The sequence below is a fragment of the Pseudomonas sp. S2_H01 genome (assembly GCF_054668305.1).
Genome location: NZ_CP162756.1, coordinates 1,094,354 through 1,151,089, shown reverse-complemented (window position 1 = coordinate 1,151,089; position 56,736 = coordinate 1,094,354). Strand labels below are relative to the sequence as shown.

General features: G+C 59.4%; 55 protein-coding genes and 1 pseudogene (2 of these 56 only partly in view). 43 read left to right on the top strand and 13 right to left on the bottom strand.

Going from position 1 to position 56,736, the window contains the following annotated elements; all coding sequences use genetic code 11:
* The 6 genes from yajC to AB4N84_RS05140 all read left to right on the top strand — a co-directional run.
* A protein-coding gene (yajC, locus tag AB4N84_RS05165) for a preprotein translocase subunit YajC (protein WP_062383548.1) crosses the window boundary here: on the top strand, positions 1-85 show its end. The gene continues 254 nt to the left of window position 1, outside the view; only the last 85 of its 339 coding nucleotides appear in the window; its start codon lies beyond the left edge, outside the window; the stop codon is at positions 83-85.
* Between the two features lie 62 nt (positions 86-147).
* Positions 148-2,016: a protein translocase subunit SecD gene (gene secD, locus AB4N84_RS05160; RefSeq protein WP_074752852.1), complete on the top strand. Its 1,869-nt coding sequence runs from the start codon at positions 148-150 to the stop codon at positions 2,014-2,016.
* A gap of 9 nt (positions 2,017-2,025) precedes the next feature.
* Complete coding sequence (gene secF / locus AB4N84_RS05155) at positions 2,026-2,937, top strand: protein translocase subunit SecF (RefSeq protein ID WP_460045464.1); 912 nt, start codon at positions 2,026-2,028, stop codon at positions 2,935-2,937.
* 119 nt (positions 2,938-3,056) lie between these two features.
* Positions 3,057-3,599 (top strand): glycine zipper 2TM domain-containing protein, encoded by a 543-nt coding sequence (locus AB4N84_RS05150; protein WP_074752850.1) that lies wholly within the window; start codon positions 3,057-3,059, stop codon positions 3,597-3,599.
* A gap of 213 nt (positions 3,600-3,812) precedes the next feature.
* Positions 3,813-5,054: an OprD family porin gene (locus tag AB4N84_RS05145; protein ID WP_074752849.1), complete on the top strand. Its 1,242-nt coding sequence runs from the start codon at positions 3,813-3,815 to the stop codon at positions 5,052-5,054.
* 66 nt (positions 5,055-5,120) lie between these two features.
* Positions 5,121-6,719, top strand: a complete 1,599-nt coding sequence (locus AB4N84_RS05140) for an argininosuccinate lyase (RefSeq protein ID WP_460045463.1) — start codon at positions 5,121-5,123, stop codon at positions 6,717-6,719.
* Positions 6,720-6,744: 25 nt separating this feature from the next.
* Here the strand turns inward: AB4N84_RS05140 and AB4N84_RS05135 are convergent, their stop codons facing one another.
* The gene (locus tag AB4N84_RS05135; RefSeq protein ID WP_460045462.1) at positions 6,745-7,965 is read right to left on the bottom strand and encodes a cation:dicarboxylate symporter family transporter; all 1,221 of its coding nucleotides are present in this window, start codon (positions 7,963-7,965) and stop codon (positions 6,745-6,747) included.
* Between the two features lie 133 nt (positions 7,966-8,098).
* Between AB4N84_RS05135 and AB4N84_RS05130 the strand changes: the two genes are divergently transcribed.
* A complete protein-coding gene (locus AB4N84_RS05130; RefSeq protein WP_460045461.1) occupies positions 8,099-9,034 on the top strand; it encodes a LysR family transcriptional regulator in 936 nt (311 codons plus the stop codon).
* Between the two features lie 40 nt (positions 9,035-9,074).
* On the opposite strand, the gene suhB is transcribed toward AB4N84_RS05130, so the two are convergent.
* A complete protein-coding gene (gene suhB, locus AB4N84_RS05125) occupies positions 9,075-9,890 on the bottom strand; it encodes a type III secretion system regulator SuhB (RefSeq protein WP_074752845.1) in 816 nt (271 codons plus the stop codon).
* Positions 9,891-10,126: 236 nt separating this feature from the next.
* Here suhB and trmJ point away from each other — a divergent pair, with 236 nt between their 5' ends.
* The 23 genes from trmJ to AB4N84_RS05010 all read left to right on the top strand — a co-directional run bounded on the left by trmJ (position 10,127) and on the right by AB4N84_RS05010 (position 29,883).
* Positions 10,127-10,900: a tRNA (cytosine(32)/uridine(32)-2'-O)-methyltransferase TrmJ gene (gene trmJ / locus AB4N84_RS05120; RefSeq protein WP_460045460.1), complete on the top strand. Its 774-nt coding sequence runs from the start codon at positions 10,127-10,129 to the stop codon at positions 10,898-10,900.
* Positions 10,900-11,685 (top strand): serine O-acetyltransferase, encoded by a 786-nt coding sequence (cysE, locus tag AB4N84_RS05115; RefSeq protein WP_074752843.1) that lies wholly within the window; start codon positions 10,900-10,902, stop codon positions 11,683-11,685. Before trmJ ends, cysE begins: the two co-directional genes overlap by 1 nt.
* A gap of 171 nt (positions 11,686-11,856) precedes the next feature.
* Positions 11,857-12,348, top strand: coding sequence for a Fe-S cluster assembly transcriptional regulator IscR (gene iscR, locus AB4N84_RS05110; RefSeq protein WP_074752842.1), 492 nt, complete (start codon positions 11,857-11,859; stop codon positions 12,346-12,348).
* A gap of 44 nt (positions 12,349-12,392) precedes the next feature.
* Complete coding sequence (locus AB4N84_RS05105; RefSeq protein ID WP_074752841.1) at positions 12,393-13,607, top strand: IscS subfamily cysteine desulfurase; 1,215 nt, start codon at positions 12,393-12,395, stop codon at positions 13,605-13,607.
* A gap of 92 nt (positions 13,608-13,699) precedes the next feature.
* The gene (gene iscU, locus AB4N84_RS05100; RefSeq protein WP_062383507.1) at positions 13,700-14,086 is read left to right on the top strand and encodes a Fe-S cluster assembly scaffold IscU; all 387 of its coding nucleotides are present in this window, start codon (positions 13,700-13,702) and stop codon (positions 14,084-14,086) included.
* Between the two features lie 38 nt (positions 14,087-14,124).
* A complete protein-coding gene (gene iscA / locus AB4N84_RS05095; protein WP_074752840.1) occupies positions 14,125-14,448 on the top strand; it encodes an iron-sulfur cluster assembly protein IscA in 324 nt (107 codons plus the stop codon).
* Between the two features lie 8 nt (positions 14,449-14,456).
* The gene (hscB, locus tag AB4N84_RS05090; protein WP_460045458.1) at positions 14,457-14,975 is read left to right on the top strand and encodes a co-chaperone HscB; all 519 of its coding nucleotides are present in this window, start codon (positions 14,457-14,459) and stop codon (positions 14,973-14,975) included.
* A 45-nt stretch (positions 14,976-15,020) separates the two neighbouring features.
* The gene (gene hscA, locus AB4N84_RS05085) at positions 15,021-16,883 is read left to right on the top strand and encodes a Fe-S protein assembly chaperone HscA (RefSeq protein WP_460045457.1); all 1,863 of its coding nucleotides are present in this window, start codon (positions 15,021-15,023) and stop codon (positions 16,881-16,883) included.
* 3 nt (positions 16,884-16,886) lie between these two features.
* Entirely contained in the window at positions 16,887-17,228 is a 342-nt protein-coding gene (gene fdx, locus AB4N84_RS05080) for an ISC system 2Fe-2S type ferredoxin (RefSeq protein WP_062383494.1), read from the top strand.
* Positions 17,229-17,241: 13 nt separating this feature from the next.
* Positions 17,242-17,442: a Fe-S cluster assembly protein IscX gene (iscX, locus tag AB4N84_RS05075; RefSeq protein WP_460045456.1), complete on the top strand. Its 201-nt coding sequence runs from the start codon at positions 17,242-17,244 to the stop codon at positions 17,440-17,442.
* A gap of 90 nt (positions 17,443-17,532) precedes the next feature.
* Positions 17,533-17,958: a nucleoside-diphosphate kinase gene (ndk, locus tag AB4N84_RS05070; RefSeq protein ID WP_074752836.1), complete on the top strand. Its 426-nt coding sequence runs from the start codon at positions 17,533-17,535 to the stop codon at positions 17,956-17,958.
* 27 nt (positions 17,959-17,985) lie between these two features.
* Positions 17,986-19,134: a dual-specificity RNA methyltransferase RlmN gene (gene rlmN / locus AB4N84_RS05065; RefSeq protein ID WP_460045455.1), complete on the top strand. Its 1,149-nt coding sequence runs from the start codon at positions 17,986-17,988 to the stop codon at positions 19,132-19,134.
* 26 nt (positions 19,135-19,160) lie between these two features.
* On the top strand, positions 19,161-19,919 hold the full coding sequence (pilW, locus tag AB4N84_RS05060; RefSeq protein WP_074752834.1) for a type IV pilus biogenesis/stability protein PilW: 759 nt from the start codon (positions 19,161-19,163) through the stop codon (positions 19,917-19,919).
* Positions 19,919-20,947, top strand: coding sequence for a RodZ domain-containing protein (locus tag AB4N84_RS05055; RefSeq protein ID WP_460045454.1), 1,029 nt, complete (start codon positions 19,919-19,921; stop codon positions 20,945-20,947). Before pilW ends, AB4N84_RS05055 begins: the two co-directional genes overlap by 1 nt.
* A 3-nt stretch (positions 20,948-20,950) precedes the next feature.
* Positions 20,951-22,060, top strand: a complete 1,110-nt coding sequence (ispG, locus tag AB4N84_RS05050; protein WP_074752832.1) for a flavodoxin-dependent (E)-4-hydroxy-3-methylbut-2-enyl-diphosphate synthase — start codon at positions 20,951-20,953, stop codon at positions 22,058-22,060.
* 21 nt (positions 22,061-22,081) lie between these two features.
* Complete coding sequence (hisS, locus tag AB4N84_RS05045) at positions 22,082-23,371, top strand: histidine--tRNA ligase (RefSeq protein ID WP_074752831.1); 1,290 nt, start codon at positions 22,082-22,084, stop codon at positions 23,369-23,371.
* Between the two features lie 36 nt (positions 23,372-23,407).
* Positions 23,408-24,049, top strand: a complete 642-nt coding sequence (locus AB4N84_RS05040; protein ID WP_460045453.1) for a YfgM family protein — start codon at positions 23,408-23,410, stop codon at positions 24,047-24,049.
* Positions 24,042-25,193 carry an outer membrane protein assembly factor BamB gene (gene bamB / locus AB4N84_RS05035; protein ID WP_074752829.1) on the top strand — a complete coding sequence of 384 codons (1,152 nt, stop codon included), beginning with the start codon at positions 24,042-24,044 and terminating at the stop codon, positions 25,191-25,193. Before AB4N84_RS05040 ends, bamB begins: the two co-directional genes overlap by 8 nt.
* Before the next feature lie 152 nt (positions 25,194-25,345).
* The gene (der, locus tag AB4N84_RS05030; protein WP_346829290.1) at positions 25,346-26,815 is read left to right on the top strand and encodes a ribosome biogenesis GTPase Der; all 1,470 of its coding nucleotides are present in this window, start codon (positions 25,346-25,348) and stop codon (positions 26,813-26,815) included.
* Between the two features lie 119 nt (positions 26,816-26,934).
* On the top strand, positions 26,935-28,083 hold the full coding sequence (locus AB4N84_RS05025; protein ID WP_074752827.1) for a pyridoxal phosphate-dependent aminotransferase: 1,149 nt from the start codon (positions 26,935-26,937) through the stop codon (positions 28,081-28,083).
* A complete protein-coding gene (locus AB4N84_RS05020; RefSeq protein WP_074752826.1) occupies positions 28,071-28,862 on the top strand; it encodes an amidohydrolase in 792 nt (263 codons plus the stop codon). Before AB4N84_RS05025 ends, AB4N84_RS05020 begins: the two co-directional genes overlap by 13 nt.
* 58 nt (positions 28,863-28,920) lie before the next feature.
* Positions 28,921-29,355: a hypothetical protein gene (locus AB4N84_RS05015; RefSeq protein ID WP_460045451.1), complete on the top strand. Its 435-nt coding sequence runs from the start codon at positions 28,921-28,923 to the stop codon at positions 29,353-29,355.
* A 120-nt stretch (positions 29,356-29,475) separates the two neighbouring features.
* Positions 29,476-29,883, top strand: a complete 408-nt coding sequence (locus AB4N84_RS05010) for a hypothetical protein (protein ID WP_460045450.1) — start codon at positions 29,476-29,478, stop codon at positions 29,881-29,883.
* A gap of 209 nt (positions 29,884-30,092) precedes the next feature.
* Here the strand turns inward: AB4N84_RS05010 and leuA are convergent, their stop codons facing one another.
* From leuA to xseA, 3 genes are all read right to left on the bottom strand, one after another.
* Positions 30,093-31,778 carry a 2-isopropylmalate synthase gene (gene leuA, locus AB4N84_RS05005; RefSeq protein ID WP_460045449.1) on the bottom strand — a complete coding sequence of 562 codons (1,686 nt, stop codon included), beginning with the start codon at positions 31,776-31,778 and terminating at the stop codon, positions 30,093-30,095.
* Positions 31,779-32,212: 434 nt separating this feature from the next.
* Positions 32,213-33,055: a peptidoglycan DD-metalloendopeptidase family protein gene (locus AB4N84_RS05000; RefSeq protein WP_460045447.1), complete on the bottom strand. Its 843-nt coding sequence runs from the start codon at positions 33,053-33,055 to the stop codon at positions 32,213-32,215.
* A gap of 3 nt (positions 33,056-33,058) precedes the next feature.
* A complete protein-coding gene (xseA, locus tag AB4N84_RS04995) occupies positions 33,059-34,438 on the bottom strand; it encodes an exodeoxyribonuclease VII large subunit (RefSeq protein WP_460046938.1) in 1,380 nt (459 codons plus the stop codon).
* A gap of 240 nt (positions 34,439-34,678) precedes the next feature.
* Here xseA and AB4N84_RS04990 point away from each other — a divergent pair, with 240 nt between their 5' ends.
* The 4 genes from AB4N84_RS04990 to guaA all read left to right on the top strand — a co-directional run bounded on the left by AB4N84_RS04990 (position 34,679) and on the right by guaA (position 39,360).
* Positions 34,679-35,464 carry a sulfite exporter TauE/SafE family protein gene (locus tag AB4N84_RS04990; protein WP_460046937.1) on the top strand — a complete coding sequence of 262 codons (786 nt, stop codon included), beginning with the start codon at positions 34,679-34,681 and terminating at the stop codon, positions 35,462-35,464.
* A 72-nt stretch (positions 35,465-35,536) separates the two neighbouring features.
* Positions 35,537-36,124: a sugar ABC transporter ATPase gene (locus AB4N84_RS04985; protein ID WP_460045446.1), complete on the top strand. Its 588-nt coding sequence runs from the start codon at positions 35,537-35,539 to the stop codon at positions 36,122-36,124.
* 88 nt (positions 36,125-36,212) lie between these two features.
* Positions 36,213-37,682, top strand: a complete 1,470-nt coding sequence (gene guaB, locus AB4N84_RS04980; protein WP_074752819.1) for an IMP dehydrogenase — start codon at positions 36,213-36,215, stop codon at positions 37,680-37,682.
* Between the two features lie 100 nt (positions 37,683-37,782).
* Positions 37,783-39,360 (top strand): glutamine-hydrolyzing GMP synthase, encoded by a 1,578-nt coding sequence (guaA, locus tag AB4N84_RS04975; protein WP_460045444.1) that lies wholly within the window; start codon positions 37,783-37,785, stop codon positions 39,358-39,360.
* Between the two features lie 437 nt (positions 39,361-39,797).
* Here the strand turns inward: guaA and AB4N84_RS04970 are convergent, their stop codons facing one another.
* The 3 genes and pseudogenes from AB4N84_RS04970 to AB4N84_RS04960 form a co-directional block, all read right to left on the bottom strand.
* The gene (locus AB4N84_RS04970) at positions 39,798-40,109 is read right to left on the bottom strand and encodes a hypothetical protein (protein ID WP_460045442.1); all 312 of its coding nucleotides are present in this window, start codon (positions 40,107-40,109) and stop codon (positions 39,798-39,800) included.
* A 103-nt stretch (positions 40,110-40,212) separates the two neighbouring features.
* Positions 40,213-40,524: pseudogene (locus AB4N84_RS04965) on the bottom strand (hypothetical protein).
* Between the two features lie 67 nt (positions 40,525-40,591).
* Positions 40,592-41,386, bottom strand: a complete 795-nt coding sequence (locus AB4N84_RS04960; protein WP_460045441.1) for an AraC family transcriptional regulator — start codon at positions 41,384-41,386, stop codon at positions 40,592-40,594.
* Positions 41,387-41,474: 88 nt separating this feature from the next.
* On the opposite strand from AB4N84_RS04960, the gene AB4N84_RS04955 reads away from it, so the two are divergent.
* Positions 41,475-42,722, top strand: coding sequence for an MFS transporter (locus tag AB4N84_RS04955; protein WP_460045439.1), 1,248 nt, complete (start codon positions 41,475-41,477; stop codon positions 42,720-42,722).
* Here the strand turns inward: AB4N84_RS04955 and AB4N84_RS04950 are convergent.
* Positions 42,635-43,546: a LysR family transcriptional regulator gene (locus tag AB4N84_RS04950; protein ID WP_460045438.1), complete on the bottom strand. Its 912-nt coding sequence runs from the start codon at positions 43,544-43,546 to the stop codon at positions 42,635-42,637. The two genes, AB4N84_RS04955 and AB4N84_RS04950, sit on opposite strands and share 88 nt — an antisense overlap.
* A gap of 145 nt (positions 43,547-43,691) precedes the next feature.
* On the opposite strand from AB4N84_RS04950, the gene AB4N84_RS04945 reads away from it, so the two are divergent.
* From AB4N84_RS04945 to AB4N84_RS04930, 4 genes are all read left to right on the top strand, one after another.
* Positions 43,692-45,089, top strand: a complete 1,398-nt coding sequence (locus AB4N84_RS04945; RefSeq protein WP_460045436.1) for an amidohydrolase family protein — start codon at positions 43,692-43,694, stop codon at positions 45,087-45,089.
* Positions 45,090-45,100: 11 nt separating this feature from the next.
* Entirely contained in the window at positions 45,101-45,574 is a 474-nt protein-coding gene (locus tag AB4N84_RS04940) for a DMT family transporter (protein WP_122712694.1), read from the top strand.
* A 39-nt stretch (positions 45,575-45,613) separates the two neighbouring features.
* Positions 45,614-46,477 carry an SMP-30/gluconolactonase/LRE family protein gene (locus tag AB4N84_RS04935; protein WP_460045435.1) on the top strand — a complete coding sequence of 288 codons (864 nt, stop codon included), beginning with the start codon at positions 45,614-45,616 and terminating at the stop codon, positions 46,475-46,477.
* Positions 46,478-46,915: 438 nt separating this feature from the next.
* Positions 46,916-47,260, top strand: coding sequence for a helix-turn-helix domain-containing protein (locus tag AB4N84_RS04930; protein ID WP_460045434.1), 345 nt, complete (start codon positions 46,916-46,918; stop codon positions 47,258-47,260).
* Between the two features lie 165 nt (positions 47,261-47,425).
* On the opposite strand, the gene AB4N84_RS04925 is transcribed toward AB4N84_RS04930, so the two are convergent.
* Positions 47,426-47,797, bottom strand: coding sequence for a PH domain-containing protein (locus tag AB4N84_RS04925; protein ID WP_074752816.1), 372 nt, complete (start codon positions 47,795-47,797; stop codon positions 47,426-47,428).
* A gap of 270 nt (positions 47,798-48,067) precedes the next feature.
* On the opposite strand from AB4N84_RS04925, the gene AB4N84_RS04920 reads away from it, so the two are divergent.
* Complete coding sequence (locus AB4N84_RS04920; protein ID WP_460045432.1) at positions 48,068-49,438, top strand: multicopper oxidase family protein; 1,371 nt, start codon at positions 48,068-48,070, stop codon at positions 49,436-49,438.
* The gene (tadA, locus tag AB4N84_RS04915) at positions 49,438-49,920 is read left to right on the top strand and encodes a tRNA adenosine(34) deaminase TadA (RefSeq protein ID WP_460045430.1); all 483 of its coding nucleotides are present in this window, start codon (positions 49,438-49,440) and stop codon (positions 49,918-49,920) included. Before AB4N84_RS04920 ends, tadA begins: the two co-directional genes overlap by 1 nt.
* A 60-nt stretch (positions 49,921-49,980) precedes the next feature.
* Here the strand turns inward: tadA and mltF are convergent, their stop codons facing one another.
* Positions 49,981-51,441 (bottom strand): membrane-bound lytic murein transglycosylase MltF, encoded by a 1,461-nt coding sequence (gene mltF / locus AB4N84_RS04910; protein WP_074752813.1) that lies wholly within the window; start codon positions 51,439-51,441, stop codon positions 49,981-49,983.
* Between the two features lie 215 nt (positions 51,442-51,656).
* Here mltF and purL point away from each other — a divergent pair, with 215 nt between their 5' ends.
* Complete coding sequence (gene purL, locus AB4N84_RS04905; RefSeq protein WP_460045429.1) at positions 51,657-55,556, top strand: phosphoribosylformylglycinamidine synthase; 3,900 nt, start codon at positions 51,657-51,659, stop codon at positions 55,554-55,556.
* A gap of 6 nt (positions 55,557-55,562) precedes the next feature.
* Positions 55,563-55,874: an NGG1p interacting factor NIF3 gene (locus AB4N84_RS04900; protein ID WP_460045428.1), complete on the top strand. Its 312-nt coding sequence runs from the start codon at positions 55,563-55,565 to the stop codon at positions 55,872-55,874.
* Positions 55,875-56,041: 167 nt separating this feature from the next.
* Here the strand turns inward: AB4N84_RS04900 and AB4N84_RS04895 are convergent, their stop codons facing one another.
* Positions 56,042-56,605: a L,D-transpeptidase family protein gene (locus AB4N84_RS04895; protein ID WP_460045426.1), complete on the bottom strand. Its 564-nt coding sequence runs from the start codon at positions 56,603-56,605 to the stop codon at positions 56,042-56,044.
* Between the two features lie 49 nt (positions 56,606-56,654).
* On the bottom strand, positions 56,655-56,736 hold the end of the coding sequence (locus tag AB4N84_RS04890) for an NUDIX hydrolase (RefSeq protein WP_074752809.1). The gene runs 470 nt beyond the window's last position; only the last 82 of its 552 coding nucleotides appear in the window; its start codon lies off the right edge, out of view — the gene reads right to left on this strand; it ends in the stop codon at positions 56,655-56,657.

Sequence of the window (56,736 nt, the reverse complement as noted above, 5' to 3'; positions counted from 1 at the left end):
CGAAGTGTCCGACACCGTTGAGCTGAAGATCCAGAAGGGCGCCATCGCTGCCACCCTGCCTAAGGGCACTCTGAAAGCCATCTGATTCCAGTCTTTTACCAATCGACGGGGCGCGCAAGGCGCCCCGCGTTATAAGCAGGCGGCGTGATGTTGAACAAATACCCTCTGTGGAAATACATCCTGATCCTGGCAGTGCTAGTGGTCGGCTTTATTTATTCCGCACCCAATCTCTACCCTGATGACCCGGCCGTTCAGGTCAGCGGCGCAAGCACCGCGTTGCAAGTCACTCAGGCTGATCTGGATCGCGTAAGCAAGGCGCTTACCGATGCTGGCATCGCGGTCAAGGGCGCGTCTCTGGCCGAGAATGGCAAGGGCGGTTTGTTGCGTCTGACCAAACAGGAAGACCAGCTGCCCGCCAAGGATGTCGCGCGCAAGGCGCTGGGTGACGACTACGTCGTTGCACTGAACCTGGCACAAACCACGCCCAAGTGGCTGCGCAGCATTGGCGCCAGCCCGATGAAACTGGGTCTGGACCTTTCCGGCGGCGTGCACTTCCTGCTCGAAGTGGACATGGACAAGGCGCTCAGCGCTCGTCTGAATGTCTATGAAGGCGAAGTGAAGAGCCTTCTGCGCAAGGAAAAAGTGCGCTATCGCAGCTTGCCGCAAGACGGCACTGCCATTCAGCTGGGTTTCAGTGACACCGATTCCCGCGAACAGGCCCGTGCCCTGATCCGCAAGGATTACACCGATTTCGATATCACCATGAGCGATCGTGGTGAGATGCCGATCCTGCGTCTGGCGATGACCCAGGCCAAGGTCGCCGAGATTCGCGAATACTCGATCAAGCAGAACTTGACCACTGTGCGTAACCGGGTCAACGAACTGGGTGTGGCCGAGCCACTGGTTCAGCGTCAGGGTGCCAACCGCATCGTCGTTGAACTGCCAGGCGTGCAGGACACTGCCGAAGCCAAGCGTATTCTCGGCAAGACCGCCAACCTTGAGTTCCGTCTGGGCGCAGGTCCCGATGACACCAAGGCCACCACTGAAATGTTCGAGTTCCGCGAAGGCGGTCGTCCGGCAGCTGCGGTTGAGCGGGGTCTGATCATCACCGGTGACCAGGTGACCGACGCCAAGGCTGGCTTCGACGAACACGGCCGTCCACAGGTGAACATCAAGCTTGATGGCCACGGTGGCGACCTGATGAGCCGCGCCACCCGCGCCAACGTCGGTCGCAGCATGGCGGTGATCTTCATCGAGCAGAAACCGACCACCACCTACACCAAGCAGATGGTGAACGGCGTCGAAAAAGACGTGCCGGTTCAGACCTTCAAAGAAGAGAAGAAGATCATCAGCCTGGCGACCATCCAGTCGCCGCTGGGTGCTCAGTTCCGCATCACCGGCCTGAACGGTCAGGGTGAGTCTTCCGAGCTCGCGCTGCTGCTGCGTGCCGGCGGTCTGGCCGCGCCGATGTACTTCGCTGAAGAGCGCACCATTGGCCCGAGCCTGGGTGCCGACAACATCACCAAGGGCGTTCACGCATCGCTCTGGGGCATGCTGTTCGTTTCGCTGTTCATCCTCGCCATCTACCGCTTCTTCGGTTTGATCGCGACCGTCGCGCTGGCCTTCAACATGGTCATGCTGCTGGCGCTGATGTCGCTGCTGGGTGCAACGCTGACCCTGCCGGGTATCGCCGGTATCGTGTTGACCATGGGCATGGCGGTGGACGCCAACGTGCTGATCTTCTCGCGTATTCGTGAAGAGATCGCCAATGGCATGACCGTGCAGCGTGCGATCAACGAAGGTTTCGACCGCGCCTACACCGCGATCCTCGACGCCAACCTGACGACGCTGCTGGTCGGCGGCATTCTCTTCGCGATGGGCACAGGCCCCGTGAAGGGCTTTGCGGTGACCATGTCGCTCGGGATCTTTACCTCGATGTTCACAGCCATCATGGTGACCCGCGCAATGGTCAACCTGATTTTCGGTGGTCGTGACTTCAAGAAGTTGTGGATTTAAGGGGCTGCCATGAAACGTACCATCAACTTCATGGGCGTTCGCAACGTTGCGTTCGCCATCACCATGCTCCTTACCGTACTGGCGTTGTTCAGCTGGTTTCATAAAGGGCTCAACTTCGGTCTGGACTTCACCGGCGGTACGCTGATCGAACTGACTTACGAGCGTCCTGCCGATCTGGGCAAGGTGCGTGAGGAGCTGGTTTCTTCGGGCTACCACGAGGCCATCGTGCAGAGCTTCGGTGCGACCACCGACCTGCTCGTGCGGATGCCGGGCGAAGATCCACAACTGGGTGCCCAGGTGGCCGAAGCGCTGCGCAAGACCGGCGCTGACAACCCTGTGACCGTCAAGCGTGTCGAGTTCGTCGGCCCGCAGGTCGGTGAGGAGCTGCGCGACCAGGGCGGTATCGGCATGCTGCTCGCGTTGGGCGGTGTACTGATCTACCTGGCGTTCCGCTTTCAGTGGAAGTTCGCGGTCGGTGCGATTGTCTCGCTGATCCACGACGTGGTCGTGACCATGGGTATCCTGTCGTTCTTCCAGGTGACGTTTGACCTGACGGTACTGGCAGCGGTGCTTGCGATCATCGGCTATTCGCTCAACGACACCATCGTGGTATTCGACCGGGTTCGTGAGAACTTCCGTCTGCTGCGCAAGGCCTCGCTGATCGAGAACATCAACATCTCGACCACGCAGACCCTGCTGCGCACCATGGCGACGTCGATTTCCACCTTGCTGGCCATCGTCGCGCTGTGGATCTTCGGTGGCGACAGCCTGCACGGGTTCTCCGTTGCGCTGTTCATCGGTGTTCTGGCCGGTACGTACTCCTCGATCTACATCGCAAACGTAGTGTTGATCTGGCTGAACCTGCGCGTCGAAGACCTGCTTCCACCCGTGACCACCGACAAGGTGGACGATCGCCCGTAACGATATTTTTCGGACCGGTCATCATGTAAAAAGGCGCGAGTGTGAACTCGCGCCTTTTTTTGTGCTCCAAGGCTGGGAGTAGCGCGAGCAATTGCGCTGAATATCGCCAGGAGGTTCACGTGAACAAGTCGTTGCTAGTTGGTGCAGTATTGGGTGCTGTCGGTGTCACCGCCGGTGGCGCTTTAGCCACCTATAGCCTCGTAAAATCAAACGGCCCAGAGTACGCAGAAGTGCTCGCCGTCGAGCCTGTAAAAGAACAGATCAAGACGCCACGCCAAGTGTGCAAAGACGTCGCGGTCACCCACCGCGCGCCGGTCAAGGACGAGCACCAGATCGTCGGCAGTGTCATCGGTGCCGTCGCCGGTGGTCTGCTCGGCAACCAGGTCGGTGGTGGTAACGGTAAGAAGATCGCGACCGTTGCCGGTGCGGTCGGTGGTGGTTATGCCGGTAACAAGGTTCAGGAAGGCATGCAGAACCGCGACACCTACACGACCACTGAAAGTCGTTGCAACACGGTCAACGACATCAGCGACAAAGTCGTGGGCTACAACGTGAAGTACAAGTTGAACGACAAGGTTGGCCAGGTGCGCATGGATCGTGATCCGGGCAGCCAGATTCCGGTCAACAAGGACGGCCAGCTGGAGTTGAGCCAAGCTCAGTAAGCTGCTGCCTCGCTTCAAAAAACGCCCCACTGGTTGGGGCGTTTTTTTGCCCTAATTTTCTTCATATCCATAAAGTATTGAATGGGTAGTAACTATATATTTTTAATCGCCAATCTCGCCGCGTAAGCTTTTCTCCGTGGCCCCGCGACGGACGCGTCGTCGGGCTCGCACGATAAATCTAATAAAAATCAGCGATGACACACGGGAATAAAAATGCATAAAAGCCCTGTTGCTCTTGGCCTCACGTCGGCTGCCTTCGGGCTGACCCTGGCGTTTCCTGGCTTCGCCGAAGCCGGTTTTCTCGAGGACAGCAAAGCTGATCTCGAACTTCGCAATTTCTACTTCAACAGTGACTACCGACAGGACGGCGCCAGCCAGTCCAAGCGTGACGAATGGGCCCAGGGCCTGATCCTCAACTATGAGTCGGGGTTTACCGACGGCACGGTCGGCTTCGGTGTCGATGCCATCGGCCTGTTCGGTCTGAAGCTGGATTCCGGTCCCGATCGTCGCAACAGCGGACTGCTGCCGGTCGGGGATGAAAAGGCCCCGGATGACTACGGCCGCGCAGGCGTGACCGCCAAGGCGCGAATCTCCAAGAGTGTGTTGCGGGTCGGCACCTTGCTGCCGAGATTGCCGACGGTACTCCCTAACGACGGCCGTCTGTTGCCGCAGACCTTTCGGGGTGCGCAGGTGACGTCCAGAGACATCGCCGACATGACCCTCAACGTCGGCCGCCTGACCAGCAACACCGAGCGCAACGACAGCGGGCACGAAGACATCGAGGCCGATGGCAAGGGCCTCAAGGGCGGTCGTCCCAGCGACAAGTTCGACTTCGCCAGCGCAAGCTACAACTGGAGCAAGGGGCTGACCACGTCTTACAACTACGGTGGGCTTGAAAACAACTACAAGCAGCACATCGTGACGCTGGTTCACAGCTTTGCGCTGAGCGAGTCGCAGTCATTCAAGAGTGACCTGCGTTACGCGCGCTCGCTCAAGGATGGTAATACCAACGTCGACAATACCGCCGTGGGCGCGAAGTTCACCTACAGCGTCGCAGGCCATGGTTTTGGCGTGGCGTATCAACGCATGAACGGCGAAACCGGGTTTCCGCACCTGGCGGGCACCGACTCCTTCCTCGTCAATTACGTGATGATTTCTCCAGATTTCGCCAACCCGGAGGAGCGCTCATGGCAGGCCCGTTACGACTACGACTTTGCAGCGGTGGGCTTGCCCGGCTTGAGCTTCATGACTCGCTACCTGCAGGGCGACAACTTCGCTCGCGGCAACAAGGAAGGCACCGAGTGGGAACGCAACAGCGACATTGCCTACGTGTTCCAGAGCGGCGCGCTGAAGAACCTCGAACTGAAGTGGCGCAACGGCACCTACCGCAGTAACGGCGGCAACAACATCGACCAGAACCGCGTCATCGTCAGCTACACGCTGCCGCTGCTCTGAGTGCCGAAGCTTTTATCACCTTCCCAATAACGCTCATCTTCGGCACTCGCCGCAACGGAGCTTGATATGCCCACAAGAAAGTCCCTCATCCATCTGGCCATCGCCTTCGCGCTGTTCAACAGCTATGGCGCTTATGCGGCCAACACGGCCGAGTTGCCGTGTGCGACGACCGAGCAATGCGCTGCCCAGGCGGCGAAAATCGGCGCCACGGTCGATAAATCGAGCGCCAAAGGCAACAAAGGCGAAAGCCAGTTTTCCTGGCTGAACCGCATCAACAAAGCCTCGATCGTCATGCTGACCGAAGAGGGCATTGTGAAACCCGAGATGGGCCAGAAGATCGCGACCGGCGTGCGCTACGCCATCGATCAGGCCGACCAGCCCAATGGCAAGCGCCCGTCCGATGTGCTGCAACTTGAGCAGATCATGACCGACAAGATCGGCCCGGAAGCGTCGCTGATTCACTCCGGTCGCAGTCGCCAGGACATGCTCGCCACCTACCGTCTGGCCAAACTGCGTTCGGACGTGCTGGCCTACAGCGAAGCCATGAACGCGACCCGTAAACGCCTGCTGGACCTGGCCGACAAGAATATCGACACGCTGATTCCGGCCTACACCAACGGCGTTCAGGCGATGCCGATCACTTACGCGCACTATTTGCTGGCGTTCGAGGCCTCGTTTGATCGCGATGGGCAGCGGATCCGCGAGCTGTATCAACGCCTGAACCAAAGCCCGATGGGCACTGCCGTGTTGGCCAACTCCGCTTACCCGCTGAACCGCGAGCGCATGGCCGAGTTGCTGGGCTTCGACGGCGTGCGTGAGAACTCCCTGGATTCCAGTCAGATTTCCACCTACGACATCCCGATCGAGGCAGCGAATATCGCGTCGTCCTCGGCGATTCGGGTGGGCGCGATGATTGGCGACATCCACACCCAATACCACCAGATTCGGCCGTGGTTGTTACTGGACGAGGCGAAGACCTACACCAGCAGCGCGATGCCGCAGAAACGGAATCCGGGGTTGCTGATGCGTGCGCGGGAAAGCGCGTCCGACGTGGTGGGCCTGGCGCAAAGCGTGACCCTGCGCGCGCACAACGTCACGCCTGGCATGACCGACTACAAGTTCGCCTTCGACTCGCTGGGTGTGTTCGATTCGACCAAAGCCATGTTCGGCGTCATGGATGCCGTGCTTGATGCGTTACAGGTCAATCCGCAGCGCGCCCGCGAAGAACTGGAAAACGAGTGGACCACCTCGATGGAGCTGGCGGACACGCTTGAGCGTACGCAGAAAGTGCCATTTCGCATTGGCCACAGCTTCGCGTCACTCATCGTCGAGCAGGCCCGCGATCAAGGCCTGACGCCAAAAACCTTCCCGTATGCCGACGCGCAAAAGCTCTACACCCAGGCGGCGGACAAGTATCAGTGGAAGCCGAATACCCTGCCGCTGGATGAGTCGACGTTCCGCGCGTCGCTGTCGCCGGAAAACATGGTCAAGACCCGCAAAGGCACCGGTGGACCTCAGCCCGAAGAGGTCAAACGCATGCTGGCCGAGGCGCACAAGACGCTGGATGCCGATCAGGCGTGGCTGCGTGAACGTCGAGAGAAGTTGACCCAGGCGGAAGGTAACCTGGATCGGGCGTTCGAGAAGTTGCTGTCGTCCAAAGGCTGATGTCAGTCGGTTTCTGCCCGGTGGGTTACGTCCTTCGGGCAGAAACAAAAGCAACGGCATTCTGCCAGCGCGCAATCGCCAGGCACGCCACGCAATTGCCCAGCACGTTGGTCAACACCCTGCACTTCATCAGGCGTTCCACGCCCAACAGCAAGCCGACACCTTCCAGCGGTACGAGGTGAAACAGGTTCAGCGTCGCGATCAATGTGAAGAAGGCCGAACCCGCCATGCTGGTAGAGCCCAAGGACGTCACCAGTGATATCAGCAGCAGCGTCAGCAGTTCGCTGCCGGTCAGTTCGATCCCCGCCATTTGCGCCAGAAACAGTGCCGCCGTGATCAGGTAGATATTTGAACCGCTGAGGTTGAAGGTGTAGCCGGTGGTCAGCACCAGGCGCGTCAGCTGGCGGTCGCAGCCCAGGGTCTGCATCTTCTCGATCAGGCCAGGCAGTGCGGCCACGGAGGAACCGGTGAACGTTACCAGCAGCAACTCGTCCTTCAGATGCGCGATCAACCGCCATAGCGACACCCCGGAGGTTTGGGCTACGGGGGCCAATACCAGCAGCACGAAGGCGGCCGATGCCAGGTACATCACGGCGACGAACTTGAGCAGCGGTAATGCCGACGCCGGGCCGAAACGCCCGATGGTGAAGGCGATGGCGCCAAAAGCGGCAAGCGGTGCGAAACGCAGAATGACCTTCAGAACCCTGAAGAGCAGGCCCACGGCCTTTTCCAGCAACGTGCGCAAGGCATCGGCATGACGATGCCCCTCTGCGCGGGCGAGCAGGGCACCTGCCAATAACCCGGCGAGCATGATCGGCAGTATCGGGTTTTGCACGAGTGCATGGCTGACGACAGCCCCTGCGGCTGACCACGAAAATTCGCCTGGGGTGTTGGCCGCATCGATCACGGGCAGGGACAGATTTGACGCGCTGGATGCGACGCCGTTACCCGGGTGCAGGGCTTCAGCGATCAGGCACCCCATCGACAACGACAGCAGCGCCATCGTCTGGAAATAGATCAGGACCCTGCACCCCAAGCCGCGTTGCCTGACCTGCAAACCGGCGACGCCCGACGCGATCAGGAGGAACATCATGAAAGGCATCAGCCAGCCGATGATGCGAATGAAACCATCGCTCAGTGGTTTCATGGCAACGGCAAGTCGCGGGTCAGAAGCGCCCAGCAGCATGCCGCAGGCGATGGCCATGAGCAGTTGGAGCGTGGGATTGCGCAGAAGCCTGAGTGGCATCGGTGTTCCGGGTTTCGGCGTATTTATTGTTATGAACGTGCCTTGTCAGCGCTGGATGGATTGGGCACGCTTGCCGGTCAATGTCGCGTTGATCGGGCGGCCATCATAAAACCTTGAGGCGGGATAGACCACCATGGAGCTTCGTCATCTGCGCTATTTCGTCATGGTGGCCGAGGAGCGGCATTTCACACGCGCCGCCGCTCGCCTGCACATGCAGCAACCGCCACTCAGCCAGCAAATTCGAGCGCTGGAAGACGAACTCGGGTTCGACCTGTTCAAGCGTCATCCCAAGGGCGTAGATCTCACGGCGGGTGGTCTGGTATTCCTACAGGAAGCGCAGGGCATTCTGGCGCGTGTCAAAGAGGGTTCGCTCAAGGCGTCTCGTGCCGCTCACGGTATCGAAGGCCAGTTGAGCATCGGCTTCACCAGTTCGGCCGCCGCCCATCCGCTGATCCCGCGCATCATTCGTGCTTATCGTGAGCGTTATCCCGGCGTGGCGGTTTCACTCAAGGAGGGGAGTGCGAAAAAGCTCACTGACATGAGCATCGAGGGCGGTGTCGACGTCGGCATCCTGCGAGCGCCGGTCAGTCGTCATCAGAGCATTGAGTTTCATCGCCTGCTCAACGAGGAAATGCTGCTCACCTTGCCGGTGGGGCATAGGTTGCTGGCGGAGCATGATCCGTCTGCCAAGCCTCCGTCGATTTCGCTCGATGACCTGCAGGATGAGCAGTTCATTCTCGTGCGACGGCCCGGCGCTCCCGGGATGTACGCCAACCTGATCAAAGCCTGTCAAAACGCAGGCTTCAATCCGAAGATTGCCTTCGAGGTGGAGCGCATGCTGACCAACGTCAGCCTGGTGGCTGCGGGCGCAGGAATCTCCATCGTCCCGGCTTCGATGAAGGACGTGCACAAAGAGAGTGTCGTCTACTGTCCGATTGCCCATGCCAGGCCTCGGCTGCATGCACCGATCACGCTGGTGTGTCGCAGCTTTAATCAGCTGCCGCCGCTGCAGAACTTCATTGATCTGTCGCGCGAGTTGAGCGGGCGAAGGGCGCTGCAGCGGGCATAAAAAAACCGGCACAGGGCCGGTTTTTTTGCAGCGTTGAAGCTTAGCGCTTCAGCGAGGCTGGCACGTACGGAGCGATCGAGGTCAGTACGGCTTTGAAGCACTTGGTGTTGCCGGCAACGATGTGGCCTTTCTCAAGGAATTCGTGGCCACCGTTGAAATCGCTGACCAGTCCGCCTGCTTCCTGAATCAGCAGGGCGCCTGCGGCCATGTCCCATTCGGACAGACCCGACTCCCAGAACGCATCAAAGCGACCGGCAGCGACGTAGGCCAGGTCCAGGCTTGCTGCGCCAGCGCGGCGGATGCCGGCGGTCTGGCCAACCAGCGAACGGAACATGTTCAGGTAGTTCTCGAGGTTGTCCAGCTGGTTTTCGCGGAACGGGAAGCCGGTGCCGAGGAGGGCGCCTTCCAGGCTCTTGCGAGGGCTGACGCGCAGGCGACGACCGTTGAGTTGCGCACCACGGCCACGGCTGGCGGTGAATTCTTCCTGACGGACCGGGTCCAGAACAACGGCGTGTTCCAGGCGACCACGGTATTTGCAGGCAATGCTGACCGCGAAGTGCGGAACGCCGCGAACGAAGTTGGTGGTGCCGTCCAGCGGGTCGATGACCCACAGGTAATCGGCGCCTTCACCGCTGCCTTCGTGCAGGCCGGTTTCTTCGCCGAGGATGCCGTGGGTTGGGTAAGCCTTTAGCAGGGCGTCAATGATGACTTTTTCTGCCGCGCGATCGACCTCGGTGACGTAGTCTTTCGCGTCTTTTTCGTCGACCTTGATGGTATCCAGGCGCTCGATGGAGCGGAAAATCAATTCGCTGGCGCTGCGGGCGGCGCGCAGCGCGATATTCAGCATGGGCTGCATGGATGTATCACCTAGGTCGTTAAAGAGAGCCGGGCATTCTATGGGTTCTTTCCGACGATTTCCAGCGCGAGTGCAGCCTTTGCCCTGCGTCCGGTCGCCTCATGACCCCTTGATCGTCACTGGCCCCGCGGGCCTTAACGGTGTATCTAGGTCGAATGGCGCACGGGTTCATAGCCTTGCGCCGGGTGCTTCTGTAAGATTCGTCCCCCTTTTCACCTGCTAGCGAGACTTCACCAGTGCTGCAAAATATTCGTGTCGTCCTGGTCGGTACCAGTCATCCGGGAAATATCGGTGGCGCTGCTCGTGCCATGAAGAACATGGGGCTTTCGCGTCTGGTGCTGGTCGATCCGGCGATGTTCCCGCACCACGAAGCGGACGCCCGTGCGTCGGGGGCGGGCGACATTCTGGAAGGTGCCCAAGTGGTCGCGACGCTTGAAGATGCGCTCGTGGGCTGCAACCTCGTGCTGGGTACCAGCGCCCGTGATCGCCGCATTCCCTGGCCGTTGCTCGACCCACGCGAAGCGGGCGTGAAAACCGTTGAGCACGCCGCACAGGGCGAAGAGATCGCCCTGGTGTTTGGCCGTGAGTACGCGGGGCTGACCAACGAAGAGCTGCAGCGCTGCCATTACCACGTGCACATCCCGTCCGACCCGGAATTCAGCTCGCTGAATCTGGCGGCTGCGGTGCAGGTCCTGAGCTACGAAACCCGCATGGCGTGGCTCGCAGCAGGCGGACAGGCGACCAAGGTCGAGAAGTTCGAGGTCAATTCCGTGCGCAGCACCGAGCTTGCGACAATGGATGAGATGGAAAAATTCTATGAGCATCTGGAGGCCACGCTGGTGAATATTGGCTTCCTCGATCCGGAAAAGCCTCGTCATCTGATGGCCAGGTTGCGCCGGCTCTACGGGCGATCCGCTGTAAACCGATCTGAAATGAGCATTTTGCGCGGCATCCTCACCGAGACCCAGAAAGCGGCCAACGGCGAGCCCTACAAGCGGAAGGATCAGTGATGTTCGAGCGTCTGCGAGAAGACATTCAAAGCGTGTTTCACCGTGACCCGGCAGCCCGAAACGCATTCGAAGTGCTGACCTGCTATCCCGGTATGCACGCCATATGGTTGCATCGTTTGTCTGGCTGGCTGTGGCGCAAGGACTTGAAGTGGCCGGCCCGTATGGTCTCCAACTTCGGTCGCTGGTTGACGGGTATCGAAATCCACCCCGGCGCCAAAGTCGGGCGGCGCTTCTTTATCGATCACGGCATGGGCATCGTCATCGGCGAAACAGCCGAGATCGGCGATGACGTGACGCTTTATCAGGGTGTGACCCTGGGCGGCACCAGTTGGAACAAAGGCAAGCGGCATCCCACGCTGGAATCCGGCGTTGTCGTGGGGGCGGGTGCGAAGGTGCTGGGCCCGTTTACGGTGGGCGCGGGCGCCAAAGTCGGTTCCAACGCCGTGGTGACCAAGCCGGTGCCGGCGGGTGCGACAGTGGTCGGTATTCCCGGGCGGATCATCGTCAAGTCCGACGACAGCGAGGCTGAAGCCAAGCGCAAGGCGATGGCCGAGAAGATCGGTTTCGATGCGTACGGTGTGAGCGAAGACATGCCAGACCCTGTCGCCAAAGCGATCGGTCAGTTGCTGGATCACCTGCAAGCGGTGGATGTGCGCATGGAAGACATGGGCAAGGCGCTCAAGAGTCTGGGGTGCGAATACCGCGAGAAGGCCCTTCCGGAGTTGCATCAGGAAGTCTTCGATTGCATCAAGGAACGCAGCGAAACCAAAGCCGTCCACGACTAAAGGAGGGGGTGGGGGCTGGAAAACGCAGAAGTGCCATTCCAGCCTGGGTTTTGCTATGATGCGGCCCGCTGTTTTGCGGGTAATCCCGACTGTTTCACTAGGTCTTATAGTTGACTTAAATACTCGGGAATAGCATACTCGCCCTCATTCCGAACCTCCGCGGTACACGTCATGCGACTGACTACAAAGGGCCGATACGCCGTCACTGCCATGCTGGATCTGGCATTGCACGCGCAGCATGGGCCAGTGTCTCTGGCCGACATCTCCGAGCGGCAGGGGATTTCCCTTTCCTACCTCGAGCAACTGTTCGCCAAGCTGCGCCGCAGCAACCTGGTGTCCAGCGTGCGTGGGCCCGGCGGTGGCTACCAGCTGTCCCGCACGATGCAAGGCATTCAAGTGGCGCAGGTGATCGATGCGGTCAACGAATCGGTCGATGCGACACGTTGTCAGGGACTCGGTGATTGCCATGCTGGCGATACCTGTCTGACCCACCATTTGTGGTGTGACCTCAGCCAGCAGATTCACGAATTTCTAAGCGGTATCAGCCTGGCCGACCTCGTCACTCGCCGTGAAGTGCAGGAAGTCGCCCAACGTCAGGATCTGCGTCGTTGCAACAACAAGACGCAGCAACTGGACAAGATTGAAACATCCGCCGTTGAGTGAACGCAGATGAACGCGCGGCGCGCCTGCCCGATAGGAGATATTCAATGAGATTGCCGATTTACCTCGATTATTCCGCGACGACCCCGGTCGACCCGCGTGTTGCGCAGAAAATGAGCGATTGCCTGCTGGTTGATGGCAACTTCGGTAACCCGGCGTCGCGCTCCCACGTCTTCGGCTGGAAAGCAGAAGAGGCGGTCGAGAATGCCCGTCGTCAGGTCGCTGATCTGGTCAACGCCGACCCGCGTGAAATCGTCTGGACCTCCGGTGCTACCGAATCCGACAACCTGGCGATCAAAGGCGCTGCGCATTTCTATGCCTCCAAAGGCAAGCACCTGATCACCAGCAAGATCGAACACAAGGCTGTCCTCGACACCATGCGCCAACTGGAGCGTGAAGGTTTCGAAGTCACGTATCTGGAGCCGACTGAAGACGGTCTCATCACTCCGGCCATGATCGAATCGGTTCTGCGTGACGACACCATCCTGGTTTCGATCATGCACGTGAACAACGAAATCGGCACCGTGAACGACATCGCTGCGATTGGCGAGCTGACCCGTTCGCGTGGCGTGCTGTTCCATGTCGACGCCGCTCAGTCCACCGGCAAGGTCGACATCGACCTGTCGAAACTGAAAGTCGACATGATGTCCTTCTCGGCCCACAAGACCTACGGTCCAAAGGGCATTGGCGCGCTGTACGTGAGCCGCAAGCCGCGTGTTCGCATCGAAGCGACCATGCACGGTGGCGGTCACGAGCGCGGCATGCGTTCGGGCACATTGGCCACTCACCAGATCGTCGGCATGGGTGAAGCGTTCCGCGTCGCCAAAGAAGACATGGCTGCCGAGAACGTGCGCATCAAGGCACTGAGCGACCGTTTCTATAAGCAGGTCGAGCACCTGGAAGAGCTGTACGTCAACGGCAGCATGACCGCTCGCGTACCGCACAACCTGAACCTGAGCTTCAACTACGTCGAAGGCGAGTCGCTGATCATGGCGCTCAAGGACCTCGCGGTGTCGTCCGGTTCTGCATGCACCTCGGCTTCCCTGGAGCCGTCCTACGTGCTGCGCGCCCTGGGTCGCAACGACGAGCTGGCGCACAGCTCGATCCGTTTCACCTTCGGCCGTTTCACCACGGAAGAAGAGATTGACTGGGCTGCGCAGAAAGTTTGCGAGGCTGTCACCAAGCTGCGCGCTCTGTCGCCGCTGTGGGACATGTTCAAAGACGGTGTCGACATCTCCAAAATCGAGTGGGCGGCGCACTAATTTAAAGTCGCCACAGATGCGGCGCTTTAAAAACGCGTTGTCCGGTTTTTGAAGTGTCGCGAGAGCGATTTACCTGATGAGAGGATTGCACCATGGCTTACAGCGAAAAGGTCATTGACCACTACGAGAACCCGCGCAACGTCGGCAAGATGAACGCGGAAGATCCTGATGTCGGCACCGGCATGGTCGGCGCTCCAGCGTGCGGCGACGTGATGCGCCTGCAGATCAAGGTTAACGAGCAAGGCATCATCGAAGACGCCAAGTTCAAGACCTACGGCTGCGGTTCTGCCATCGCTTCCAGCTCCCTCGCCACCGAGTGGATGAAGGGCAAGACCCTGGACGAAGCAGAAACCATCAAGAACACCCAACTGGCGGAAGAGCTGGCGTTGCCGCCGGTGAAAATTCACTGCTCCGTACTCGCTGAAGATGCCATCAAGGCCGCTGTTCGCGATTACAAGCAGAAGAAAGGCCTGCTCTAAGCAGTCTTCATCCCGCTTGCAAGAGGTAAGGAGTTCCGATGGCTATCAGCATGACCGAAGCTGCCGCAAACCACGTGCGTCGCTCCCTTGAAGGGCGTGGCAAAGGTGATGGCATTCGTCTGGGTGTTCGTACGACCGGGTGTTCTGGCCTGGCGTACGTCCTCGAGTTCGTCGACGAGCCGGAAAGCGAAGACTCGGTGTTCGAATATCATGGCGTCAAGGTGATCATCGATCCCAAGAGCCTGGTTTACCTCGACGGCACCGAGCTCGATTTCGTCAAGGAAGGGTTGAACGAAGGCTTCAAGTTCAACAACCCCAACTCGCGCGGTGAATGTGGCTGCGGCGAAAGCTTCAACGTTTGAGGCTGACTGTGGGCACTCCTTGTCATTTCGCTTTATTCGATCTGCAGCCGGGCTTCCGTCTGGATCTAGACCTGCTGGCGACGCGTTACCGCGAGCTTGCCCGTAGCGTGCACCCCGACCGCTTTGCTGACGCCCCCGAGCGTGAGCAGCGCGTTGCGCTGGAGCGCTCGGCGAGCTTGAACGATGCCTATCAGACGCTGAAGAACGCGCCTAAACGGGCGCGCTATCTGTTGGCGCTCAAGGGCGAGGTTCCGCTTGAAGTCACCGTGCAGGACCCCGAGTTTCTGATGCAGCAGATGCAATGGCGCGAAGAACTCGAGGACTTGCAGGACGAAGCGGACCTGAACGGTGTCGCGACGTTCAAGCGTCGGCTCAAGGTTGCGCAGGAAGAACTGAACGAAAGCTTCGCGGCCTGTTGGGATGATGCTGCACAGCGTGAGCAGGCCGAAAGGCTGATGCGCCGTATGCAGTTCCTCGACAAGCTCTCTTACGAAGTGCGCCAGCTGGAAGAGCGCCTCGACGATTAACCCCGCGCCGCCCTTGGGCGGCGCGCCAGTGATATCAGAAAAGCAATGGCTCTACTGCAGATCGCCGAACCCGGCCAAAGTCCAAAACCTCATCAGCGCCGTCTGGCCGTCGGGATTGATCTCGGCACCACCAACTCGCTGGTGGCTGCGTTGCGCAGCGGCATCAGTGAACCGCTTCCCGATCAGAACGGGCAGGTCATCCTGCCGTCAGCGGTGCGTTACCACGCCGATCGCGTCGAAGTGGGCCAGTCGGCCAAAGACGCTGCCGCCGCCGACCCCTTGAACACGATCATTTCGGTCAAGCGCCTGATGGGGCGCGGCATCTCCGACGTCAAGCATCTGGGCGAGCAACTGCCTTACCGCTTCATTGGCGGTGAGTCGCACATGCCGTTCATCGAGACGGTTCAGGGCGCCAAAAGCCCCGTTGAAGTCTCTGCCGATATCCTGAAAGTACTGCGTCAGCGTGCCGAAGCGACGTTGGGTGGCGATCTGGTCGGTGCGGTGATTACCGTGCCTGCCTATTTCGACGATGCTCAGCGTCAGGCGACCAAAGACGCCGCCAAGCTGGCGGGGCTGACGGTCCTGCGTTTGCTCAACGAGCCTACCGCGGCGGCCGTGGCTTATGGTCTGGACCAGAACGCCGAAGGGGTCGTGGCCATCTATGATCTGGGCGGCGGCACCTTTGACATCTCGATTCTTCGCCTGACCGGCGGTGTGTTCGAAGTCATGGCCACCGGCGGCGACAGCGCGCTGGGCGGCGACGATTTCGACCACGCCATCGCGAGCTGGATCATCACTGAGGCTGGTCTTTCCGATGACCTCGATCCTTCGGCGCAGCGCAGTCTGATGCAGACCGCCTGTGCCGCCAAGGAAGCGCTGACGGACACTGACTCGGTCGATGTCGTACACGGTGCGTGGACGGGCGTGCTGACCCGTGCAGCGTTCGAAGCGCTGATTGAACCGATGATCGCCCGCAGCCTCAAGGCCTGCCGTCGCGCGGTGCGTGACAGCGGGATCGAACTGGATGAAGTGGAAGCGGTGGTCATGGTCGGCGGTTCGACCCGTGTGCCTCGTGTTCGCGCAGCCGTTGCCGAGCTGTTTGGTCGTCAGCCGTTGACCGAAATCGACCCTGATCAAGTGGTGGCCATCGGTGCCGCGATCCAGGCCGACACACTGGCGGGTAACAAGCGTGACGGCGGCGAGCTGTTGCTGCTGGACGTGATTCCACTGTCCCTGGGGCTTGAAACCATGGGCGGTCTGATGGAGAAAGTGATCCCGCGTAACACCACGATTCCGGTGGCGCGTGCTCAAGAGTTCACCACCTACAAAGACGGCCAGTCGGCCATGATGATTCACGTGCTGCAAGGCGAGCGTGAATTGATCAGCGACTGCCGTTCGCTGGCGCGTTTTGACCTGCGCGGCATCCCCGCCATGGTCGCCGGCGCCGCCAAGATTCGTGTCACTTTCCAGGTCGACGCCGACGGTCTGCTCAGCGTGTCCGCTCGGGAACTGGCGTCCGGCGTGGAGTCCAGCATCCAGGTCAAGCCGTCTTACGGTCTGACCGACGGCGAAATCGCTCGCATGCTCAAGGATTCGTTCCAGTATGCCGGCGATGACAAGGTCGCTCGTGTCCTGCGTGAACAGCAGGTCGACGCCCAGCGTCTGATCGAAGCCGTCGAAGGTGCGCTGCAGGCCGATGGCGAGCGCTTGCTCGATGCCGAAGAGCGCATGGTTATCGACATGCAGGTGGACGAACTCCGTGAATTGATGAAGGGCACCGACGGTGCGGCCATCGAGCAGCAGACCAAGCGTCTGTCGCAGGTGACCGATGCCTTCGCAGCCCGCCGCCTGGACTCGACGGTGAAAGCCGCGTTGGCAGGGCGCAACCTGAATGAGATTGAGGAATAACTGATGCCGCAGGTCATTTTTCTGCCACACGCCGAGCATTGCCCGGACGGTATGGTTGTCGAGGCCGAAACCGGCAAGTCGATTCTTGAAGTGGCGCATGACAACCACATCGAAATCGAGAGCGCTTGCGGCGGCGTCTGTGCCTGCACCACCTGTCACTGCATCATTCGCGAGGGTTTTAATTCCCTGGAAGAGGCTGACGAGCTGGAAGAGGACTATCTTGATCGTGCCTGGGGTCTTGAGGCGCAGTCGCGTCTGTCCTGTCAGGCGAAGGTCGGCACTGAAGACCTGACCGTCGAGATCCCGAAATATTCGCTTAACCATGCAGCCGAAGCGCCGCACTGACCGAGGGATTGTCATGAGCTACGGTTGGAATGATGTACAGCGTATCGCTGAGGAGCTTGCCGAGGCCTACCCGGGCGTTAACCCGTACTCGGTCAGCTTCGTCAAACTGCAGGAGATGATTACAGGGTTGCCTGGTTTCGATAAGAATTCGGGGCGGGTCGGTGAGAAGGTGCTGGAAGCGATCCAGCCCCTCTGGGCCGATGAAATAGACTGATCATCTTTGCACGTTAGGCAATACACCAGAACCCGCGTATAATTCGCGGGTTTAATTTTTCGCAACAATCACTGTTTCTGGAGTTACACCATGGCTGTTCAACGTACTTTCTCGATCATCAAGCCTGACGCCGTTGCTAAAAACGTAATCGGCGAAATCACCACCCGCTTCGAAAAAGCCGGTCTGCGTGTTGTGGCGTCGAAACTGAAGCAACTGTCCAAGGCCGAAGCAGAAGGTTTCTACGCTGAGCACAGCGCTCGTGGTTTCTTCGGCGATCTGGTTGCTTTCATGATCTCCGGTCCGGTTGTCGTTCAGGTTCTGGAAGGCGAAAACGCCATCGCTCTGAACCGCGAGCTGATGGGCGCTACCAACCCTAAAGAAGCAGCTGCTGGCACTATCCGTGCTGACTTCGCTGATTCCATCGACGCCAACGCTGTTCACGGCTCGGACTCCGAAGCTGCTGCTGCTCGCGAAATCGCTTACTTCTTCGCTGCTACCGAGGTAACCGCTCGCTAAGCTGCTGCTGCGAGTGAGGGTGAATCCATGACTGATACAACTGGCAAAATCAACCTGTTGGGTCTGACCCAGCCGGAAATGGAAAAATTCTTCGAGTCGATCGGGGAGAAACGCTTCCGCGCCGGTCAGGTCATGAAGTGGATTCACCATTTTGGCGTCGATAATTTCGAAGCCATGACGAACGTTGGCAAGGCGCTGCGCGAAAAGCTCGAGTGTCGTGCCGAAATTCGGGGTCCTGAAGTCGTCAGCGAGGACATTTCCACCGACGGTACCCGTAAATGGGTCGTTCGCGTGGCGTCCGGCAGCTGCGTCGAGACCGTCTACATTCCGCAAGGCAAACGCGGCACCCTGTGTGTCTCGTCCCAGGCGGGCTGCGCGCTGGATTGCAGCTTCTGCTCTACCGGCAAGCAAGGCTTCAACAGCAACCTCACCGCCGCCGAAGTGATCGGTCAGGTGTGGATTGCCAACAAATCTTTCGGCAGTGTCCCGGCTACCGTCGACCGTGCCATCACCAACGTGGTGATGATGGGCATGGGTGAGCCATTGCTGAACTTCGACAATGTCATCTCCGCCATGCATCTGATGATGGATGACTTCGGCTATGGCATCTCCAAACGCCGGGTGACCTTGTCCACCTCGGGCGTGGTCCCCATGATCGATGAGCTGGCCAAGCACATTGACGTTTCGCTGGCCCTTTCGCTGCACGCGCCGAACGACGCGTTGCGCAACCAGCTGGTGCCGATCAACAAGAAGTATCCCTTGAAGATGCTGCTCGAGTCCTGCCGCAACTACATGTCGGCATTGGGCGAGAAGCGCGTGCTGACCATCGAATACACGCTGCTCAAGGACATCAACGATCGTCCTGAGCACGCGGTCGAGATGATCGAGCTGCTCAAGGACACGCCTTGCAAGATCAACCTGATCCCGTTCAACCCGTTCCCGCATTCGGGTTACGAGCGTCCCAGCAACAACGCGATCCGCCGTTTCCAGGATCTGCTGCATCAAGCCGGGTATAACGTCACCGTGCGTACCACGCGCGGTGAGGACATCGATGCTGCCTGTGGCCAGTTGGTCGGGCAGGTCATGGACCGCACGCGTCGCAGCGAACGTTACATCGCTGTGCGTGAGCTCAGTGCCGAGACCGACGGGGCTCAGGTCACCGCGGCCCGTACCTGACTGCGAATTTGACTGAGAGGATCTCTATGTCCCTGCGCGTTGCGCTGCTCCTGTGTTTTGCCACGTTGCTGGTAGGTTGTGTGTCCACTGGCAACGTCGATCCGCTGAGTACCGGCAAGGGACGTGAAGAAGCTCGTCATGCCTATGTGCAATTGGGCCTCGGCTATCTGCAGCAGGGTCAGATGGAGCGGGCGAAAGCGCCGCTGAAAAAGGCGCTTGAGCTGGACAGCTCGGACGCCGACGCGAACGCTGCCCTGGGACTCGTCTTTCAAGCCGAGCTCGAACCCGAGCTGGCCAATGAGTATTACACCAAGGCACTGTCCTCACGTCCCAAGGATGCCCGCATTCTCAACAACTACGGTGGCTTTCTTTACGAGCAGAAGCGCTACAAGGAAGCTTATGAGCGCTTTCAGCAGGCCGCCGATGATAATCTCTACGCCGAGCGTGCCAGGGTGTTCGAGAACCTGGGCATGACGTCCCTGATGCTGGGGAATCGTGACGCAGCACTGGAAGAATTCAACAAAGCCTTGAGGCTTGATCGCCAACAACCACGCGCATTGCTCGAAATGGCTGAGATGTCTTACGAAGACAGGCATTATGTGCCGGCGCGTGACTATTACGACCGTTTCAGCCAGCTTAGCGAGCAGAATGCACGTAGTCTGTTGCTGGGTACGCGGTTAGCGAAGGTTTATGACGATCGCAACAAGGCAGCCAGTTATGGCCTGCAACTAAAAAGACTCTATCCCGGTACGCCGGAATATCAGCAATACCTGTCGGAGCAATGATGAAAGCGGCGCATCCCGAAGTTGTAGCAGCCACTCGCAGGAACCCTGGTGAAACGTTGCGCCAGGCTCGCGAGAGCAGAAACTGGTCGCTGCCAGATGTGGCTTTGAGGCTGAACCTCACCGCGACGTCCCTGGGTTATGTGGAGGCGGGCGATTTCGACAAGCTCCCCGGCCATACCTTTGCCCGGGGTTACATTCGTGCCTACGCGAAACTGATGGACCTTGACCAGGCAGCCCTGGTCAACGAGTTCGATCAGTACACCGGCACCGACGGCAAGGGCAGCAACGTACATGCCCTGGGTCGAATCGAAGAGCCTGTGCGCCTGTCCCACAATATCCTGCGCATTGTCAGCCTGTTGCTGCTGATTGCGCTGATCGGTGGGGGGTTTGTCTGGTGGCAGGATCAGGCGACTCTGCGCGGCAAGGAACCAACCAGTCTCGGAATGGAGCATGTCGAAGTCGAAAGTGCTGACGGCACCACCCAGATTCATCCGCTGGACGAGCCGGAAGATCAGGCGGTTACTGAAGCCCAGGGCAGCACGCCAGCGCCGCTGCCGTTGAATAACGCCGAGCCGGCCGCAGCCGTACCGACCGCGCCGACCACCACCGCACCGACCACCACCGAGCCAGCCACAGGTGCAACAGCGGCTGCGCCTGCGCACGGCACGGCTGCCACGCCTGCTGCTCCCGCGCACACCGCGCCGACGACGCCAGCCACGGCTGCCGTGCCTGCGCCAGCGCCTGCACAAGCACCAGCGACCACTGAGGCAGCGCCGGCGCCTGCCGGTTTCGGTCAGGTGCACATCGCATTCAACGCCGATTGCTGGTTTCAGATCACCGACGGTAACGGCAAGGTGCTGACCAGTGGCCTCAAGCGCTCTGGCGACACCGTCGATGTCAGCGGCAAGCCACCTCTGGCGGTGCGACTGGGCGTGGCCCGTGCTGCACAGGTCAGCTACAACGGTCAGCCGGTCGACGTCGCACCTTTCACTTCGGGCCAGACGGCTCGCATGAAGTTGGGGCAATAAGTCATGCACGGCGAATCTCCGATCAAACGTCGCGAATCTCGTAAAATCTGGGTCGGCTCGGTGCCGGTCGGCGGTGATGCCCCGATCGCGGTACAGAGCATGACCAACAGCGACACGAACGACGTCGCTGCAACCGTCGCTCAGATCAACCGTCTGGAGGCCGCAGGCGTGGACATCGTCCGCATTTCGGTCCCGGACATGGACGCCGCCGAGGCGTTCGGTCGTATCAAACAGCTGGTCAAGGTGCCGCTGGTTGCCGACATCCACTTCGACTACAAGATCGCCCTGCGTGTGGCCGAGCTTGGCGTCGATTGCCTGCGGATCAACCCGGGCAACATTGGCCGTGAAGACCGTGTTCGCGCGGTGGTCGATGCTGCGCGTGATCGCGGCATTCCCATTCGTATCGGCGTCAACGCCGGTTCGCTGGAAAAAGACCTGCAGAAGAAATACGGCGAGCCGACCCCGGCGGCGTTGGTCGAGTCCGCGCTGCGCCATGTCGAGCACCTTGATCGCCTTGATTTCCAGGACTTCAAGGTCAGCGTCAAAGCGTCCGATGTGTTCATGGCCGTCGAAGCCTACCGCCTGTTGGCCAAGCAAATTGTCCAGCCATTGCACCTTGGCATCACCGAAGCCGGTGGATTACGTTCAGGCACAGTGAAATCGGCCGTCGGCCTAGGTATGCTGCTGGCCGAAGGAATCGGCGATACCATTCGTATCTCGCTGGCCGCTGATCCCGTCGAGGAAGTGAAAGTCGGTTACGACATCCTCAAGTCGCTGCACCTGCGTTCCCGTGGCATCAACTTCATCGCCTGTCCGAGCTGCTCGCGGCAGAACTTCGATGTGGTCAAGACCATGAACGAGCTGGAAGGGCGCCTTGAAGATCTGCTGGTCCCGCTCGATGTCGCGGTGATCGGTTGTGTGGTGAACGGTCCGGGCGAAGCCAAGGAAGCCCATATCGGCCTCACTGGCGGTACGCCGAACCTGATCTACATCGATGGCAAGCCGTCGCAAAAGCTGACCAATGACAATCTGGTGGACGAGCTTGAACGCTTGATCCGCGAGAAAGCGGCCGAGAAGGTCCAGGCCGACGCAGCGCTGATCGTTCGCGGCTAACCCAGTTTCCAAGGAATTTTTGTGAGTAAGTCCCTGCAAGCCATTCGTGGCATGAACGACATCCTGCCGGACCAGACGCCACTGTGGCGCTACTTCGAAGGCACCGTATCGCGTCTGCTGGATAACTACGGTTATCGCCAGATTCGCATGCCGATCGTCGAGTTCACCGAGCTGTTCAAGCGCTCTATCGGCGAAGTCACCGACATCGTCGAGAAAGAGATGTACACCTTCGCCGACCGTAACGGCGACTCGCTGACCCTGCGCCCTGAAGGCACGGCGGCGTGCGTCCGTGCGGTGCTCGAGCACGGCATCACCGGCGGCGGCCAGGTGCAGAAGCTCTGGTACATCGGCCCGATGTTCCGCCACGAGCGTCCACAGAAAGGCCGTTATCGCCAGTTCCACCAGATTGGCTGTGAAGTGTTCAACCTTGACGGTCCGGACATCGACGCCGAGCTGATCGTGCTGACCTGGCGCCTGTGGGGCCTGCTGGGCATCCGCAACGCGGTCAAGCTCGAACTCAACAGCCTTGGCACCAGCGAAGCGCGTGGACGCTACCGCGAAGCGCTGGTCGAGTACCTCTCGGCCCGCCTCGAACAGCTGGACGAAGACAGCCAGCGCCGTCTGAAAACCAACCCGCTGCGCGTGCTCGACACCAAACACCCTGAAACCCAGGCTGTGCTGGTCGATGCGCCGAAGTTGGCGGACTATCTGGACGAAGAGTCGCGGGTTCACTTCGAAGGCCTCAAGGCGCGTCTCGACGCGGCAGGCATTCCTTATGTGATCAACCCGAAACTGGTCCGTGGCCTGGATTACTACAGCAAGACCGTTTTCGAATGGGTCACCGATCAACTGGGTGCTCAGGGCACCGTCTGCGCGGGCGGTCGTTACGACGGCCTGGTCGAGCAGATGGGCGGCAAGCCGACCACCGGCGTTGGCTTCGCTATGGGCATCGAACGCCTGGTGCTGCTGCTGGAAACCCTGGAGCAGATCCCGGAAGAGATTTCGCGCACGATCGACGTGTACGTCTGTGCCTTTGGCGAAGCCGCAGAGTTGGCCGCGCTGGCATTGTCGGAGCGTCTGCGTGATCAGGCGCCGAACCTGCGTCTGCAGGTCAACGCCGGAGCTGGCAGCTTCAAGAGCCAGTTCAAGAAAGCCGACAAGAGCGGCGCGCTGTATGCGCTGATCCTGGGCGATGAAGAGCTGGCCCGCAAGGAAGTGGGCGTCAAGCCTCTGCGCGGTCAGGGCGAACAACAAAATATTGCCTGGGATGCTCTTTCCGAGCACCTGGCCACCTGCATCGTGCAGGGTTGAAGCTGATAAACAGCCGAATTAGATAGGAGTATTGGGGTGTCGAGTACCGATGATGAACAGCTGGCGGCGGTAAAAGACTGGTGGCAGCGTAACGGCAAGCCCCTGGTCACCGGCGGTCTGCTCGCGGTGATCGTTGTGTTGGGCTGGCAAGCCTGGCACCGCTATCAGAACAACCAGGCACAAGGTGCTTCGGCCCTGTATCAACAGTTGCTGGAAACAGCCTTGACCCCAAGTGGTCAGGCCGATGCCGGTCGTGTCGCGGAGATTGCCGGCAAGCTGAAAAGCGAATTCGGTGGCACCCCGTACGCACAGTACGGCAGCCTGTTCGTGGCCAAGGTCGCGGTCGAAACCGGCAAGCTGGACGATGCTGCAAGCGAATTGAAAGCGGTGAATGACAAGCCAGCCAACCCGACACTGGGCGAAATCGCCCGTCAGCGTCTGGCTCGCGTGCTCGCCGCACAGAACAAGGCAGAAGACGCGCTGAAGCTGCTCGACGCTCAGGTCGACAAGGCATTCGCGGCCAGTCGTGAAGAGCTGCGCGGTGATCTGCTGGTTCAGCTGGGTCGTACCGACGATGCTTATGCTGCATACAAAAAGGCCAAGGCTGCGCTGTCCGAGGAAGCGGCAGTGGGTGGCTTGCAAATGAAGCTCGACGATCTGGCGAAAGGGGATGCGTGACGTGATTCGTTGGAAACATGCAGCATTGCTGGCTCTGGCCGTTTTGGCCGCGGGTTGCAGCAGCAACACCAAAAAGGAATTGCCTCCGGCCGAGCTGACCGACTTCAAAGAAGAAGTGGTCCTGCAAAAGTTGTGGAGCCGTTCGGTCGGTGACGGCCAGGGCGACATCTACAACATGCTGGTTCCGGCCATCGACGGCGAGAACATCTACGCAGCTGATGCCAACGGTCTGGTCATGGCGATCAACCGTAGCAACGGCGACGTGGTCTGGAAGAAAGAGCTCGAGCAGCCTGTTTCCGGCGCGGTCGGCGTGGGTTCTGGCATGGTCATGCTCGGCACCCTGCGCGGTGAGGTGATCGTCCTCGACGAAGCCACCGGCGAGCAGAAGTGGAAAGCCAAGGCGACCAGCGAAGTGTTGTCTTCGCCGGCCACCAACGGTGACGTAGTGGTCGCTCAGACCCAGGACGACAAGGTCATCGGTTACGATGCCGTGACCGGTGATCAGCGCTGGATCTACGAAAGCAGTCCTGCGGTTCTGACTCTGCGCGGCACCGGTGCTCCGATTGTCACCAACCAGCTGGCGATTGCAGGCCTGTCGACCGGTAAGGTCGTGGCACTGGACATCAGCAATGGCGTGCCGGTCTGGGAGCAGCGCGTAGCGATTCCGCAAGGTCGTTCCGAACTGGACCGCGTGGTCGACATCGATGGCGGCCTGCTGTTGTCCGGCTCGACCCTTTACGTCGCGACCTATCAAGGCCGTGTCGCGGGTCTGGAGCTGCAGAGCGGCCGTGTGCTGTGGCAGCGTGATGCATCGAGCTACTCGGGCGTTGCCCAGGGCTTTGGCAGCGTCTACGTTTCCCTGGCCAACGGCACGGTTGAAGGCGTCGATGAGCGTTCTTCCACCGCGCTGTGGAGCAACGACTCGCTGGCTCGCCGCCAGTTGGGTTCGCCGGAAGTGTTCTCCAGCTACGTAGCGGTGGGCGACATGGAAGGTTACCTGCACCTGCTGAGTCAGGTTGACGGTCACTTCGTCGGCCGTGAAAAGATCGACAGCGACGGCCTGCGTGCACGCCCGCTGGTGTCGGGCAACACCATTTACGTCTTCGGCAACAGCGGCAAGCTGGAAGCCCTGACGATCAAGTAGTGGCTGTCTATGCTTGAGGAGGCCAGCCAACCGGCTTTCCTCGGGCAGCCCCGCTCTGACGGGGCTTGCGGCACTTCGGGTGCCGCTCCGAACTCCGGCCGCTGCCTTGCAGCGGCTTTTGTATTTTCTGAAATAACGAAGTGGAGAGCCGCATGGTTCCCGTAATCGCCCTGGTGGGTCGACCGAACGTCGGCAAGTCCACCTTGTTCAACCGCCTGACCAGGACTCGCGACGCCATCGTCGGCGACTTGTCCGGTCTGACCCGTGATCGCCAATACGGTGAGGCCAAGTGGCAAGGGCGTACCTACATCCTGATCGACACCGGCGGTATTTCCGGTGATGAGCACGGCATGGACGAAAAGATGGCCGAGCAGTCGCTGCTGGCCATCGAAGAAGCCGATGTCGTGTTGTTCCTGGTGGACGCCAAGGCTGGCTTCACCGCCGCCGACCAGATGATTGGCGAGCACCTGCGCAAGCGCAACAAGACCTCGTACGTGGTCGCCAACAAGGTCGACAACATCGACCCTGACATGGCCCGCGCCGAGTTCGCGCCACTGGGCATGGGCGACGCGATTCCGGTTGCCGGTGCACACGGTCGCGGCATCACGCAGATGCTGGAAATCGCCTTGAGCGAATTCCCGAAAGACGCGGACGAAGTGGAAGAGGGTGAAGAAGAGGACGTTGCTGAAGGCGAAGAAGCCAAGCGCATCCCGGGCCCGAGCGAGAAAGACGGTATCAAGATCGCGATCATCGGCCGTCCGAACGTGGGCAAGTCGACGCTCGTCAACCGCATGCTCGGCGAAGACCGCGTCATCGTCTACGACCAGCCCGGCACCACGCGTGACAGCATCTACATCCCGTTCGAGCGCAACGACGAGAAGTACACGCTGATCGACACCGCCGGTGTGCGCAAGCGCGGCAAGATCCACGAGGAAGTCGAAAAGTTTTCGGTGGTGAAAACCCTGCAGGCGATCAAAGACGCCAACGTGGTGATCTTCGTCATGGACGCCCGCGAAGGCGTGGTGGACCACGACCTGAACCTGCTGGGCTTCGCCCTTGAAGCGGGCCGTGCACTGGTCATCGCGTTGAACAAATGGGACGGCATGGTCCCGAGCGAACGCGACTACGTGAAGACCGAGCTGGAACGCCGGTTGTTCTTCGTCGACTTCGCCGACATCCACTTCATCTCGGCGCTGCACGGCACGGGCGTGGGTAACCTCTACCAGTCGGTTCAGAACTCGTTCAAATCTGCCGTGACCCGCTGGCCGACCAGCCGCCTGACGCAGATTCTCGAAGATGCCGTCAGCGAGCACGCGCCACCGATGGTTGCCAGCCGTCGAATCAAACTGCGTTATGCCCACTTGGGCGGCGCCAACCCCCCGATCATCGTGATCCACGGTAACCAGGTCGACAAGGTACCGAAGTCTTACGTTCGCTACCTCGAAAACACCTACCGTCGGGTGCTCAAGCTGGTGGGTACGCCGATTCGCATCGAGTTCAAAGGTGGCGAGAACCCGTACGAAGGCAACAAGAACACGCTGACCGACCGTCAGGTCAACAAGAAGCGTCGCTTGATGTCGCACCACAAGAAGGCCGACAAGAAGCGCAAGGACAAGCGCTGATTTTGTAATGGTCTTTCTTCGAAAAAGGCGCCTTTGGCGCCTTTTTTTGTGTTCGCCGTATGGGCTATCCTGCGAGTCCCCGTGCCGTTCTGGAGCCGGGTGTGGAGCAGGAAAACCCTATGATCACCAGCAAATTGCCGAACGTTGGCACCACCATCTTTACCGTGATGTCCCAGCTTGCAGCCGAAACCGGGGCGATCAATCTTTCTCAGGGTTTTCCCGATTTCGATGGGCCCGACGCACTGCGTGAGGCCCTCTGCCGTCACACCATGGACGGTCACAACCAATACGCACCGATGACCGGCCTGCCGGCATTGCGGGAGCAGGTGGCCGCCAAGATCGCCCGATCCTATGGGCGTCAGGTCGACATGAATACCGAGGTCACGATCACCCCGGGCGCGACCCACGCGATTTTCTGCGCGATTCAGACCGTGGTACGCGCAGGCGATGAAGTGATCGTTTTCGATCCGAGTTACGACAGTTACGAGCCCTCGGTGGAGCTTGCGGGCGGTCGTTGTGTGCACGTGCAACTCAAGGACGGTGATTTCTCCATCGACTGGGAAAAGCTCAATGCCGCGCTGAGCCCTCGTACCCGCATGATCATTATCAACACGCCACACAACCCCAGTGGTGCGTTGATTACCCGTGACGAGCTTGACCAGTTGGCGGCCCTGATCCGGGATCGCGACATCTATCTGGTCAGCGATGAAGTCTATGAGCACCTGGTGTTCGACGGCGTGAAGCATGCCAGCGTGCTTGCCCATGAAGAGCTGTATCAGCGCGCCTTCGTGGTCAGCTCCTTCGGCAAGACCTACCACGTCACGGGCTGGAAAACCGGCTATCTGGTCGCGCCACCTGCGCTGACCGCCGAAATGCGCAAGGTCCACCAGTTTGTCGGGTTCTGCGGTGTGACGCCTCTGCAGTGGGCCTTGGCTGACTACATGGCGCAATGTCCTGAACATGTAGAAGAGCTTCCCGCGTTCTATCAAGCCAAACGGGACTTCTTCTGTGATCAACTGGAGTCGTCGCGTTTCACCTTCACGCGAGCCGCAGGGACTTACTTCCAACTGGTCGATTACTCGCAGATCCGTCCGGACCTGAACGACGTCGAGATGTCTTTGTGGATGACCCGAGAGCATGGCGTCGCGAGTATTCCTATCTCCGTGTTCTATCAGAGTCCGCCTGAAGGCCAGCGCATCATCCGGCTGTGCTTTCCCAAGCGAGAGGAGACGTTGCGTCAGGCAGCGGAAAAACTATGCGCGATCTGAGCGATCTGCCGAACCTGAACATCGCCCTGGTACAGACCACGTTGGTCTGGCACGACTGCAAAGCCAACCACGCGCATTTCGAGGATTTGCTGGATCAGGCGCAGGGTGCCGATCTGGTGATTCTGCCGGAGATGTTTACCACCGGCTTCTCGATGGAGTCCGAAGCACTCGCCGAGCCCGAAAACGGCGTGACGTCCAAGTGGCTGCTGGCGCAGGCCAAGCGCATCAATGCTGTCGTGACCGGAAGCGTCATTGTGCGGTCGGCCGATGGCAGTCATCGCAATCGCCTGTTATGGGCGCGGCCTGACGGCGAGCTCCTGCACTACGACAAGCGCCACCTCTTCCGCATGGCGGGTGAGCATGAGCATTACAGTCCGGGTGAGCGCCAGGTGCAGTTCGAACTCAAAGGCTGGCGGATTCGTCCGCTGATTTGCTACGACCTGCGGTTCCCGGTCTGGAGCAGAGACGCGCGCGACACCGACTTGCTGTTGTACACCGCCAACTGGCCGGGGGCCCGCCGTCAACACTGGAACCGTCTGTTGCCCGCTCGGGCCATCGAGAACCTGTGTTACGTGGCGGCAGTGAACCGCATCGGCACCGACGGCAAAGGCTTTGCCTACACCGGCGACAGTCAGGTGCTGGATTTTCAGGGCGAGAGTCTGTTGAACATCGGCGAGGCCGACGGTGTTTTCCACGTCAGCCTGTCTGCCGAAAGCCTGGCGGCGTACCGGCAGAAATTCCCGGCATATCTCGACGCTGATACATTCGAGATACACTAAGTTCATAGAGTTTGAGGGGGGCTCGGTCGATAGCGTTGTACCAAAACAGGAGATCGGTATGACCACCATCAACGCGTCCTCACTCACTTCGTACTCCAGCACCTTCACCGTCGCCGTCAAGAAAGACACCACGACCGCGACGGCCGACAGCGACGACACGTCGACCACGGCTGCTGCGGCTTCGACCTCAGCCTCGGGCGCTGCAGGCGGCGCACCGGCTGCAGGCGGCGCCAGCGGCAGCTCGGACTCTTCCAGCGAAAGCGAGCAGGCGATCGAGAAGCTTGAGCAGCAGATCAAGGAAACCGAGAAGCGCTTGCAGGAGCAAGAACAGCAATTGGCCGCGGCTCAGGCGAGCAAAGGCTCCGACGAAGAAAAATCCCAGCGCGTGATGGCCATTCAAGGCCAAATTTCGACGACCACCGCCAGCCTGGCCACTCAAGAAGCGGCGCTGGTGCAACTGCAGAAGTCCGGCAGCATCAACACCACCGCCTAACACGTCGACGAGAAGCGCTCCACGGTTGACGCCGTGGGGCGCTTCTGCGCGCGCATGAAAGACGACCTTCAGTTCTGTGTAAGCCGGCCGATACAAAGTGCACTAAACAGGAGTTTGATCATGACCACTATCAACACCAGTTCGTTGAGTGCTTACTCCAGCGTATTCACGGCTGGCTTCAAGAATGATGAGTCCACCAAAAGCGATGCGACGACCGCCAGCGTGAACCTGCGCGGCAATGTGTATCAATCGCCAGGCGCTTCCAAGTCCGGCGAGGCGGAGAGCGGCGGTTCGCCGCAAGAGCAGGCCATCAAGCAGTTGCAGGAGCAGATCAAGCAGACCCAGAAGATCCTCCAGCAACAGCAGCAGCAATTGGCCGTTGCTCAGAACAGCAAGGCGCCTGATCAAGAGAAGGCCACGCAGGTGCTGGCCATCCAACAGCAGATTTCCGGCACGATGGCGCAACTGAGCGCGCAGCAGGCCGCGCTGCTGGAATTGATGAAAGGCACAGTCAAAACCACCGCGTGATCTAATCCACGCGAACAAAAAAAGGCCCTGAAGTCTTCACTTCAGGGCCTTTTTTGTAGCGCGTATATAACGGTTATCTGAGCGGTTGTTTCGGCTCTGCGGGAGCGAACTCATTCGCGAGAGGCCAGTCCAGTCGACGAATCTGTATCGTCTTGAACACCGCATCGCGAATGAATTCGCTCCCACAAGGGGCAAAATCAGGCTTCAGATCACGCGGCTTTCGCAGCGTCCTCCGCTTGGGACAATGCACGGTTCAGTGCGCTGAACAGGGCTTTGAAGCTGGCGGTGGTGATGTTTTCATCGATGCCCACGCCGTGTACCGCACGCTCGCCGTTCACACGCAGTTCGATGTAGGCAGCGGCCTTGGCCGTGGTGCCTGCGCCGATGGCGTGCTCGTTGTAGTCCATGATCTCTGCGCTGACTGGCAAGCCGGCCACAAGTGCTTCCAGCGCACCGTTGCCCTTGCCGCGCCAGTGCAGGTTGGTCTCGCTGTCGCTTTTGCCGGTGACTTCGACTTCCACTGCGCTGTGGCCGTTTTCTTCCTGCAGACGATGGCTCACCAATGCATAAGGTTTGTTGGCTTGCAGGTATTCGCGCTTGAACAGCGAGTAGATCTGCTCAGCGCTCATTTCCAGGCCCAGACGGTCGGTTTCGCCTTGTACCACCTGGCTGAATTCGATCTGCATGCGACGTGGCAGGGAGATGCCGTATTCCTGTTCCAACAGGTAGGTAATACCGCCTTTGCCGGACTGGCTGTTGACCCGAATCACCGCCTCGTAGCTGCGGCCAATGTCGGCCGGGTCGATGGGCAGGTAAGGGACTTCCCACAGTGTGCCTTCCTTCTGCTGGGCAAAACCTTTGCGGATGGCGTCCTGGTGGGAGCCGGAGAACGCGGTGTGGACCAGGTCGCCGACATACGGATGACGCGGGTGAACCGGAATCTGGTTGCACTCCTCCACGACCTTGCGCACGCCGTCGATGTCGGAGAAGTCCAGCTGCGGGTTCAGGCCTTGGGTGTACATGTTCAGGGCGACCGTTACCAGGTCGACGTTACCGGTACGTTCGCCGTTGCCGAACAGGCAGCCTTCGACGCGATCTGCACCGGCCATCAGGCCCAGTTCGGTCGCTGCCACGCCAGTGCCACGATCGTTGTGGGTGTGCAGGCTGATGATCACGCTGTCACGACGGCTGATGTTGCGGCAGAACCACTCGATCTGGTCGGCATAGATATTCGGGGTGGCGACTTCCACGGTGGCCGGCAGGTTGAGGATCACCTTGTTCTGTGGCGTGGCGTTCCACACTTCGATCACCGCGTCACAGACTTCCTTGGCGAAATCCAGCTCGGTGGCGCTGAAGGTTTCAGGCGAGTACTCGAACTGCCACTGGGTTTCCGGCTGCTGTGCGGCGTATTTGACGAACAGCTTGGCGGCGTTGACCGCAATGGCCTTGATCCCGTCCTTATCCTGATTGAAGACGATACGACGGAAGGACGGGGAGGTGGCGTTGTAAAGGTGGACGATGGCTTTCTTGGCGCCGCGCAGGGATTCGAAGGTGCGCGCGATCAGGTCCTCACGACCCTGGGTCAGCACCTGAATGGTGGTGTCATCCGGGATGTGGCCGTCTTCGATCAGGGTACGCACGAAGTCGAAGTCAGTCTGGGAGGCCGCCGGGAACGAGGCTTCGATTTCTTTCACACCGACTTGTACCAGGGTCTTCCAGAAGCGCAGCTTCTTGACCGAATCCATGGGCTCGATCAGCGACTGGTTACCATCACGCAGGTCGGAACTGCACCAGATCGGCACCTCGGTGATGGTCTTGGAAGGCCAAGTGCGGTCAGGCAGGTCGATGACTGGAAACGCGCGATACTTCTGCGAGGGATCTTTGAGCATGGTCATGGGAGCAGTCCTTTATTTGTACTCAGGGCCGAGAGAAGTCGGCCAGCCGATAAATCCGAGGTGTAGCGTCGAGGCACCGCGATTTAGCCTGGCAGTCGTGCACTGACGAGACTGAGGCAGCGATGTTGACGCAGCAGAATGAGGGTTTGAGAGGCTTTCATGTGATCAACCGTAACCAATGGGGTGAAAGGTGGCAAGCAGTTGAAAAAAATTGGGAGAAGTTTTCGATAGCCCGAACCTCATGAGATTTATCGGCTGGATATCTTGGTTTTTCGCGATTTTATTGCCGGGCTGTTTCGGTCTGCGCAACTCGGCCATTCGTAGGAGCGCGCTCGCCCGCGATTGCGTTGTGTCAGGCAACACTTAGCTGACTTGACGGATCGCAATCGCCGGCAAGCGCGCCCCTACAGAATTCAGACCCGCGAGTCTCTGGGCTACGGCTGAAACGCATTGATAAAAATCGCCGGGTCCACGCGTGCATCGTTCAGGCTGACGTTCCAGTGCATGTGCGGGCCCGTTGCGCGACCGGTCGAACCGACGCGCCCCACCACGCCGCCCCGAGGTACGGCATCGCCGACTTTCACGTCGATTTTCGACATGTGGCAGAACATGCTGATGAAGCCCTGCCCGTGATCGACGAACACCGTGTTGCCGTTGAAGAAGTAATTGCCGATCAGGATGACCTTGCCCGCAGCGGGTGACTTGATCGGTGTACCGGCGGGGACGGCGAAATCCAGACCCGCATGCGGGTTGCGCTCCTCACCGTTGAAGAAACGGCGCACGCCGAACTTGCTCGACAACGGGCCATCGACCGGTTTGTCCAGCAACAGGTTGCTCGGCGTGCCCGGCGAGAAGCTTCGGTAGGCGCGCACTTGCACGTCCAGTTCCTGTTCGATGCGTTTCAGGTCATCCGGGTTTGGATTGACCTGACGCTTGTTTTTCAGGGTGATGTGCTGCTCGGGGTATTTCTTGCTGGCCACGACAAACGGCAAAGAGCGACCCCCGCTGTTCACCTGCTGGGACGTGCCGGGCTTGATCGTCAGGGGGATGCCGACAATGGCCAGCCAGCGGGCGTCCTGATCCTTGACCACGAGCACCGGCTTGCCCTGCCAGGTTGCTTTTGGCGCCTGAGCGGCCGGACCGAGATCAACCACCGCCACGCCACCGGGCACGGGCTTGTTCAGCAGGCGAGAAATGTAGCTGTCGGCGTGAGCGGGCAGCGTCACGCAGAGGGCCAGCGCGACGCCAGCCAGGGAACGGGAGATCGAGGGCAGCATCGGTCAATCCAGAAGAGAAAGGGTGACGGGCGTCAGGTGGTTGTCTTCAACGCGCACGTGCAGTTCGCCTTCGGCCAGTTTCGCGGTGAGGCGCTGGCCTGTGTGAGTCTGTTCGGCGGTCCGGATCGCCTTGCCGCGCTCGTCCAGCAGAATGCTGTAACCGCGTCCCAGCGTCGCCAATGGGCTCACCACGTTGAGTGTCTGCACCTGCGTTTGCAGCTGCAGGTGGCGGGTCTTGAGGTTTTCTCTGATCGCACGCGGCAGCCGTTCGGCCAGTACCGCCAGTCGCTGGCGCAGGAACGCCAGCGTGCGTCCTGGATGTTGCGCCGCCAGACGGCTTTCCAGGTGGCTCATGCGCACCTGACGTTTGTGCATCTGCTGCTCGAAGGCACGACGCATGCGCATGTCCAGATCGTCCAGGCGTTGAGCGCGCTGGCGCAGACGTTCACCCGGATGACGCAAGCGCCGTGAGATGCCGTCCAGGCGCAATCGCTCTCGCATCAGGCGATCCTGCATACGGCTGATCAACCGCCGTTGCAGGCTGTCGACGCGACGGTGCAGGTCGCTGGAATCGGGTGCCAAGAGTTCTGCCGCAGCGGAGGGCGTGGGCGCGCGAACGTCGGCGACGAAGTCACTGATGGACACGTCGGTTTCGTGACCGACCGCGCTGACGATCGGCGTCACGCACGCGTCGATGGCGCGGGCGACGGCTTCCTCGTTGAAGCACCACAAGTCTTCAAGCGAGCCGCCGCCGCGGGCGAGGATCAAGGCGTCGAAGCCGCGAGCGTCGGCCAGTTTCAGCGCACGAACGATCTGGTTGATGGCTTCGCGGCCCTGGACGGCGGTGGGAATCAGTGTCAGTTCCACCTGCGGCGCGCGACGGCGAAACACGCTAATGATGTCGCGAATCACGGCGCCGGTCGGCGAGCTGATGATGCCGATCCGTTGAGGGTGCAAGGGCAGGGCGACTTTGCGCTCGGCGCTGAACAGTCCTTCGGCGCTGAGTTTTTCTTTCAGTGCATCAAACGCCAGCCTCAGGGCACCGTCACCTGCGGGTTCGACAGTGTCGAGGATCAACTGATAGTCGCCGCGACCTTCAAACAGCGAAACCTTGCCCCGCACCTTTACCGCCAGCCCGTCTTTCAGCGCCTGGCGCACGCGCGCAGCGTTGCTGCGGAACAACGCGCAACGCACTTGGGCGCCTGTGTCCTTGAGCGTGAAGTACACGTGACCGGACGCCGGGCGCGACAGGTTGGAAATCTCCCCCTCGACCCAGATGCTGGCGAAAACATCCTCCAGCAGCACGCGCGCGCGGCCGTTGAGCTGGCTGACAGTGAGGACTTCCCGGTCAAGGCCGAGTCTTGCGAAGGGGTCTTTGATCATGCCGGGCATGATAAAGGCATTGGGGCCAGGGTCACCAGACTAATAGATGACGCAGAAAGCCCTGTGGGAGCGAATTCATTCGCGATTGATCGGTACATTCAATAGATATCTCTCGCCTGATACGTCTTTCGCGAATGAATTCGCTCCTACAGATGGATCTGTATTCAACCCTGAATATCCGCTGACCCATCCTGCGTCCCGGGATATTCTGTGGGCCGCCGTTCATCCATGGAAGACATGATGCTCACCACCCTCACCGAGTTGTCGGGTGCTTTCACTCAGTTGGGGTTGAGCCCGACCGACTGGCTGTTTATAGAGACCGGTGTTATCGCCGCCTATCTGGTGTTCGCCATCGCCGGTTTCGGAACTGCACTGGTGGCGGGCCCCGTCCTGATTCACTTCATGCCGTTGTCGCGAATCATCCCGCTGCTGGTGATGCTGGATTTCCTTGCCGCATTCAGTCATTTACTGCCGTCCCGGCAATCGGTGGTGCGCGCCGAGCTGCTGCGCATGGTGCCGTGCATGGCGGTGGGTTGTACGCTCGGTGTGCTGTTCTTGCTCAACCTCAAGTCTGACGTGCTGCTGCTACTAATGGGCTTGTTTCTGATCGGTTATTCGGTTTACAGCCTTGCCGTGAAGGTGCGCCCAACCCAGCTGTCGGCAGGCTGGTCAATTCCGATGGGCACCGTGGGCGGGTTGTTCGGGGCGCTGTTTGGTAGTGGCGGCTTTTTATATGCGATCTACCTCAACGGCCGCCTGACCGACAAGACACAGGCCCGCGCCACGCAAAACGCGCTGATCAGTTGCAGCACCGTCGTGCGCCTGAGCCTGTTCGTCGTCACAGGCGTGTACGCGCAAGTCTCCCTGCTCTTGCTTGCAGTGTGCCTGCTGCCAGCGATGATCATCGGCTCGTGGATCGGTCGGCGTCTGGTCATGCGCATTTCGCGGGAGATGTTCGTGCGCCTGGTCACCTGGATGGTGCTGCTCAGCGGGATGACGCTCATCGGTCGTTATCTTGCCGGTTGAGGCAGCCATACTTGACGTCATCACCGGTGGTATTAAGCTGCCGCCCCCGATCAAACGTCAGACAGGCCCGTCATGAACACCCAAAGCATCATCGTCCCGCAAATCTCCAGCTTTCCTGCGCATGAAGCGAAGGCGCGGGCGATCCTGCGCTGGCTGGTGAAGCTGGACGTGGTGGAAGAGTCGTTGACCACCTGCGGGCGCAGTTTCAACCGCATGGCGTACGCCATCGCGCCCGGTGCGCGGCGTTTTGTCGAACACCCGGACGCATTGCCCTACGGTCAGGCGGTCAATGGCCTGGAAATCGTGCTCAAGCGCTGCATCTATACCCCGCAGCAGGGTTTCAAGGAGGAGGCCGGTTGCCCTGAGTGTCGGCGGGAGATCGGTGAAGCGCTGTTCGACAGTCTGGAGGAATGGATGCCGGGCCACACCGACAACTTCATCTGCCCGGAATGTCGACATGAAGACGACATCAACGGCTTTCTGTTCTTGGACCCGTGCGGCTTTTCCAACCTGGGCTTCATTTTCAATGACTGGCTGGACGCCGGCTTCAAGGCGAGCTTTCTGGAAGAATTCGCCGAACGTCTGGATCGTCCGGTTTCCTTCGTCAAAGTCCGCATTATAAATGCAGAAATCGGTGATAGAGCGGGTCGATCATTCTGATTATTAAATAGACTGATCTTTACATTGAGCAAGAGCAGGTGTCTGGGTATAATGGCGCGCTTCCATTTTCCCGCTCGGGAGCCCAGCGATGCTGCGTATCAGCCAAGAAGCCCTTACATTCGACGACATTCTCCTTGTGCCCGGTTATTCCGAGGTGCTTCCCAACGAAGTCAGTCTGAAAACCCGATTGACCCGTGGCATCGAACTGAACATCCCCCTTGTTTCCGCCGCTATGGACACCGTCACTGAAGCCCGTCTGGCGATCGCCATGGCTCAGGAAGGCGGCATCGGCATCATCCACAAGAACATGACCGTCGAGCAGCAAGCTGCCGAAGTGCGCAAGGTCAAGAAGTTCGAAGCGGGTGTGGTCAAGGACCCGATCACCATCGAGGCGGATGCCACCGTTCGTGATCTGTTCGAACTGACCCGTCAACACAACATTTCCGGTGTACCGGTCCTGCACGACGGCGAGCTCGTCGGCATCGTGACCTCTCGTGACGTACGCTTTGAAAACCGGATGGACATCCCTGTTCGTGAAGTGATGACGCCCAAAGAGCGTCTGGTCACTGTTCGCGAAGGCGCCGACAAATACGAAGTCCGCGACCTGCTGCACAAGCACCGCCTGGAAAAAGTCCTGATCGTCGACGACAAGTTCGCGCTCAAGGGCATGATGACCGTCAAGGATATCGAGAAATCCAAAGCCTACCCACTGGCCAGCAAGGACGATCAAGGTCGTCTGCGCGTTGGCGCTGCGGTTGGTACCGGTAAAGACACCGGCGAGCGCGTCAGCGCCCTGGTCGCCGCCGGCGTTGACGTTATCGTCGTCGACACCGCCCACGGTCACTCCAAAGGCGTGATCGACCGCGTTCGCTGGGTCAAGCAGAACTTCCCGGACGTCCAGGTCATCGGCGGCAATATCGCCACCGGCGCTGCTGCACGTGCACTGGTCGAAGCGGGCGCTGACGGCGTCAAGGTCGGCATCGGTCCTGGCTCCATCTGCACCACGCGTATCGTGGCCGGCGTTGGCGTTCCGCAAATCAGCGCCATCGCCAACGTTGCATCGGCCCTTGAAGGCACCGACGTTCCCCTGATCGCCGACGGCGGCATCCGCTTCTCCGGTGACCTGTCCAAGGCCATCGTGGCCGGTGCCTACTGCGTGATGATGGGTTCGATGTTCGCCGGTACCGAAGAGGCGCCGGGCGAAATCGAACTGTTCCAGGGTCGTTCCTACAAGGCGTACCGTGGCATGGGTTCGCTGGGTGCAATGTCCCAGGCGCAAGGCTCTTCGGACCGCTACTTCCAGGACTCATCGGAAGGTGCAGAGAAGCTGGTGCCGGAAGGTATCGAAGGTCGCGTGGCCTACAAGGGTTCGCTGACTGCCATCGTTCACCAACTGATGGGCGGCCTGCGTTCTTCCATGGGGTACACCGGCAGCGCCGACATTCAGGAAATGCGCACCAAGCCTGAATTCGTCCGCATCACCGGCGCTGGCATGGCCGAGTCTCACGTTCACGACGTGCAGATCACCAAGGAAGCGCCGAACTATCGCGTAGGTTGATCTGAAATGCGCCTGATAAACCGGGCGCGTTTCAAGAATTGTGTAGCGGGGCTGTTCATTACAGCCCCGTCTTGTTTCTGATTTTCGACGAGAATGACTCATGGCCCTCGACATTCACGCCCACCGTATCCTGATCCTCGACTTCGGTTCCCAGTACACCCAGCTGATCGCCCGCCGCGTGCGTGAGATCGGTGTGTATTGCGAACTGCACCCGTTCGACATGGACGACGAAGCGATTCGCGAATTCGCTCCAAAAGGCGTCATCCTCGCCGGTGGCCCCGAGTCCGTGCACGAAGCCAACAGCCCGCGCTGCCCGCAAGCCGTGTTTGACCTGGGCGTTCCGGTCTTTGGTATCTGCTACGGCATGCAGACCATGGCTGAACAACTGGGTGGCAAGGTCGAAGGTTCCGAACTGCGTGAATTCGGTTACGCCCGTGTCGACGTCGTCGGCAAGAGCCGTCTGCTCGACGGCATCGAAGATCACATCGACGCTGACGGCCTGTTCGGTCTAGACGTATGGATGAGCCACGGTGACAAGGTCACCAAGATGCCGTCCGAATTCCACATCCTGGCCAGCACCCCGAGCTGCCCGATCGCCGGCATGGCCGACGACGCCCGTGGCTACTACGGCGTGCAGTTCCACCCGGAAGTGACCCACACCAAGCAGGGTGGTCGCATCCTGTCGCGCTTCATCCTCGACATCTGCGGCTGCGAAGCGCTGTGGACCCCTTCCAAGATCGCTGAAGACGCCATCGCTCAGGTCCGCGCGCAAGTCGGCACCGACAACGTCCTGCTGGGTCTGTCCGGCGGTGTTGACTCGTCCGTCGTAGCAGCGCTGCTGCACAAGGCGATTGGCGATCAACTGACCTGCGTCTTCGTCGACAACGGTTTGCTGCGCCTGCACGAAGGTGAGCAAGTGATGGCCATGTTTGCCGAGAACATGGGCGTCAAGGTGATCCGCGCCAACGCTGAAGAGCAGTTCCTCAACAACCTGGAAGGCGAAGCCGACCCAGAGAAGAAGCGCAAGATCATCGGCCGTACCTTCATCGACGTGTTCGATGCCGAATCGAGCAAGCTGGATAACATCAAGTACCTGGCTCAGGGCACCATCTACCCTGACGTGATCGAGTCCGCTGGCGCCAAGAGCGGCAAGGCTCACGTGATCAAGTCGCACCACAACGTGGGCGGCCTGCCGGAAGAAATGAACCTGAAACTGGTCGAGCCACTGCGCGAACTGTTCAAGGACGAAGTCCGTCGTCTGGGCCTGGAACTCGGCCTGCCGTACGACATGGTCTACCGCCACCCGTTCCCGGGCCCGGGCCTGGGCGTGCGCATCCTCGGCGAAGTGAAGAAGGAATACGCCGACCTGCTGCGTCGCGCTGACCACATCTTCATCGAAGAACTGCGCAAAGCCGACTGGTACCACAAAGTCAGCCAGGCCTTCGTCGTCTTCCAGCCGGTCAAATCGGTCGGCGTGGTCGGTGACGGCCGTCGTTACGCCTGGGTCGTCGCCCTGCGTGCCGTAGAAACCATCGACTTCATGACCGCACGTTGGGCACACCTGCCTTACGAACTGCTGGAAACCGTCAGCGGCCGCATCATCAACGAAATCGAAGGCATCTCCCGCGTCACCTACGACGTGTCGAGCAAGCCGCCAGCGACGATTGAGTGGGAGTAGGCTGATTCGCAACTATTTGATTTTTATCTAAAAAATAAGAATAGATAGTGATGTTTGCTACGTTATCAATGGCGTTTTTAATGGCGCACATCGTAAGTATTTGAGAGCGCTAGATCGATACCATGTCCCGGATAAGGAATGCCGACATGGTATCGAGAACGCTTCGCCGAGCAGATGTCAGCAGTAACTGTTTGCCAGTCTCCACTTCGAGTAACTCTCCGCCCGGAAGCCTTGGCCATCGATCTGTTTGGTCACGATATTGCCGTGGCTGACCACGGCGAGCACCTTTTGATTGCCGTCCCCATGTTCACCCCAGGCTCGCCGTTGATAGCGGTCTAGGTGGTGCAACCACTCGGCGCTGATGCCGCCAATACAAGTGTAGTGCCGTACAGTCCGTTGCGTAGATCGTTCATTCCTTGCTTTCTTTTGCTGATGGGTTACCGGCGGCCTTCGCACACCGGCGATTCGCCGATGCGGCCTTCCTTGCACAGGTCAATGTTATCTGTGCGCTTGAAACCGGAGTCTTTCATGCAATAAAACTGCGTGAGTACCTCGTCAATAGGCGTCGTGTCCCCCGTCCCTGTAAGGTTGGTATAGCCGCATGCGGTCATAGCGCTCTTGACACCCTCTTGCGAGACCCCGCTTTTTTTCCAATTGGTAAATTCCGGCGGCGGCGGTTGAAAGCCCCTACCTGTGCAGCCGATCATTAACAACGCGCAAAAACTCAACAGCAGGTTCCTGGTAAACATGGCGTCTTCCCTGATGGTATGACTCGGAAAGCATGTGATACGCCGTCGTCTGACTCTTTCTAGACGGGCCTGCGCATTCCCACGCGGAGTGTGCGAACAATCGTTACCGGCGGCCTTCGCACACCGGCGACTCGCCAATGCGGCCTAGCTTGCACAGGTCGAGATTATCCCTGCGCTTGAACCCTGCGTCCTTCATACAGTAGAACCGCGTCAGCACAACATCAATCGGCGAGGTGTCTCCCGCGCCATCAAGATTGGTATACCCGCAAGCACGCATGGCGTTGTCGACGCCCGATTGGGTTACCCCCTTTTTCTACCACAGTGTGTAGTCCTCGGGTGGCGGTTGAAAAGGGGTACAGCCCCCAACTACTGCCAGAAGGCTCAGGCCCAACAACTGATTTCGAGTCAGCAACATCACATTCTCCATGTCCATGAGCGCCCCGGACTGTGCCCTGTTGACCCCATATTAGCGCTGCAGAGCGCTAACGTAGCGAGGAAAAATACTGTGTAGGCGGTTTACCCAGGGCTTTCTTGAACATCGTGATGAAGGCACTAACAGAGTCATATCCCAGAATACCCGCCACACGCTGCACGGATACCCCCTCCGCCAAATGGCTCAGTGCGATCATCAAATACAACTGTTGGCGCCAGCGTCCGAAGCTCAGCCCGGTCGTGCTTTCTACAAGCCTGGCCAGCGTTCGTTCACTGGTTGCAAGACGAGTGGCCCACTCGCGCAACGTGGTTCGGTCGCCTGGATCGGAGAAGAGCGTATCCGCGATTTGTTTGATCTTGGGGTGGTCTGATATCGGCAAATGCAGCTCTTTCAGCGGAGCATCGGAAAGCTGCTCAAGCAGCACTGCAACCAGCCGCGCTGTCTTGCCCTCGGAATGGTAAGCGGGTTCCTGTTCAGCGAGATGCAAGATCATCTCCCGAACAAGGCGCGTAATGGCAACCGTGCAGCATTCTTCAGGCATGGCTGCCGCACCGGGCTCAACGAACAGAAAGCAGGTCCGGGCGTTTTCGGTCACTCGGCAACTGTGCGGCGTGCCGCCCGGGATCCATACGGCGTGCTGGGGAGGGACAAGCCATAGTGCATTTTGCACCTCACAGCTCACTGCGCCATGCAAAGACAGGATCAGCTGGCCTTTGCGATGATCATGCGGGCGGGCACCCGAATCATTGAGGTCAGGCGCAACCTTGAGGGCAATCGCTGCCTGGGCGAAAAGGTCTGAATCGAAATCTTCCGGCGAGGAAACGACATTTTTTGAGCTTGGCATAATTTAGGTATCAGGTGTCTTGATATCTATATTAGACAGTTCTGAAGTTCTCTACAGTTGTCTTCTTTTAAGAGGACAGATAAAGAATATGTCACATACAAAAAACAAGTGGCATGCCATCGCGCTCGTCGCAGGCATTCTGCTTATCGCCGTGAACCTGCGCGTTCCCTTTACCAGCATCGCGCCCGTTTTGCCGCTGATCCAGAATGCTTTTGGCTTGAGCGCCTCAGCTCTAGGCCTGCTTACTTCACTGCCATTACTTGCCTTTGCCGCCTTCTCCCCGCTCAGCGCATCGGTCGCCCGCAGGTTCGGCATCGAGCGCACGCTTTTCGGTGCACTGTTGGTCATTTCAGCGGGCATCCTGCTCCGCTCCACAGGCAGCGCGTGGGCGTTGTACGCCGGTACGATATTGATAGGCACTGGGATCGCCCTGGGCAACGTGCTGCTGCCCGGCCTGATCAAACGCGACTTCTCGACAAAAATGGCGTCCATGACCGGCGCTTATTCCATCACGATGGGCGCAGCAGGCGCTGTCGGTTCAGCCGTAATAATTCCGCTGACCCAATCATGGGGATGGCCGATTGCCCTGAGTTTGTTGGTCGCAGCCCCATTGTTGGCGCTGGTGGTGTGGCTGCCGCAGTTGAAAAAACACGAACACGTAAATCTGTCAGGTCCGAAACAAGCGCCAACCGTGGCCGTCTGGCGTTCGCCGCTGGCATGGCAGGTCACACTGTTCATGGGGCTGAACGCGATGCCTTTTTATGTCGCCGTCGGCTGGCTGCCGACCATTCTGATGGACCATGGCATATCCCCGGAGCAAGCAGGCACGGTACACGGCACGCTTCAACTGACCACGGCCATTCCCGGCTTGATTCTGGCGGCCACGCTTCGCCGTCTCAAAGACCAGAAACTGGCAGCCGCTACCGTCAGCCTGTTAACCGCCTCATCCCTGATCGGGCTCATTTACGCGCCAGACTACGCCATGTTGTGGGCCGCGGTCCTGGGCTTCGGCTCTGGTGCCAGCATGATGCTCGGCCTGACCTTCATCGGCTTGCGCACAAAAAATGCCGGTGACACGGCGGCACTTTCAGGAATGGCGCAGTGCGTCGGCTACCTGATGGCAGCCGCAGGCCCATTGCTGCTGGGCCAACTGCACGACTGGACCGGTGGCTGGACAGCACCGCTGCTGATCACAGCCGCAATCTCCGTAGCCGGCGCATTCACCGGCATGCTGGCCGGGCGCAACGTTCAACTTGAATCTGCTGAGTCATCGTCGCGAACAAGCCCAGCAATCCAGTCAGCGAATGCGCTCACAGCTGGCGATAAAAAGCGCTGATGCGGGTATAGCAGGTGCACAGGAACCGATGCGGGCTGCCAGTCAGCAAGCACTTCGACCAGCCGCCCTTCTCGCAGATGCTCGCTGACCACGTTTTCAGCGAGCTGCACCAGCCCGAAGCCTTCCAGGCACATTTTGATGTAAAGCCCGGTCTCGTTGACTGCCGCAGTGCCGTTCACCGGGACTGAGATTTTCTCGGTGCCACGGGCGAAGCGCATTTCGCCTGCTTGCCTTGCGCGGCCCGAGAAGTAATGGATGGCCCGGTGGTGAGACAAATCTTGCGGAGTTTGCGGAATACCGTTTTCTTCGAGATAGGCGACAGAAGCACACGTAACCCAGCGAAACCGGCCGAGTGGGCGCGCAACGAGCGTTGAGTCATTGAGCTCGCCTGTACGAATAACGCAATCGACACCCTCTTGAACCAGATCAACCTGCCGATCGTTGACGCCTATCATCAGGTAGATATCCGGGTAGCGCCTGTAAAAGTCTTGCAGGTTTGGCATGACGATGAAGTGTGCAATGCCACCCGGCATATCGACACGCAAACGTCCCTGTGGCCGTTTTACGGAATCCGTCAGGCTGGTCTCTGTGTGTTCGATCAGCTCCAATATTTCCCGGCATTGCGCCAGATATTGAGCGCCCTCATGCGTCAGGCTGACCCGCCGCGTTGTTCTGTTCAGCAGGCGCACCTGCAAGTACTTCTCAAGATTTTTAACGCTGCTGGTAACTGTCGAGGCCGGCAAAGAAAGCGTCTCCGCCGCCTGGATAAAGCTTCCTGCTTCAGCCACACGTACGAAAACCTGCATCGCTTGAATACGGTCCATGACTGTTAGCAGCCTCAAAGCAGTGATCGGGGGAAGTCGTTATTGTTCGTAAATATTGAATAATAAAAACAGTTTAACCATCTTTTTCCCGCAGTATCGCATTGCGTACATTGCTTCCAACGAACTTTGAAGAGATGTACAGAAAATGGCTGAATATAACCGCAGCATCGTCCAGGCCCCGGCCGCTCCGGCCGCCCGCACCCTTATCCGCGGCGCCACTGTGCTGAGCATGGATGGTGATATCGGCAATCTGGCGCGCGGCGATATCCTTATCGAAGGCAGCACCATCACGGCCATAGGTGAAAACATTGAGGCCGGCGACGCTGTTGTTATCGAGGCATCCGGCATGATTGCCATGCCCGGCATGGTCGATACGCATCGTCACTCCTGGGAGGGCCAACTGCGTCGAATCAATCCGAATGCCGAAACCCTGGAAGACTACTGCAACGCCACGCACTTCTCGTTCGCCAAATACTATCGCCCGGCTGACATGTATATCGGCAATCTACTGACTGCATTGGGCTGCATCGATGCGGGCATCACGACCGTGGTCGATAACTCGCACAACAGCCGTACCGGCGCGCACTCCGATGCTGCGGTAGAGGCGCTGCTTGATGCTGGTATCCGATCTGTACACGCCTCCGGTGCGCCAGTTTCCGGTGAGTGGGACAAAGCCCACTGGCCGGGCAACCTGGAGCGTCTCCAGGGAAAATACGTCAATAACGGTGACAACCCGCTGCTCTCGCTGGCGGTGATGGCGCAGCTGGAGCCTGAGCTGTGGGCTGAGGCCCGGCGTCTGGGGCTGCCGATCATCACCGAATTTTTTGGCGGGGACATGGCAGCTGAGTTGGAGGGTTTGCATCGCGAGGGCCTGCTGCGCCCCGATAACATCTTCAACCACTGCACCTCGCTGCCGGACGCCGGCTGGAAAATCCTTCGCGAGGCTGGCGTGCGGGTCAACGTATGCCCGCGTTCAGATGCCCACTACGGCATTGAAGATGGAATGTTCGCCATGCAGTCGGCCCAGCGTCACGGCATCAGTCCGGGGCTGAGTGTCGATAACGAAACCTCCTACAGCGGTGACATGTTCATGGAGATGCGGGTGGCGTTCTACCTGCAGCGCGTCATGGGCATGCACCAGCAGCGCTGCTGCGGCGCAGAACATCATCCGGTGACCCTGCCTGCTCATGGCCTGCTCAAAGCCGCCACTCTCGACGGCGCTACCTGTGCCGGATTGCAGGACAAAGTCGGCAGCCTGGCCCCCGGCAAACAGGCCGACCTGATCCTTATAAACGCGCAGGACATCAACCTTTACCCGTCAGGCAACGCATTCGGCACCGTTGTACACGCGGCCGAACGCAGCAATGTCGACACGGTCATCATTGGCGGTCGCATCGTCAAGCGCGGCGGCAAGGTGCTGGGCGTTGACAGCGAAAGGCTGCGTGCAGCAATCGACGAATCCCGTGAGCATCTGTTTGCTGTCGCAGGCTACCAGCCGGATATTTTTGCCGAGACATTCATGCCGCTTGAGTCAGCCAAGTAAGGAGACGCTAGATGAACGCAGCCTACTACCTGCTGGCCATCGCCGCAGGGCTTGGCATAACCCTGCAGACCACGCTGAATGGTCAACTCGCTAAAGGTGTGGGTGGAGATTCCGTAGCGGCGTCGCTGTTCTCATTTACTGCCGGTGCGGTATGCCTGGGCGTCTTTTCATTGATGCGCGGCGGGATAGTGGCCTCACTGGCGGCTATACCTGCCCAGCCCTTGTGGAGCCTGCTGGGCGGTCTGCTGGGTGCCGGTGCCTTGCTTAGTTATGTGGTGCTTGCGCCAAAAATCGGTCTGTCAGCCCTGCTGGGCCTCGCTATCGCAGGGCAGATTGTCTCGTCACTGGTTATCGATCATTTCGGATTGATGGGGGCATCGGAAAGGCCGGTGTCTCTCGTCAAGTTGGCCGGGTCGATGGTGATGCTCGCAGGCCTGGCCATCGCCCTGTTCGGTGACAGGTGGTCAGCGCTTTTCTCCAACTGACTGCCTTGTTTACCCCATCCTGTTTCGTAGGACGCAACCATGTTTAAAGCCTTAACCGACACCATTAGTCTTCTTGGCGAGTGTCCTGTCTGGTGTGAAAGAACCGAACGCCTGCTCTGGACCGACATCCCCGGCTGCGAGTTGCGTGCTCTGGACCCCGAAAGCGGCGAAGTGCGGCGTTGGTCCCTGCCAGAGCCGCTAGGATCATTTGCCCTCACGGCAGACGAAGACGTATTGCTGATGGGACTGGCATCCTGCCTGGGCTACTACAACCTGAGCACCGGTCGTTTCAGCAAAATCACAGCCACCCCTGGCGTGCCCGGAACCCGGATCAATGATGGCCGCTGCGACCGCATGGGCAACTTTGTATTCAGCACGATGGACGCCGCTGAGCAGGTGCAAACCATAGGCAGATTTCATCGGCTCAATGCCGCGACGCTCGAGACAGAAACGCTGGACCTTCCCGCAGTGGCGATCCCGAACAGTATCTGTTTCAGCCCGGACGGCTCCACTCTGTACTACGCGGACTCCCTGCAAGGATGCATTTCCTGCTGCGATTACCCATCGTTGGAAAACCAGCGTGTGTTCACCAAAAAAGTCGACGGTCAGGGCGCACCAGACGGTTCTTGCATTGATGCGCAGGGGTTTCTCTGGAATGCGGAATGGGGCGGTAGCAGGGTGGTGCGTTATTCGCCCGACGGCAAAGTTGACCGCGTGATCGAGTCCCCGTGCGTACAGACCACTTGCCCAGTGTTAGCGGGCTCCGGTTATGCAACGCTGTACAGCACCAGCGCAAGGATAGGGCTGGATAAGCCGACAGATTTCGATGGCACGCTGATAAAAGCCGAAGCGATTGTCGCTGCGGGACTTCCAGAAGAACGATTTACAGGGCTACTGAACTGAGTAGCTAAGCGTCAGCTCTCGGCAGCCTTTGCCACGAGAGAGGCTAATCCGACTTCTTGAACGTTTTACTGTGCATGGCTTTTTTCATGGTTGTTCAATTATCCAATGTCTGAAAACTCTGTTTTATAAGAGTTTTTTTGGTCAATTGATAATAGAGTGGGAATGATTGGATGTCCGGCACTGACCGGTACCAACTAGCAGGAAATGCGCTGAAGCCCGTGTGATTGCGGGCTTTTGGCTTTTTGGGTCTGGCAAATTTTGGCAGGTTTGTGCCTTGAGTCCTCGCGTGCGATGCGTGCATTTCGGAAAATAATGCTCACCATCATCGACCTTATGAAATTTAAAATTAACGCTAGCGAGCGTTATCGTTATTCAAGGATGGAATAACAGGTGATATCGTTGACGTTAAGTTACTTAATGCTCAGTTGAGTGAGTCTTATGAAGGACTTTTTCCCCGTCGCCTGTGCTGATAAGCTCAGTAAAATCGGGCTTCTCGTTAAAGCCAGACGCCTTGCATTAGGCGTGCGCCAATCCGACATCAAGGTCGCCCTCGGTGTGTCAGCGCACACGCTCCGCAAGATTGAGGGGGGCTCTGAGCTCGTTGATCTTCGATCGTTCATGTTGGTGTTGTGGAAATTGGGAATCACGGACACGGTTTTCGCTTCCCTGGAAGGCGTGGAAAAGACGTCCGAAATCACCCGCTTCACCGACGAAGGTGAACCACACCACAGCATTGCAAAAAAGAGGGTGCGACTGCCTAAGCCCAAGCCCGAGGATTTCTGATGTCGCGCGCTTACATCTATATGGAGCATCCCGACATTGACCACGCGGCACGAGTGATGCAGCACCTCAATGATTGACTGAAGGCTCGCCCGAGTCTTCAGCCCTTTCTGAAACCACAAAGCCGGATGCAACCTCGTTGAGGGTCATCCGGCTTTGTCGTTCTGATCAACCAAAAATATGCCTGGAAATCAGCTGTGAGATTTCGATGATCGATGTCTTGCCGGTGAATTCGAATTTCACTTTGCCCAGGGCGGAGAAGTAAATCTCCAGCTCTGAGTCGAGGTCAAACGTGCCAGAGGTCTCGACCGAGTAGGCCACGATGTTTTTGTAGGGGAGGGAGGTGAAGTCTTTCTTGCTTCCGGTGATGCCCTGCACGTTCACCGCGATGATGCGCTTGTTGGTGAAGACCACGCCGTCGCGCATGGATTTGTAAGCGTCAACGACGGTTTCGCCTTCCAGCAGTAACGCCGTGACGCGCTCGGCGTATTCGTTGTTTTGCTTGAGTTTGAAAAAGCCTTTGTTGTTGAAGTCGATCATCCTTGGAACATCCTGTGAGGTGGGCATCCATCCAGCGCTGCGCTGAGCGGGTCAGGGCGATTCTGGCGCAGCCGGGTTTCTGCGACAAGCGAACGGCGGTTTCATCAGGCGGGCTTTCGGTGTTCATCCGGGCTCGATTGCTACGAAATATGTACCTCGTCACGCCTTCTCTTAATTTTCTGCAAATGCGGGTGTATCTTATCCGCCCTTCGCAAAGTCTCTCATTCAGCGCTTTGTTTCGTTTCAGGCTTTATACAGGTGCCGTGGCTGATGTCTTTCACCCGTCGACAAATTCTTGGAGTTCTGGCCGGTCTTGCTGTGGTCGGGCTCGGCGCGGGCGGGGCTTCGCGGTACTGGCTTGGGCGCACGGGGCCGGGGGAAGGGCATGACTACGAGTTGATCGCTGCGCCACTGGACGTTGAGCTGGTTTCCGGTTTCAAGACGCCCGCCTGGGCGTTTGGCGCGACGGCGCCGGGCACGGAGTTGCGGGTTCGGCAAGGTGACTGGCTGCGGGTGCGTTTCATCAATCAGTTGCCTGTGGAGACGACCATTCACTGGCATGGCATCCGGCTGCCGCTGGAGATGGACGGCGTGCCTTATGTGTCGCAGCTGCCGGTCAAGCCGGGCGAGTACTTCGACTACACATTCCGCGTACCTGACGCGGGCAGCTACTGGTATCACCCCCACGTCAGCAGCAGCGAAGAACTGGGGCGCGGGCTGGTCGGGCCGTTGATCGTTGAGGAGCGCGAGCCGACCGGATTTGCTCATGAGCGGGTCGTCAGTCTGAAGAGCTGGCACGTGGACGAGCAGGGCGCGTTCACCGATTTCAGTGTCACGCGCGAAGCGGCTCGTGAAGGCACGGCAGGGCGGTTGTCGACGATCAATGGCGTGCCGCAGGGCGTGATCGAGCTGCCTGCCGGGCAGATCACCCGCGTGCGCATTCTCAATCTCGACAACACGGTGACCTATCGCCTGAACCTGCCGGACGCCGAGGCGATGATTTATGCGCTGGACGGCAACCCGGTGAAGCCACGTCCATTGGGCAAGGATTACTGGCTCGGGCCGGGGATGCGCATCTGTCTGGCGATCAGGGCACCCGCAGCCGGTGAGGAGTTGTCGTTGCGTAACGGTCCGGTACGGTTGGGGACCTTCCGCTCGGTGGCCAGTAATGGCACGCTCGGCGAGTGGCCCCCCGAGTTGCCTGCCAATCCGGTCGCCGAGCCCGACCTGGCCAACGCCGAGAAGCTTAACTTCAACTTCGAATGGGTCGGCTCGATGTCGGTGAGTGCCGAAGGCAAGCCGCCGAGCTTGTGGCAGATCAACGGCAAAGCCTGGGACATCACGGACAAGACCTGCGCCGATCGGCCAATCGCGAGGCTGGAAAAGGGTAAGAGCTACATTTTCGAGCTGAAGAACATGACCCAGTATCAGCACCCGATTCACCTGCACGGGATGAGTTTCAAAGTGATCGCGTCCAACCGCAAGGACGTGATCCCGTATTTCACCGACACCTACCTGTTAGGTCGAAACGAGCGCGCGCGCGTCGCGCTGGTAGCGGATAATCCCGGCGTGTGGATGTTCCACTGCCATGTGATCGATCACATGGAAACCGGTCTTATGGCAGCTATTGAGGTTTCGTAATGCGGCAGCCGCACATCATTGATCGCAGCCGCGATCAGCATTTCATGCGAGAAGCACTGGCGTTGGCCGCTGAGGGAGCGCTGCTGGGCGAGGTCCCGGTGGGCGCGGTGGTGGTTCAGGACGGCGTGATCATCGGGCGCGGTTTCAACTGCCCGATCAGTGGCAGCGACCCGAGCGCGCACGCTGAAATGGTTGCAATCCGCGCCGCGGCTCAGTCGGTCAGCAACTACCGTCTGCCGGGCAGTACGCTGTATGTCACCCTCGAACCCTGCAGCATGTGCGCAGGCCTGATCGTGCATTCGCGGATCACGCGTGTGGTGTTCGGTGCCACCGAACCCAAAGCGGGCGTGGTGCAGAGCCAGGGGCAGTTCTTTGCTCAGCCGTTTCTCAACCATCGGGTACTGTTCGAAGGTGGCGTGCTGGGGGAGGAGTGCGGGGCGATGTTGAGCGAGTTTTTCAGGATGAGGCGGGCGAAGGGATGATGAGTTTTTAGCGTCTGTTGAGGTCCTGACAAATCCCCGGAGTGATCACGCAGATCCCGCTTAAAGCGGGGCCTTTTCTTCTGGCGGTTTGGTCTTGTCCACGCCCGGCACGTGCAGGTTGCCTTCAGCAACCTGACTGCCTTCCAGCTGCGGTTGGGTGACCCACGTCAGAATGTCGTAATAACGGCGGATGTTCGCGACGAAGCTGACAGGCTCGCCCCCGCGGGCGTAACCGTAGCGCGTCTTGCTGTACCACTTCTTCTGCGAGAGACGCGGCAGCATCTTTTTCACGTCCAGCCATTTGTTCGGGTTCAGGCCTTCGCTCTCCGCCATCTTGCGCGCATCGTCGAGGTGTCCCGTGCCGATGTTGTAGGACGCGAGCGCCATCCAGGTACGATCCGGTTCCTGGATGGTGTCCTCAAGCTGATCCTTCACGTAGGCGAAATACTTGGCGCCACCTTGAATGCTTTGCTTGGCATCCAGCCGGTTGGAAACGCCCATCGCTTGCGCGGTGCTCTGGGTCAGCATCATCAGCCCGCGAACACCGGTCTTGGACGTCACGGCCGGCTGCCACAGCGATTCCTGATAGCCAATCGCGGCGAGCAAGCGCCAGTCGACCTGTTCTTGCTTGGCGGCAGCCTGAAAATGCTTCTCGTATTTGGGGAGACGTTCCTGCAGGTGCTGGGCGAAGGTGTAGGCGCCGACGTAACCCAGCACGTCGACATGCCCGTAATAGCGGTCTTTGAGCCGCTGCAGCATGCCGTTCTTCTGCATCTTGTCGAGGAAGGTGTTGATTTCGTTCATCAGGCTGTTGTCGGCGCCCAACGCGACGGCCCAGCGCTGGTCGCGACCGTCGCCCAGATCGAACGCCACGCGCACGTTGGGGAAGTAGACCTGGTTCATCGCCAGTTCGTTCGAGTCCACCAGTGTCAGGTCGATCTGGCCTTCATCGACCATGCGCAGCAGATCGACGACTTCGACCTGATCGGATTCTTCGTAGTTGATGCCGGGATACTTGACCTTCAATGCCGCCAGTTGCTCGGCGTGACTGCTGCCTTTGAGCACCAGGATGCGTTTGCCGACCAGGTCGCCCGGGTCGGTAGGGCGCGACTGACCGTTGCGGTAGATGACCTGAGGCGTGACCTCCAGATAAGAGTGCGAGAAACGCACCTGTTTCGCGCGGTTTTCGGTGCTGACCAAACCGGCGGCTGCAAGCACGGGGCCGCCGGGCTTGTTCATCTGGTCGAACAGGTCGTCAAGGTTGTCAGCGGTTTCGATCTTCAGTTCCACGCCCAGATCGTCGGCGAAACGCTTGACCAGTTCATACTCGAAACCGGTTTCACCGTTGCGATCCTGGAAGTAGGTCGCCGGGCTGTTGCGGGTGACGACGCGCAGAACGCCATCCTCCTTGACTCGTTCCAGCGTGTTGGGTTTCTCAACACAGGCACCGAGCAGCAGGAAGATTCCGGTTGCGATGAGCCACTTGGCACAGCGTGGGCGGAAATCAGATGGGGAAAACATCGGTGCAGTATACGCAAAGCGCACTGACCGCCATATCTCGACAGCGATGATCGCGTCTGATAGAGCAGTCAGATTTTTTACTCATCTCAGTAGGAGATCCGCAAACACCGACATTCGGATGCGCAGAAGCCTTTGTTTCGGGTGCCGAAAGCCCCCGGTTTAGGCTAGAATGCACGGCCTCAAAGCACACCCCCTTCCCCGAGGCTGTCCCGACGATGTTGATCTTGCGTGGTGCTCCCGCCCTTTCCGCCTTCCGCCACAAGAAATTACTTGAGCAGTTGAACGATAAAGTTCCAGCTGTGAGTGGCCTGTACGCTGAATTCGCTCACTTCGCTGAGGTTACCGGCGTCCTGACAGAGGATGAGCAGCAAGTCCTTGCCCGTCTGTTGAAATACGGCCCGAGCGTGCCGGTTCAAGAGCCTCGTGGTCGTTTGTTCCTGGTACTGCCGCGTTTCGGCACCATTTCGCCGTGGTCGAGCAAGGCCACCGACATCGCCCGCAATTGCAGCCTGACCAAGATCCAGCGTCTTGAGCGTGGCATTGCCTTTTATGTAGAAGGTCAGTTCAGCGAAGCCGAAGCACAGATCGTCGCCGACATCCTGCACGACCGCATGACCCAACTGGTCCTGAGCGCGCTGGAACAGGCAGCGGGCTTGTTCAGCCACGCAGAGCCCAAGCCGCTGACCGCAGTCGATGTGCTGGGTGGCGGCCGCGCCGCGCTGGAAAAAGCCAACGTCGAGCTGGGCCTGGCCCTGGCCGAAGACGAAATCGATTATCTGGTCACCGCTTTCACCGGCCTGAAACGCAATCCGCACGATATCGAACTGATGATGTTCGCCCAGGCGAACTCCGAGCACTGCCGCCACAAGATCTTCAACGCCAGTTGGGACATCGACGGTCAGAGCCAGGAAAAAAGCCTGTTCGGCATGATCAAGAACACCTACCAGATGCACAACGAAGGCGTGCTGTCCGCTTACAAGGACAACGCATCGGTCATCGTCGGCAGCGTGGCGGGTCGTTTCTTCCCGAACCCTGAAACCCGCCAGTACGGTGCGGTGCAGGAGCCGGTGCACATCCTGATGAAGGTCGAGACGCATAACCACCCGACCGCGATCGCGCCGTTCCCGGGCGCATCCACCGGTTCGGGCGGCGAGATCCGCGACGAAGGCGCAACCGGCCGTGGCGCCAAGCCGAAGGCCGGCCTGACCGGTTTCACCGTTTCCAATCTGAACATTCCGGGTTTCGAGCAGCCTTGGGAAAAGCCTTACGGCAAGCCTGAGCGCATCGTCACCCCGCTGGACATCATGATTGAAGGCCCGCTGGGCGGCGCTGCGTTCAACAACGAATTCGGTCGTCCGGCGCTGACCGGTTACTTCCGTACGTTCGAGCAGTCGATCAACACCCCGCACGGTGAAGAAGTCCGTGGTTACCACAAGCCGATCATGCTGGCGGGCGGCATGGGCAACATCCGTGCAGAGCACGTGCAGAAGGGCGAAATCACGGTCGGCGCCAAGCTGATCGTGCTGGGCGGCCCGGCGATGCTGATCGGTCTGGGTGGTGGCGCGGCGTCTTCCATGGCGACCGGCACCAGCTCGGCTGATCTGGACTTCGCGTCGGTTCAGCGGGAAAACCCTGAAATGGAGCGTCGTTGTCAGGAAGTGATCGACCGCTGCTGGCAGCTGGGCGACAAGAACCCGATCGCGTTCATTCACGACGTCGGTGCAGGCGGTCTGTCCAACGCCTTCCCTGAGCTGGTCAACGATGGTGGTCGTGGCGGCCGCTTCGAATTGCGCAACGTGCCGAACGACGAGCCAGGCATGGCCCCGCTGGAAATCTGGAGCAACGAGTCTCAGGAGCGTTATGTCCTGGCCGTGAGCGCCCCTGATTTCGAACGCTTCAAAGCCATTTGCGAACGCGAGCGTTGCCCGTTTGCAGTCGTCGGTGAAGCCACCGAAGAACCACAACTGACCGTGACCGATAGCCATTTCGGCAACAGTCCTGTGGACATGCCGCTGGAAGTCCTGCTCGGCAAGGCGCCGCGCATGCACCGTTCGGCCAACCGCGAAGCCGAGCTGGGTGACGATTTCGACCCAAGCACCCTCGACCTCGAAGAAAGCGTTCAGCGCGTTCTGCATCACCCGGCCGTGGCGAGCAAGAACTTCCTGATCACCATTGGCGATCGCAGCATTACCGGCCTGGTCAATCGCGACCAGATGGTCGGCCCTTGGCAGGTGCCTGTGGCTGACGTCGCTGTCACCGCGACCAGCTTTGACGTTTACACCGGTGAAGCCATGGCCATGGGCGAGCGCACGCCGCTGGCACTGCTGGATGCGCCAGCGTCCGGTCGCATGGCGATCGGCGAGACTCTGACCAACATTGCGGCCTCGCGCATCGGCAAGATTTCCGACATCAAACTGTCGGCCAACTGGATGTCTGCGGCCGGTCACCCGGGCGAAGACGCCCGTTTGTACGACACCGTCAAAGCGGTCGGCATGGAGTTGTGCCCTGAGCTGGGCATCACCATTCCGGTGGGCAAGGACTCCATGTCCATGAAAACCCGCTGGAGCGATGAAGGTGCGGAAAAAACCGTCACCTCGCCGATGTCGCTGATCGTCACCGGCTTTGCGCCGGTCACGGACATTCGTGGCACCCTGACCCCGCAACTGCGCATGGACAAGGGTTTGACCGACCTGATCCTGATTGATCTGGGCCGCGGCCAGAACCGTATGGGTGCATCGATTCTCGCGCAGACCCACGGCAAGCTTGGCAGCGCGGCACCGGACGTCGATGACGCTGAAGACCTGAAGGCGTTCTTCGCCGTGATCCAGGGCCTGAACGCCGACGGCCACCTGCTGGCTTACCACGACCGTTCCGACGGCGGTCTGATGACCACCGTGCTGGAAATGGCGTTCGCCGGTCACTGCGGTCTGAACCTGCAACTGGACACCCTGACCGGCAAGCGTGAAAAAGTCGCGGCCATTCTCTTCAACGAAGAGCTGGGTGCGGTCATTCAGGTCCGTCACGACGCTACCCCACTGGTGCTCGCACAGTTCAGCGCTGCCGGCCTGGGCGACGACTGCGTTGCGGTCATCGGTCAGCCGCTGAACAACAGTGAAGTGACCATCAGGCTCAATGCCGAAGAGCTGTTCAAGGGTGATCGTCGTCTGCTGCAACGTCAGTGGAGCGAGACCAGCTACCAGATCCAGCGTCTGCGTGATAACGCTGACTGCGCTGATCAGGAATTCGACGCATTGCTGGAAGAAGACAACCCGGGCCTGAGCGTCAAGCTGGGCTACGACGTCAACGACGACATCGCTGCGCCTTACATCAAGAAAGGCGTGCGCCCACAAGTGGCGGTCCTGCGTGAGCAAGGTGTGAACGGTCAGGTCGAGATGGCGGCTGCGTTCGACCGCGCCGGCTTCGCTTCGGTTGACGTGCACATGAGCGACATCCTCGCGGGCCGCGTCGACCTGAACGAGTTCAAAGGTCTGGTCGCCTGCGGCGGTTTCTCCTACGGCGACGTGCTGGGTGCCGGTGAAGGCTGGGCCAAGTCGGCCCTGTTCAACAGCCGCGCCCGTGATGCCTTCCAGGGCTTCTTCGCGCGTACCGACAGCTTCGCGCTGGGCGTGTGCAACGGTTGCCAGATGATGTCCAACCTGCACGAGCTGATTCCGGGCAGCGAGTTCTGGCCACACTTCGTTCGTAACCGTTCCGAGCAGTTCGAAGCGCGCGTGGCAATGGTTGAAATCCAGAAGTCGGCGTCGATCTTCCTGCAAGGCATGGCCGGTTCGCGCATGCCGATCGCCATCGCTCACGGTGAAGGTCATGCGGAGTTCAAGTCGCCTGAGGCTCTGCTCGAAAGCGATGCGTCCGGCACCGTCGCGATGCGTTTCGTCGACAATCACGGCAAGGTTACCGAAAACTATCCGGCCAACCCGAACGGCTCGCCGCGCGGTATCACCGGCCTGACCACCCGCGACGGTCGCGTCACCATCATGATGCCGCACCCTGAGCGCGTGTTCCGTGCGGTGAACAACTCGTGGCGTCCGGACGAGTGGGCCGAAGATGGCGCGTGGATGCGCATGTTCCGCAACGCACGTGTGTGGGTGAATTAAGCGCTGATGCACAAGCTCGCTTTCTTTGTTCCATCGAGCCATGTAGAGCAGGTCAAGCGCGCAGTGTTCGCCGCCGGCGCGGGGCGAATCGGCGCGTATGACAGTTGCTCATGGCAGGTGCTCGGCCAAGGTCAGTTTCGCCCGCTGGACGGCAGTCAGCCGTTCATTGGGCAGACCGGTGAGATCGAGCACGTGGAGGAGTGGAAAGTCGAGCTTGTGGTCGACGATGCGCTGATTCAACAGGCGGTGGCTGCGCTCAAGCACAGCCACCCCTATGAAACACCCGCTTATGAAGTGTGGAAGCTGGCGGATTTTTGAGTGTGATGGATCGCCACGGATGTCTCCGTGGAAACGAATTCATTGGCAAAAATTCGTACAGTCACCACGATCCTGTGACGACACCACCCAATCAATCATGATTTCGCGCCCACAGGGATCTGCTTCGTCCTTGTGCGAGCCCGGCTGCCTGCCAGGCGGTAGTGAGCTTACGGCCGAATCTCGATCATCGTGCCGTCTTTGACCAGATCCCAGACTTCGCGGATGTCGCTGTTCTTCATCGCGATGCAGCCATTGGTCCAGTCCAGCGTGTGGAAGTACCACTCCGGGTAGTCTTCGCTGACCGGCGTGCCGTGGATCATGATCATGCTGCCCGGGTTTACACCCTCGCGTCGGGCACGGGCGGAGTCGGAGATGTTGGGGTAGGAGATGTGCAGCGACAGGTTGTAGGCGTCGCTGGTCTTGCGGTAGTCCAGCCAGTAAAAGCCTTCAGGGGTACGTTGGTCGCCTTCCTGCAGTTTCGGTCCCTTGGGCGCCTTGCCCAGTGAGATGCGGTAGGTCTTCAGCGCCTCTCCGTTGCTCATCAACTGCAACTGATGCGCGGACTTGATCACCAGAATCTTGTCGATGTTGCGCTTGGAAATGTCTTGCGTGTCCACGACCTTTCCGCCGATGAACTTCTGCTCGCTCCCTTTCGGGACGATGGTCTGAGTAAACGCCGCCTGCGACAGCGGAGCGAACGACAGACATAGAACGGCAAGCAACAAACGCATTTACACGGTATCCCTGAAGCTCGCGCGGCAATCGCGCGTCGTCATCTGATCAAGTGGTTTTAAGTGGGGGTGACACAGAAAGGCAATCGGTATGCACCGGGAATTCTTGATGCCGCCGGTCGATAAAGAAG

Bases quoted from the DNA above. Each gene is read 5' to 3' on its own strand.
- AB4N84_RS05025 (WP_074752827.1), top strand. From the start codon at position 26,935: ATGATCACCAGCAAATTGCCGAACGTTGGCACCACCATCTTTACCGTG.
- AB4N84_RS05000 (WP_460045447.1), bottom strand. From the start codon at position 33,055: ATGCTGCCCTCGATCTCCCGTTCCCTGGCTGGCGTCGCGCTGGCCCTC.
- leuA (WP_460045449.1), bottom strand. From the start codon at position 31,778: ATGACCATGCTCAAAGATCCCTCGCAGAAGTATCGCGCGTTTCCAGTC.
- AB4N84_RS05145 (WP_074752849.1), top strand. From the start codon at position 3,813: ATGCATAAAAGCCCTGTTGCTCTTGGCCTCACGTCGGCTGCCTTCGGG.
- iscX (WP_460045456.1), top strand. From the start codon at position 17,242: ATGAGCTACGGTTGGAATGATGTACAGCGTATCGCTGAGGAGCTTGCC.
- xseA (WP_460046938.1), bottom strand. From the start codon at position 34,438: ATGATCAAAGACCCCTTCGCAAGACTCGGCCTTGACCGGGAAGTCCTC.
- suhB (WP_074752845.1), bottom strand. From the start codon at position 9,890: ATGCAGCCCATGCTGAATATCGCGCTGCGCGCCGCCCGCAGCGCCAGC.
- AB4N84_RS05135 (WP_460045462.1), bottom strand. From the start codon at position 7,965: ATGCCACTCAGGCTTCTGCGCAATCCCACGCTCCAACTGCTCATGGCC.
- pilW (WP_074752834.1), top strand. From the start codon at position 19,161: ATGTCCCTGCGCGTTGCGCTGCTCCTGTGTTTTGCCACGTTGCTGGTA.
- AB4N84_RS04990 (WP_460046937.1), top strand. From the start codon at position 34,679: ATGCTCACCACCCTCACCGAGTTGTCGGGTGCTTTCACTCAGTTGGGG.
- AB4N84_RS04950 (WP_460045438.1), bottom strand. From the start codon at position 43,546: ATGGACCGTATTCAAGCGATGCAGGTTTTCGTACGTGTGGCTGAAGCA.
- guaA (WP_460045444.1), top strand. From the start codon at position 37,783: ATGGCCCTCGACATTCACGCCCACCGTATCCTGATCCTCGACTTCGGT.
- AB4N84_RS05010 (WP_460045450.1), top strand. From the start codon at position 29,476: ATGACCACTATCAACACCAGTTCGTTGAGTGCTTACTCCAGCGTATTC.
- AB4N84_RS04920 (WP_460045432.1), top strand. From the start codon at position 48,068: ATGTCTTTCACCCGTCGACAAATTCTTGGAGTTCTGGCCGGTCTTGCT.
- mltF (WP_074752813.1), bottom strand. From the start codon at position 51,441: ATGTTTTCCCCATCTGATTTCCGCCCACGCTGTGCCAAGTGGCTCATC.
- fdx (WP_062383494.1), top strand. From the start codon at position 16,887: ATGCCGCAGGTCATTTTTCTGCCACACGCCGAGCATTGCCCGGACGGT.
- AB4N84_RS05140 (WP_460045463.1), top strand. From the start codon at position 5,121: ATGCCCACAAGAAAGTCCCTCATCCATCTGGCCATCGCCTTCGCGCTG.
- guaB (WP_074752819.1), top strand. From the start codon at position 36,213: ATGCTGCGTATCAGCCAAGAAGCCCTTACATTCGACGACATTCTCCTT.
- iscA (WP_074752840.1), top strand. From the start codon at position 14,125: ATGGCTATCAGCATGACCGAAGCTGCCGCAAACCACGTGCGTCGCTCC.
- AB4N84_RS05130 (WP_460045461.1), top strand. From the start codon at position 8,099: ATGGAGCTTCGTCATCTGCGCTATTTCGTCATGGTGGCCGAGGAGCGG.
- purL (WP_460045429.1), top strand. From the start codon at position 51,657: ATGTTGATCTTGCGTGGTGCTCCCGCCCTTTCCGCCTTCCGCCACAAG.
- AB4N84_RS04900 (WP_460045428.1), top strand. From the start codon at position 55,563: ATGCACAAGCTCGCTTTCTTTGTTCCATCGAGCCATGTAGAGCAGGTC.
- AB4N84_RS04985 (WP_460045446.1), top strand. From the start codon at position 35,537: ATGAACACCCAAAGCATCATCGTCCCGCAAATCTCCAGCTTTCCTGCG.
- bamB (WP_074752829.1), top strand. From the start codon at position 24,042: ATGCGTGACGTGATTCGTTGGAAACATGCAGCATTGCTGGCTCTGGCC.
- AB4N84_RS04955 (WP_460045439.1), top strand. From the start codon at position 41,475: ATGTCACATACAAAAAACAAGTGGCATGCCATCGCGCTCGTCGCAGGC.
- rlmN (WP_460045455.1), top strand. From the start codon at position 17,986: ATGACTGATACAACTGGCAAAATCAACCTGTTGGGTCTGACCCAGCCG.
- AB4N84_RS04930 (WP_460045434.1), top strand. From the start codon at position 46,916: ATGAAGGACTTTTTCCCCGTCGCCTGTGCTGATAAGCTCAGTAAAATC.
- AB4N84_RS05105 (WP_074752841.1), top strand. From the start codon at position 12,393: ATGAGATTGCCGATTTACCTCGATTATTCCGCGACGACCCCGGTCGAC.
- AB4N84_RS04940 (WP_122712694.1), top strand. From the start codon at position 45,101: ATGAACGCAGCCTACTACCTGCTGGCCATCGCCGCAGGGCTTGGCATA.
- der (WP_346829290.1), top strand. From the start codon at position 25,346: ATGGTTCCCGTAATCGCCCTGGTGGGTCGACCGAACGTCGGCAAGTCC.
- tadA (WP_460045430.1), top strand. From the start codon at position 49,438: ATGCGGCAGCCGCACATCATTGATCGCAGCCGCGATCAGCATTTCATG.
- AB4N84_RS05015 (WP_460045451.1), top strand. From the start codon at position 28,921: ATGACCACCATCAACGCGTCCTCACTCACTTCGTACTCCAGCACCTTC.
- AB4N84_RS04960 (WP_460045441.1), bottom strand. From the start codon at position 41,386: ATGCCAAGCTCAAAAAATGTCGTTTCCTCGCCGGAAGATTTCGATTCA.
- AB4N84_RS04970 (WP_460045442.1), bottom strand. From the start codon at position 40,109: ATGTTTACCAGGAACCTGCTGTTGAGTTTTTGCGCGTTGTTAATGATC.
- AB4N84_RS05055 (WP_460045454.1), top strand. From the start codon at position 19,919: ATGAAAGCGGCGCATCCCGAAGTTGTAGCAGCCACTCGCAGGAACCCT.
- ispG (WP_074752832.1), top strand. From the start codon at position 20,951: ATGCACGGCGAATCTCCGATCAAACGTCGCGAATCTCGTAAAATCTGG.
- AB4N84_RS04895 (WP_460045426.1), bottom strand. From the start codon at position 56,605: ATGCGTTTGTTGCTTGCCGTTCTATGTCTGTCGTTCGCTCCGCTGTCG.
- AB4N84_RS04935 (WP_460045435.1), top strand. From the start codon at position 45,614: ATGTTTAAAGCCTTAACCGACACCATTAGTCTTCTTGGCGAGTGTCCT.
- ndk (WP_074752836.1), top strand. From the start codon at position 17,533: ATGGCTGTTCAACGTACTTTCTCGATCATCAAGCCTGACGCCGTTGCT.
- cysE (WP_074752843.1), top strand. From the start codon at position 10,900: ATGTTCGAGCGTCTGCGAGAAGACATTCAAAGCGTGTTTCACCGTGAC.
- secF (WP_460045464.1), top strand. From the start codon at position 2,026: ATGAAACGTACCATCAACTTCATGGGCGTTCGCAACGTTGCGTTCGCC.
- secD (WP_074752852.1), top strand. From the start codon at position 148: ATGTTGAACAAATACCCTCTGTGGAAATACATCCTGATCCTGGCAGTG.
- AB4N84_RS04945 (WP_460045436.1), top strand. From the start codon at position 43,692: ATGGCTGAATATAACCGCAGCATCGTCCAGGCCCCGGCCGCTCCGGCC.
- hscA (WP_460045457.1), top strand. From the start codon at position 15,021: ATGGCTCTACTGCAGATCGCCGAACCCGGCCAAAGTCCAAAACCTCAT.
- iscU (WP_062383507.1), top strand. From the start codon at position 13,700: ATGGCTTACAGCGAAAAGGTCATTGACCACTACGAGAACCCGCGCAAC.
- iscR (WP_074752842.1), top strand. From the start codon at position 11,857: ATGCGACTGACTACAAAGGGCCGATACGCCGTCACTGCCATGCTGGAT.
- AB4N84_RS05020 (WP_074752826.1), top strand. From the start codon at position 28,071: ATGCGCGATCTGAGCGATCTGCCGAACCTGAACATCGCCCTGGTACAG.
- AB4N84_RS04925 (WP_074752816.1), bottom strand. From the start codon at position 47,797: ATGATCGACTTCAACAACAAAGGCTTTTTCAAACTCAAGCAAAACAAC.